Below are 57,671 nucleotides of genomic sequence, written 5' to 3'. Positions count from 1 at the left end.
TCAGAGCAGAAACGTGCACCACGTTAATCAAGGAATATGTACTTGTCAGCACGAGTTCCTTGCTTAGTTGGGGGCGAGTGCGGTTCTATACAGATACCGCCTTGCCGCCATTAGTATAACAGAAAGCAGAGCATGTTTCACCCTGTAAAATGTACATCTCCCGAAAAAACTTTGCGGCAGCTGCCGTCTTCGCCTACTAATACAAGCGCCCCCGATTCATCCAGGCCTTGCGCGACGCCGTGAACGGCACCGTATGGGGTCTCGACAGACAAGCTGCGTCCAATCGTGACGCTCTGCGCTTCCCATAGCGTGCGAATTGGTCCGAAGCCTTGTTCTTCATAGAGCTGATACAACTGCTCCAATTCTAACAGACACTCCGCCACCAAGGTAGCACGGTCTACTTCCTGTCCTGATGCCGCCTTCAAGGAGGTGACAATCGGTTGCAGCTCAGGCGGATAATCAGCTTGATCAAGATTGACGCTTATCCCCATGCCGGCGATGACATGCACGAGCCGTTCGTCCTCTGCGTACGATTCCAGCAAAATCCCGCATACCTTTTTACCGTCAATCAAAATATCATTAGGCCATTTGATGCCCAAATCGGCATGCGTTAGGCGCTTCATCGCCCGGCACAGCGCCACCGCGGACAGGAGCGTCAAATGCGGCGTAAATTGGAGCGGAATGCGCGGCTTCAAGACCATGCTCATCCAAATGCCTTTGCCTGGCGGCGAATACCAGCCCCGCCCGTGGCGGCCGCGGCCGCCGAGTTGTTCCTCGGCGATGACGATCGCTCCTTCTTCCGCTCCTTGCTTCGCCCACTCGGCGGCAACATTTTGCGTCGATTCCGTCTTCTCCAGAATTCGGATTTGCCGTCCAAGCGTCTTCGTCTTCAGCTTCGTCAATAGAGCGATCTCATCAAGACGGGTCGGTATTTGAATAAGGCGGTAGCCGAGCTTGGGCGCGGCTTCAAATTCGTATCCTTTTGCCCGAAGCCGATTAATCTGCTTCCATACCGCCGTGCGCGTAATTTGCAGATGGCGGCTAATCTCTTCCCCAGATATGTATTGTCCGGGGTGTTCTTGAAACCATTCCAACAGTTGGTCGCTCATCGTACCTTCCACTCTTTCACAGCATATTTCAATAACGCTTCGCGTTCATTCGGCACTTCTTGCAGGGCGACGGCGAGCCAAGCTGCTTCGAGGCTGTGGCCCAGCCAAGGCCCTGCCACCCGATCCGCCGCCTGCAGCAGATCCGAGCCCGTCAGGGCAATATCCTGCAGGCGGCGGACGGGAATGTCCTCCAACCAAGCCTGACCATGTTGGAGGAACGGCTGCACAGCAGCCGCCGGCTCGCCAGCCGCTCCCACGCCCGCCAGGGCGCTGCGGCAAGCGAGCCAACCGCGCAGCGCGTCTTCGCCATAGGCGAAGAGCGCTTGCGCGAAGGGGCGGCGCCACGCTTGGGCGCCGCCTGGCACGTCGGCAGCGGCTAAGGCGGCAATGCCGCCAGCCGCCAGCCGCGCCTCCGCGCGCAGGACGCCAAGCACCGCGTCCTGCTGCGCCCCGGAGAGGCGAAGCGCCAGCGCAATGCGCTTCGCCTCTCCTTCGTCGACCTCGTGCCCGAGGAGCAGCAGCGCCAGGCGCAGCTCGGGCGATGTCACTCGCCCGAGCGCGCACAGCAGCGGCTGCCACCGGGTCGACTCGGTCGACGCCAATGCGCCTAGCGGCTCCTTCGTATGCTGAAGGAGCCCGCTGCGCAAGAGCAGGGCCCAGCCGCGCGCTGGGTCGGCCCCTGCCGTCAACTTCCACAGCTCGTCACGCACGCGTTCCATCGCGACGAAAACGAGCGTCGACTTCTCATGGCATAGCGCCCTCCACGTCGACTTCGCAATCCGGCCGCTCAAGATAGCCGCAAAGCGAACGCATCGCAGCATGCGCAGCGCATCTTCGCGGAACCGCTGCTCCGCGTCTCCCACACATCGGATAAGTCGCTGCTCCAGATCGGCCTCGCCGCCGAACGGGTCATGCAGCTCCCCATCCGCATCAATCGCCATCGCATTAATCGTAAAGTCCCGCCGCATCAAGTCTTCGTCCAGATCGCCGATGAACTCCACCTCTTCCGGACGACGGTGGCCCTCGTACGCGCTTTCCTTACGAAATGTAGTCACTTCATAAGTGTTGGTCGGCATGACCACGGTCACAGTACCGTGCTGAAGCCCGGTAGGCACGACGCGGGGGAACAGCGACAGCACCTGCTCTGGAAGCGCCGAGGTAGCGATATCGACATCGTTGATAGGACTCCCTAGGAGCGAATCTCGTACGCAACCGCCGACCATATATGCTTGGTAGCCCTCCGCCATGAGCCGCTTCATGACATCATGCGCTTCTGTGAACAATTCGCTTTTTCCAATCATACCCATTAAACAACACACCTCATTTACACACAAGTGCGCGCAATGATGGGAACCATTGCGCGCATCAGCTCAACATTGCTATCTATATCGCCGCCGATTAGCATACAGGCTTCGGCACTTCAACCTCTTTGCCCAACACCCGATAATATATTTTCTCGTATTCCCTTGCAATCAGATCATTGCAGAACACGTGACGGGCACGGTGCAGGCATGCTTCCCGCATTTTCTGCGCTAGCATCGGCTGCGACAACAGCTGAATCGCGTACTCTGCCATCGTCTCCGTTTCGCCAATCGGAGCCAAAAAACCCGTTTCTCCGTGCGTAACCAATTCAGGGATACCGCCTGCTTCCGAACCGATGGTCGGAACACCGCACGCCATCGCTTCTAACGCAACGAGTCCGAAGCTTTCTTTCTCCGATGGAAGCAGCAGGCAATCGGCAAGTGAAATAACTTGTGCGATTTCATCCTGCTTCCCGAGAAAATGGACGCGGTCCTCTAGCCCCATTTCGCGAATCTTGCATTGAACCTTTGGCATATCCGGTCCTTCCCCCACGAATACAAGACGCGAAGCGACCTTCTCTTGCACACGCGCGAACACATCAACCACATCACTCACCCTCTTCACAGGGCGGAAGTTCGAGATATGCATCATTATCTTCTCGAATGGATACGCAAATTCCGATCGCAGCTGAGAGCAATCACGCGGATAGTACACTCGTTTATCTACGAAATTATACGTTAAATCGATCGGTCGCTCGATATCCAGCAGTTCACGCGTTTCTCGGATCAAATCTTTCGACACGGCTGTCACCGCGTCGCTTTTATTAATAGCAAATCGTATCATATCTTTAAGCGACTCGTCTTGCGCCAGCACGGTTATGTCGGTGCCATGAAGCGTCGTCACTACCTTCAGATCGGGATGAGCCATTTGCTTGGCCAAATAAGCGCATACTGCATGCGGAACCGCATAATGCACATGCAGCAAGTCAAGCTGCTGCAAATTGGCGACCTGCGCCATTTTGCTCGCTAACGATAAATCATAGGGCGGATAACGAAAGACATAATAATCGTTCACTTCCACCTCATGATAATGGATGTTTTTCTGAAAGCTCGAGCCTAAGCGAAACGGTATATTGTGCGTAATAAAGTGAACTTGATGTCCTCGCTCAGCCAATAGCTTGCCAAGCTCCGTTGCAACGACCCCGGAACCGCCGAGAGACGGATAACACGTTATGCCGATTTTGAGTCCTTCGTTCATGCCCTTCCCTCCTCTTATCGTGCCATGGTATCCACCTGTTACGACAGCAGAATGATTTATCTCTAATTTAGAAGCCCAATGTTCGTGATCAAAAGTGGCTTTTCGAACAAACTCTATAAGAACGATGAGACCGCGTAAGGACCTTTTACGACGAAGCCCTCAGCAAACGCAAACCCACGTGTCTGGCCCAAGAGAGTATCCCGCGCCTCCACCCGTTCCACGTATCCCTGATTCAAAGGTGTCGCAACGAAAGTACCGCTGCCGTCCGGCTTCGTAAATTGCGAAGCATACGCATGCAGCGCTGCGCGCTTCATGTCGTAAACCGCTGTCACATCTACAAGCAGTTGCGCCGATGCGACATCATTAATAAAATAAAAATAAACCTGCTCCACCAGATGTGCATCCAGCTCAGGCAGGTAGCGCCGCAATTTCGCGTTAAACACTGCTTCCTGCACGATCCGGCTGCATTGTATATGATCTGGATGGCGGTCTTCCCAATAAGGCATGAACACGATGCGCGGACGATGACGACGAATCACCTCGACGACCGCATCAATATGCTCGGAGCATACCTGCAGCCCCCGGTCTGGCAGACGCAGATTTTCCCGAACAGAGAGCCGCAGCGCAACGCTCGCCTGCTTCGCTTCCTCACGTCGCAAATCAACCGTACCGTTCGAAGACATTTCCGCCTCCGTCAGATCACAAATGCCGACCTTGAAGCCTTGGGCCGTATGCTTTGCAATAGTCCCAGCCATCCCTATCTCTACATCATCGGGATGAGCGCCAAAGGCCAATATATCGAGACCGTTCATTACTCCTCGACTCCCGGTTTATATTTATGAGCCAACTCACGCCAAGCGAAATCACCGCGTTCCAGCGCCTTCACCAAAATCTCCGCTGTTGCAATGTTCGTCGCAACCGGAATGCCCTGAACATCGCATAGACGAAGCAATGCGATAATATCCGGCTCGTGCGGCTGTGCCATCAGCGGGTCGCGCAGGAAAATAATCAAGTCCATTTCATTTTCCGCCACAAGGGCGCCGATTTGCTGGTCTCCGCCCAATGGACCGGATTGAAAGCGGTGGATGCGCAGATCGGTCTGCTCCATAATCCGCAGGCCCGTCGTGCCCGTAGAGTATAATTGATGATCCTCAAATACCTTTTCATAGGCGGTAACGAAATTAACGATCTCGTCTTTTTTTCGGTCATGTGCGATAAATGCGATATTTAACATGTCGTAACCCTCCGTTGTCTATCCCCTAGTCAAATAGTGCGGCAATCAATCATCAAGCAAATGCTCAAATCCGTAGACTAACTCCTGAAGTTGAACGACTTTCTTCACTGCCATATTAACGCCCGGCATATAACCCGCGCGATCATACGAATCATGGCGGATTTTCAGAGTTTGTCCATACCCTCCAAAAATCACTTCCTGCTGTGCAAATATACCAGGCAATCTCACGCTGTGAATGCGAAATCCGTCATAATAGCCTCCGCGTGAGCCCTCGATTTTCTCTTCTTCACGCGGATTGCCTTGACGGTGCTCCTCACGTACTTTCGATACTATTTCCGCTGTCTTCACCGCCGTACCGGAAGGTGCGTCCAGCTTCTGATCGCCATGGTACTCGATAATTTCCAGATCGGGTAAATACTTTGCGGCTTGCGCGGCAAAGCGCATCATCAAGATTGCGCCGATCGAGAAATTAGGCGCAATCAAGCCGCCAAGCTGTTGCTCGCGGCACATCTGCTGCAGTTGCTCGATCTCGTCGGGGCTGAATCCCGTCGTGCCGATGACTGGTCTCACGCCACTGCGAATTGCGAGCAGCGTGTTGCTCATGACAGTGTTAGGCGTCGTAAAATCGACCATAACGTCTGGTTGCGTGTGCTGCAAGGCGCTTTCCAGATCCGAAGTCACCTTTATGCCGCATGGCGGAAGTCCAACGAGCGAAGCGGCATCTACCGACCCTGCCGACGTAGCAATGGCGGCAACCAACTGCAACGCTTCATCTTCCAATACCATCTTCACGACTTCTCTGCCCATACGCCCGCTAGCTCCCGTGACAGCTACACGAATTCGTTCCATCTCGCCCTCATCCTTTCTGCGACTATTCCTCTGTCTGCTCCTCTATTCGAGTCCAACGATTCGCATCACGGGTATTGAACTTGTGCATACATGCATCATGTGCCTTCGTCAGGTCAATACCAAGCGAATTGGAAAAGCAAAGCAGGATAAATAATATATCCCCTAGCTCCATATCAATTGAGTTATCCGCCTCAGAAGACTTCTTCGGCTTCTCACCATAATAATGGTTCACTTCGCGAGCTAATTCTCCCACTTCTTCAGACAATCTGGCCAACATGGCAAGCGGGCTGAAGTATCCTTCTTGAAACTGAGATATGTACTCATCGACCTCTCGCTGCATCTGTGACAGCGGCTTGTCGCGCAGCGAAGACAAGAGTGATTTTACGTCTGTATTTGTCATGCAATCCCCTTCTTTACGCAGTACATTTTTAAAGTACATTCTGCTACTATGTTAACGTATACCCGTATGGAAAACAAATGCTTTTTATCTAATAATGAATTCGATATACTAATGAAGATGTAAGTTATAACCCACTAAAAGGAGCCCTGAATTACGTGAATTCATCCCTGTTTCAGCGCGTATGGCATACCTTTCTTCCGATAACGGTCGGCACGGCAATTTATGCATTCGGTTTAATTTACTTTATTATTCCGAATCAGCTTATGGAGGGCGGAGTCACGGGAGTTACGGTACTGCTTAATTACGCGGCAGGCATAAAACCCTCCTTATCCACGTTAGTGCTAAACATTCCTTTGTTCGCTATTGGCTGGCGCGCTCTGGGCAGCAAACAGATGGTGTACAGCGTTTACGGCGTTCTCTCGCTCACTTTGTTCCTATGGCTGTTTGAGCAGGCGGTTGCCCGCGAGTGGATCATTCCCTTCCAGACGGAGCATGATTTCATTTTGGCTACCCTATACGCCGGCGTTACCTTAGGAACGGGGCTCGGTATCGTCTTCCGCTTCGGCGGCACGACCGGCGGCGTCGATATTCTTGCACGCATGGCGAATCGCCGCCTCGGCATCAGCATGGGGCAGTTCATTCTTTTCCTCGATATTTTCATTATCGGCGCAGCGCTGTTCTACATACCGAAGGAAAAGATATTGTATACATTGGTGGCCGTTTTTATTTCCTCGAAAATGATCGATTTCATTCAAGAAGGCGCTTATGCGGCCAAAGCCTTTACGGTCATTACCAATCATTCGGACCAAATCGCAAATACCATTACGAAGGAAATGGAGCGTGGCGTAACACTCGTCCCAGTCATTGGTGCTTATTCGCGCGAACCGAAGCAAATGGTATACTGCGTAGTCAGCCGCACGGAGATTCGCCGCTTTAAAACTTTGGTGAAAGAGATTGATCCGCGCGCCTTCATTGTCGTCAACGATGTTCATGATGTGTTGGGCGAAGGCTTCCGCGAAGAGTAACGAGAATTGGGATTCCACATTCAAGCCGCAAGCTGAAGATGAATAAATGGTACAGACTGGCCGTAGGCAATAGATATGCTCGTGCCATCGCTAGCTTCACTCTCCCTTGCCGTCAGGAGTGAGGCTCTGCGTGAAAAGCTGAGTAAAAGGGAGAGTGGGCATATACGCATCGTGACAGCTACTTATCGCCACAGCATGTTCTCCACAGGGCGGAATGACGAAATCGAGTTATACAATAGAAGCAATTCTGCTCGGTGGCCAATTAATACTGCGAACACGAGCAGTAGTGCGTCTTCTGGATCAACGAGAAGAGCTGGAATATACCAACACGGTACATCCCAGCTCTTTTTGTATTTTATCTCGTCCCTTATATGGCCGCTTCGGCAGCCGAATCGGACTCGGCATCTGGTTGATGGCGATGCACCACTTCATATATTGTCACCTTAAAGTCGATGATGTTGCCATCGGCCTGCTCGCGGCGCGAATGACCACGCTTGAATTCCTCGCTCTGGACCCAGTTGTCGAACGCGGCACGGTCCTGCCAGACCGTGCGGACTACGAATTCGTCGTACTCCTCCTCCTGTCCGTTCTTTAATAGCTCCATGCTCACGAATCCCGGCATCCGATGCACGTGCTTCGGTCGTTCAAATCTTGTCTCCAAATGGCCTCCCATCCCTTTATGCACGCGAATGCAATTCGTTACAGCAATCATGGGGATTCCTCCTTATAGTGCGTGTTCAAAAAGACCGCTTTTCAGCACCGAGAAGTACATGTTTTTGCAAGAAAACTATATCGAAATCATTCTCGACTTCGACTTCTTGAACAACCTCTCATAGGGTGCCGGCCGCAACAGCCAGCGGAAATATATAGGGATATGCTTCTTCTTGATGAATGCGAACCCGGATGCGGAACACGCTCTCGAACATGTCCGGTGTCATCACGTCACGGGGTGGTCCATGATGAACGACGCTTCCGTCATGCATCACAATCATGCGATCGCTGTATTGAGCCGCCTGATTGATATCGTGCAGCACCATCACAATCGTCATGTTCATCTGTCCATTCAGCTGGTTCATCAGCTCCAGAACCTCAAGCTGGTTAGCAATATCCAAATAGGTCGTCGGTTCATCCAACAGCAGGACCTTCGGCTGTTGGGCTAAAGCCATCGCAATCCATGCGCGTTGGCGCTCTCCTCCAGATAACGATTCCAGCGGCCGATCAGCCAATGTCTCCATGCGCGTGGCGCTGATGGCCCATTCCGTCACGGCGCGGTCTTCTCGGGATGTGCCTGACAGCATGCTGCTGTGGGGATGTCGACCATACTGCACCAGATCGCGGACGGTCATGTCGGTCAGCTGCGGCTGAATTTGGGTCAGCATCGACAGCGCTTTCGCCGTCTCTCTCCCTTTCATAACCGCGATATCCTTGCCATCCAGCATAACCAGACCCTGATGCGGCTTGAGCAGTCTGGCCATAAGCTTCAGCAGCGTAGACTTGCCTGAGCCGTTAGGTCCAATAATGCTAATCCGCTCACCCTGCTCAGCATAAAGGGACACATCCTTAATTCCAAAATGCTGTGACATGTCGAAGCACAGCTGTTCCGCACTAAGCACGGCCACTGAACACACCTCCGCGTCTTAATAAATAGAGGAAGAATGGTGCCCCCACCACGGCCAGCAAAATTCCTACTGGCAATTCCAACGGGTCGAACCAGCTCCGTGCGGCTGTATCGGCGAACACGACCAGCGCCGCACCGCCCAGGGCGGATACCGGCAGCAAGTACGCATAGTTGTTGCCGACAATTAGCCGTACCATATGCGGGACGACAAGGCCAACGAAGCCTATCAATCCTGACACGCTCACGGCGATGCCGGCCAGCAGGGTGCTGATCGAAATAAGGAACAGACGACTCTTTTCCGTCGGATGCCCGAGCAGCTTCGCTGCCTCATCGCCAAGCAGCAGAACATTCGCATGCCTAATGCCGAACACCGACAGGAGGAGAGCAACGGCAAAGTAAGGCAGCACCATCTGGAGATGGTACCAGCTCACACCGGCAAGACCTCCAGACAGCCAAGGCAGCACGGCTTGCACTCTGTCGCTGTATAGCTGCATAATGCCTGATGTGACAGCCCCTGCCAAAGCGTTGACGGCTACCCCTGCCAAGATGATGCGCAGCGGCGAGGCCCCTTTCTTCCAGGCGAGGCTGTAAGTAATCATAACGGCGACCCATGCACCAACAAAAGCGGCTGCCGGAACCAAATAAATCATTTCCGGAAAAATGAGCATGATGATGACGGCCATCAGGCCCGCTCCTGCCGATACGCCGATAATGCCCGGATCGGCAAGCGGGTTGCGCATGACTCCTTGCATAAATGCGCCGGAGATGGCTAAGGAGCTCCCTACCACCATAGCCAACAAGGTGCGCGGCAGCCGGAAGTTCCAAATAATCTGATCATCGGTCGAAGGCTCGCGGTGAATAAGCACCTCCCATATCGTCTTAACGGGAATGGATACCGCCCCTGTCGACAGTCCGTATAGAAATGCTGCCACCAGAAGCACTACCGTTGCAATGATGGTCACCGTCCGCTTCCACTTACGCGGGTCTTGACTCTGTACCCCCTCGCTGAACGCTTCGGGAGCCTTCAGCTTGGCATCGATAGTCATCCGTTATCACTCCGCCTGTTTCAGATGAGTCGCAAGAACATTTAAGGCGTCTGCGATTTTCGTACCTGGATTGGTGCCGAACAGATGCGAAGGAAGCACGACGATATTTTCGTTCTTCACGGCTGTCATACTGCTCCAGGCTGCATTTTTACTAATCTCTTCGTTAAATGCTTTCTGTACTGCTTCCGGGTCTCCGTGCGTAATGAGCAAAATAATATCTGGATCCGCTGCAATGACACGCTCCGCACTCAGCTGCGCATAACCAGACATTTTATCCAGCTTTGGAAATTGTGCAGCTACATTTTTGCCCCCGGCTCTCGTTAACAGATCGCCTGGAAGCGAAGATGGGAGTGCAGCCAGCAATGTGCCGGGAGCGCCGTACACAATTAAGGCCTTCTTCGGATTGTCTTTATTGACCTTACCGGCAATTTGCAGCTTGATGTCCATTGCGTTAACGGTCGCCTTGGCTTTCTCCGTCTTGCCGAGCAATTGTCCGATCTTCAGCACATTCTCCTTAATTTCATTAACGGATTCAGAGCTGGCCACGTACACTAGCGCACCAGTTGCTTCCAACGCTTTAATATCCTTTATGTTCAAGCTTTTGCTTGCAATGACCAGCTCTGGCTTCAATGAAGTAATCTTCTCGTAATTCGGCGCATGACCCGATCCGATAACCGGTGCGTCCAACACCTCTTTTGGCAATGTCTTATTGCTCGTGTTCGGACGACCAACGACTTTTCCGCCCAATGCCGCCACAATCTGTGCATCTCCAGCAGCTAGCGTGACCACCTTCTCGACTGGCTTGCTTAATGTCAGCTCCCGGTCGGCGAAATCCTTCACGACAATGTTGGCCTGCGCGCTCGCTACCGGCGCATTGAATGCGGCATGTACAAGCGACGAGCATACTAATGCGGCAGCTAGCATAAGCTTACCGGAATGGCGGACAACAGAACGTAACATGAAAAATACCTCCTATGGATATGTAGTGAGTAGCGATGAGTGATCATGATGGATGATAAAATTGAATCCTCATATCTTTACTATGTCGATAATGAGAATCATTATCATATTCTCTAGCTATAATAATTGATATTGATTATCATTGTCAACAAAGAAATGCGTATCCCCTTTTCTATCACGCCTCACTGCCACATACTGGTTGTCCTGCCGATCAAAAAGACCGTGCAGCTTGGTGCCAGCTCACGGTCTTACATGCATTATCGGACATAATTCATTACTGCGCGCTGCAAAGTTCCCAATGGCTGTACGCCGACAAAGCCTTCCACTTCCTTGCCTTCATAAAACAGCTTCAAGTTCGGGATCCCCTGCACCTGATACTTGATGGCTGCATATGGATTGCTATCCACATTGACCTTAGCTATAATCGCCCGTTCTCCCATTTCCTCGGCCAATCTCTCGAGCGTCGGCGCAATCATGCGGCAAGGTCCGCACCACGGCGCCCAGAAGTCGACCAATACCAGCTTATTGTCCTGGATAAAAGCTTCAATCGTGCTGTCTGTTAATTCCACCGTTGTCATGTCTATATTCCTCCTAACTACTTGTCACTATATACCCATATGGGTATAATATAGTTTTTTCTGCTCCATTCGTCAACTATCTCAGCAATCTAGCTTTCTTATTATCCGGACGATACAGCTTGATGCGACAAAGAGGCGCTGCTCAGAATCATGCGCCTCTTGCAGGTCAACTGTATTGGTGGAATCAGACTATATCAGACAATATGGACGGGTCAGATAACTGAATATCCACTCGACCTTCAATCGGTACTCGTGCGGGGATATTCCCTCCAGTTCCTTGAACATACGCGAGAACTGCTTCGTATTCTCAAAGCCAACCGCGTTCCCTGCTTCAGCCAGTCGCATGGAGCTATGAGCAAGCAGTTCCATCGCTTTTCGAATTCTAACCTTTTTCAGATACGATACGAAGTATCTCCGGTGAATGCCTTGAATGCTTCGCTGAAAAAAGTGTAGCTGGACGATACATGATTGCTCACCAGCGCCATATTCAGCGGCCGAAAATAATTTTCTTCCATTGCAGATGCCGCTGAGCCAGCAGCCTTTTCCACCATTTCCACCGTGATGACGGTGACGGCTTGCGCGGCACTAGCTCGAGTTATGGTTCAGAACGCGCAGCTATGTCAGGTATACATCAATGGATGCCGCTTCACCACTGCGTATGGCTTCCGCTACAGAACCGTGAAGGGTGCCAGCGTCCACCTCGATGACTTGACCATTGTTCAGCGTGACGGTAAGACTGCGTACGACCGCCGCCGCTTCACCGAACGTATCCGCTCGCCGCGGGTTGTGGTAAGTCACTTGCACACTGCCGAGAAACTTGAATGACACTTGGCCGGAATCATCGAACAGCCAGCCTGGAAGGATCGGACAGAAAGTAAGCTCCAGTTCGCCGTTATGCATGCGGAACAATCTCTTGCCAACCATCATATATCTCCACATGCTGATGAATTCCGCCGTCGATCCGCTTAACCTGGCGACGAAGCCGCGGCCATGCACATGCGGATCCGGATTGACGCCGGTCGCGATGAATGACGAGTTCTCCAAGGTGCTTCGACCGTATACGGCCGGGTCGAGGAACGGGACGAGCGACGTCTTCAATTCATTCGTATACTCCTCGTACAGCCCAGCTTTAAGCAGCGCAAGCAAATATTTGTATGACATGTGCAGGAAGTTCGATTCCCGCTCCAGCCATCCTGGCGTAAAGGCGCGCATCCGGCCGATCTCATGCGATTCCTGTTCCAGACTGACCGAGGTTTTGTACATGTGCGTCGTCGGATCGAACAGATCTGTCGATCTGATTCGATCATAGATATGTTTCGCCTGTGTCGGATCATCGATCGTATTCAACCAACGTGTCGGACCTTCCAAGAAATAAGGCAGGGCGTACGCCTTGAAGCCGTTTACCTTCGCCTTCGGCAGGCCGTATCCGCTCATAACCGCGTGTCCCTGCTCATCGGTAATGGCTTCGTACGCTTCCGCTTCAAAGCGGAAGTACGTCGGTGTGAGTCCAGTGCCGAACTCTATCGCTTGCTCGATGCCTTCGTCAATCTTGGCTATAAATTTCCGATATGCGGCTTGGACAACGTCCAGAGACACTTCAGCTTCTATTCCGCTAATGCCGAAGCGGATGCGTTCGCGATAGCTTTCTCTTAGGGATGCCACGCGATCCCAATAGACGAACTGCTCCATTCGGCCTTCCGCGTACTCCTTAATAGCTTGATGGACTTCGTGCAGCAGTTCGGCCATTTCCTCGGGCACGCGTATCGTGCGACTGCTGTATTCATCCAGAGCATTCAGCATGAACTGGACGAGACGCTTCAGCTCGAATGTCTCGCTCATGCCCGAGCCGAATAAGCCTGGGAGCCCATTCATCGCATCGTTCCAGCCCGGCTTGTTCGCTTCCATCTCCACGCCCATTCCGTACGGATCCAAGCAGGTGAACTTGTTCAAGGATAACGACAGCATTTTCACGAACAGATTCGTCCGATAGATTTCCCCGCGACCGTTACGTGTACGCAGCCAATGGGTCTCCTTCACTTTGCGACCGAGTTGCTCCATCTTCTCTTCGTCCCGGATAAGAGCTCCGTATTGGCGGACTTTATCGCCGCTCAGCACATACTTCTCGCTGCGCGGCAGCACATACACCGGACTGTCGTAGAAAGCGTATGTATCCTCTCCGAATAGCAGCTCTTCCTTTTTGTCCGGGAAGATTTCAAGATAGCCGTCTACGAGGTCCATGTTGTAAGTCCAATGGTCTGTCCAGAACCCTTCGCCAAATTCAGCCTCGATCTGCTGCTCAGCCAAGGCGAACAGACCAGTCAGGAACTGCTCTTCGCTCATCTGAAGCGGCACCGCGTGGTCGGCAACGTAATTTATAATTTGGCCTGGCGTGAACTTGCCGCTGCATATAGCCAGCAACGGCTCATGCTTGTCTGCCGCCGCGGTCTTGATCCACTCCGCCAGCTTACCTGCGTTCACCTTCGGCACCTGAAACGTACAGCCCGCAACGCCAAGCGGATTGTATCCGTCCGCTTGCATGAGACTAAAGAACATCCAAATATTGAAGGTCCCTACCTGCGGATTGAAGAACACATCGTTGCGCCGGTTCTGGTTCATGTCGCGGAAGTTGCCATTGCCTTGGGAGTAATATTCAGGCGCTAGCGAGAAGAAATTATAGTCCCGCTCCAAGTCGCCATGCTTGCGCGAATACAAATGAATGACGAAGCCATCCTTGCCATTGTCGAACAGGAACGGATACCCTCCGCGCAGGAAATTATCCATGTACGATTGGCGGCTATAGGCGTCGAACATCGGCGAAGACGTATGTGTAGCGATGTCTTCGGTCAGCTGCTCGGTCAAGTCGTTGGCTTCTTGGCGTTTGCGTAACACATATTGATCGCTGCAGATGCTCGCAGCCCGCCGGTTTATCTTTTCAATGTCGTTCACATGTCCGATCAAGGTATAGATGTGGAGGCTCTGTCCCGGCTGCAGTGTCCGGGCCGTGCCGGTAAATCCGCACGGCACTTTATTGTATGGGTATTGCGGCTGTTGAACCAGGTCGGATAGCGTTGTATCGGCGAAGCGCTCTGGATAAGCGAGCGACGTATTGCTGCCGAAAATGATTTCAAAGTCGACAATGGGCGTGATCGGCTGACCATCCTCGCTGAACGACAAATAGAAATGTCCGTTCGCGACTTCGGTTACCTCTGCTTCATCATGCGTGCTCGATCGCACCTTGTAGAACGGAATTCCTTGCTCCAGATTATATACTTCCATCCAGCTGCGCAGCAGGTTGCCCACTTCCTTAAAACCGCCGTTCTCCACACCGTATGGAAGAATTTCCGGCATGCCGTCCAGAATCTCGAGCTCCAACGCTTGCTGCGAGACGTTCTTCACCTCTACTTGCCGCACCAATGCCGCATAATCTTCATGCGGCAGATTGAAATAAGTGACACGGGTCTCCAATCCCTGGATCGCATTCTGTTCCTCAATCGTAAGTTCGTTCGGACGTATGCGCATGACACGCTTCGCGGCAGAATCGGGACAGCTCGTCTGAAAAGGCTCATAGACGGTCTCTACCCCGCGAATCTTAATAAAGGTGCGGAAGCCATTCGTCGCAATGCTCTTATAGGTGATGCTCGCAGGCGAGAATTCCATGATGGACGAATTCTTATCCCGAATGCCGAAGCTGCATACCGCTTGGCCGCGATTCACATAGAACGTCCACATCGGAATCCCTTTCAGGCCGGCCATGCCAGGCAAAAAGCTGGAGAATGGCTTCGCTTGATCAAAGCCTTCGATAACGAATGATTGCTGTTCATATGAATAGTTAACCAACGTAATAACCTCCTCGTGAGTGCAGCGAAGCCGGATGCCCACTTGAGCGAACGGCTTCGCCGGTTATGGCACGGCTTAACTGTGGATCAGGATGGTAGCGATGGAATGCGGCGGCAGCACAGCTTCCGTAATCTGTTCACCTAGACCGATCGCAGCTTGGCGGGCTTCGTCGCTCTCGTTCATCAGCACGGCGGCAATGCTGCCGTCCGGGTTGCGGAACGCCGTCGCCAGCACCCCGTCTACCGCAGACGTCAAACCTATGCGCACGGCGCCTGGCACAATGTATTTGCTAAAATGACCGATGTAATAATAAGAGCTGTTATAGTGCAGCGTATCTGTCGTCGTATCCGCAATGATCGGGGCATCGCATAGATTGTTCACATGGTTAGGTCCGCCGGTCTCGTCCAATACGATGTTCCAGTCCAAATAACCTTCGGTCCAATTGTTCAGATCGCCGATGATGTTACGCCCGTATCGCTCGCCTGTAAACCATTCGCCGAGCTTAACGCCGCCCTCTTGGCATCCTTCCGTGAAGAGGAGATGCTTGTCTGGGAACATGTCATGCACCTTTCCCACATTTTCGAACTCCTCGCTAACATACCAGTGGAAGCCAGTGCCCCATACATATTTCGCCGCTTCCGGATCGGACAGGACAACCGAGGCGCGATCTACTATAATGTCGCGGTTGTGATCCCAGATGAGGATGTTCACATCCTGCATACCTGCTTCATGCATAACCGGACCGAGGTGGTTTTTAATAAAATCGCATTCTTCTTCCGCGCTATAAATGCAGGAATCCCATGTCTGCACCGCGTCCGGCTCATTCTGTATCGTGATGCCCCAGATCGGCACACCCGCATTGCGGTACGCCTCAATAAATTTCGTATAGTAACGGGCCCAGACGTCGCGGTATTCCGCCTTCAGCTGACCGCCGTGATTCATCTCTCCATTCGTCTTCATCCATGCGGGCGGGCTCCAAGGAGACGCCAGCATCGTAATGTCTCCGCCTTTCACTTTGACTGCATCTTTAATTAACGGCAGCACCCAGCGGTGATCACGGGAAATATCGAAGGTGCTCAGCTCGGAATCAAAGTCCTCCACGTACGTATAGTTCTCCAGCGCAAAGTCGCAGCTATGAATATGAACGCGTCCAATCGTGTATCCCAGTCCCTCGCTAGCATCGAAATAGCTGCGGATAGCTTCAGCCCGCTTCTCTTGACTCATGCGGGAAAGCGTATACGCCGAAGCCTCGGTAAATGCTCCGCCGAAACCGAGTATCGTCTGATATGTAACGTTAGGATCCAACTCGATATCCGCCGTTCGACCCTCTACTCTTGCCGTGAAGGAAACAACCCCCTTGTCACTAAGCCGATCTGACGTTTCCTTGCTTGTAAGTATCCATTTTCCTTGTGCCATTTCATCCAACTCCTTTGATATATATGAATCGAAACCGGTTTCGAAAAACCACAAAAAAAAGATTTCGGTTCCGGCGGCTTGCCTTCCCCGTGAATAAGAACGAAACGCCCTGCCTGCGTTCCCGCACACAAAGCATATTCATTCTTATTGTTCAACGCGGATGCACGACTCCCGCACTACTAACTCCACTGGCAGCACGATCGCTTCTAACGAGGTCGTGTCGTTATCGATGGATTGGATAAGAATCTCAGCCGCCCGGCTCCCCATACGAACACTGTCTTGACGAATCGTCGTCAGTGCCGGCGTCAAATACTGGGCTAGATCGATATCGTCGTATCCTATAATCGACATATCGCGAGGGAGCGATAATCCGTGCTCCTTAGCCGCTATCATAGCTCCCAAGGCCAGATGATCTCCTGCCGCAAACATGGCGGTCGGCCGCTCTTCAAGCTCAAGCAGCTTCATCATGGCAGCGTATCCGCTTTCAATGGAAAAATAAGCGCCCGCTACGATGTACGCTTCCTGCGGCTGCAGCTTCAAGCGCTTCAACGCAGTTGTGTAGCCCGTCTCCCGCTTGGCGCCCGCAAACGTATTCATGCCGCCGGTAATGTGAGCGATACGCCGATGCCCCAATGAATGCAAGTATTCGACGGCCCGGTAGCTGCCCTCGATATTGTCCGAGTAGACCGCATGGGCTTGCGTCGTATCGTAATCGATGACTACGCACGGGATGTTGCTGTCAAGCAGCTCCTGCAGGTCGGGATCATCATAATCCGACAAAATGACGACCACGCCGTCAACACCGCGAAGCTTGCAGTTCTCCAAGTACCCGCTGCGCCTGCCGCCCACGTCTTTCGAGATGAACATCAGCACATAGCCTTTCGAAGCTGCGACCTGCTTGAAGCTCTCAATCACAGCACTGAAGTAGGGATGACGAATTCCGATTCCCGATGATTCTACGAACAGCACGCCAATCGTCCACGATTTCTTCGTCGTAAGCGTGCGAGCATGGGCATTGGGCACATAGCCGAGCTCTTCTGCTGCCTGCAAAATCTCCTGCCTCGTTCTCGCTCTCACGTCGGAGTAATTGTTGAATACCTTGGATACCGTTGTAGGTGAGTAGCCGGTTTTTTTGGCAATGTCATAGATGGTGATCAATCTGGAGCTCACTCCTGTGCTAAATTCCACCAAAGTGGTTCCTTAATAATTTGCATTCTATACGCTTCACCCGCATTCGTCAAATCACAACTATATAAGTGGTGGACAACTGACGTGCTGAACGTAGAGTTGAACTACATTATTTTCGTGATCGAAGTAAGCCCAATGAAAAATATACAGCAAAATGTATGGCATAGACAGGTAAACGGCGTGTGGACTTATATTTCGTCCAGTGGATCCGGCTGCTTTTCAGCGATTTCTGAAATAAGAGGTTCAAAGCACTGTAGATTTCCGACAGTTATGCCACAACCGCCACCTCTGCTCATTACGCGCAAAGGTGGCGGTCAGTTCCTACAAAGCTGTAAATCGGTACATAATGCTGCAGAAATCGTGCTCCATCTGCGGTATAAAAATTCCCGCATACATGAGCTCATCCCCGCCATAGATGCGTCCAGTCTGCTCTAAATGATACATCGTATCCGGGCACAGACCTCTCAGCTTAATGCGGCAGCTAGCTGGATTGGGTTCTGCAAGCACGCGGAAGTGACCGAGCAGCGCATCCGATCGATCCGCGGAGACGAACATCCACGCCGTGTCATTGCCTTCGAACGGACTGCGCAGCCGGTACATGTCCCCATTCTGAACCAAGGCGCGCACTGACTTATAGAATGCTACTTGCTCCTTAACCGCCGTCTTCTCGGCGTCCGTGAACTTGGTCAGATCGAGCTCATAGCCGAAGTTCCCCGACATCGCGACATGCCCCCTCATCTCTAAGGAGGTGACTCTGCCAATCTGATGGTTCGGCACCGCTGACACATGCGCACCCATCGTGCTAATCGGATAGACGAGGCTTGTGCCGTATTGAATCTTCAACCGCTCTACCGCATCGGTATCATCGCTCGTCCACGTCTGCGGCATATAGTACAGCATGCCGGGATCGAAGCGCCCGCCGCCGCCAGAGCAGCTCTCGAACAACACGTGTGGGAAGGCGGTTGTCACCTGCTCCATTACGCTGTATACACCCAGCATATAGCGATGAGCAGTTTCCCGCTGCCGCTGCGGCGGCAAGCTGGCCGAACCGATCTCCGTCATATTGCGGTTCATGTCCCACTTCACATAAGAAATGGGGGCCTTCGCCAAAATGTTGGACAGTGATTCTACGACCGCATCGCACACCTCTTGGCGCGAGAAGTCCAGAATAAGCTGGGATCTCGCCTGCGTCCGTCTGCGATCGGGCACATGCAGGCACCAATCCGGGTGGGCTCGGTACAACTCGCTGTCTGGCGAGATCATTTCCGGCTCGAACCAGAGGCCGAATTGCACACCTTGCGCATTTACCCGGCGCGCCACATCATCCAGACCGCCCGGCAGTTTCTCGGTATTGACGAACCAATCGCCAAGCGAGCTGCGGTCATCGTTCCGCTTGCCGAACCAGCCGTCGTCCAGTACGAGCAGTTCGATGCCTAGCTCTCCAGCCGAGCCCGCCAATGCCTCAATCTTGTCTGCCGTAAAATCAAAATACGTCGCTTCCCAATTGTTCACGAGCACCGGGCGCTCGCGATCGCGGAAATGTCCGCGGCATAGCCGGGTACGATATAGATGGTGATACGTTCGTGACATTTCGCCCAGCCCTGCGCCAGAATAGACCATGACCACTTCCGGCGTCTGGAACGATTGGTCTGGTTCAAGCAGCCATTCGAAGTCGAACGGATTCATCCCCATCGAGACGCGCGTCGAGCGGAATTGATCGACTTCCGCCTGCGCCAGGAAGCTTCCGCTATAGACGAGGCTGAAGCCATAGACATCACCGTGCTCCTCATCCGCCCCGCGCGACAACAGCGCAATGAACGGATTTTGCTGATGGCTGCTCGACCCGCGGCGGCTCTCCACCGATTGCGTGCCCGTGGCTAGCGGATGCCGGTCGATGTGGCGTTCGCGCGCCCAAGCGCCCGGCAAGCGCAGCAAGTCGAACTCCGCATGCGGGAAGTCGACGCTCATGCTAAGCGCCCGCTGCAGCTTCATCTCTGAGGTGCTCGCATTCCTATAGCGGACAGAGCGGATGATGGCATCATGCTCTGCGTACACGGTATACTGCATAACCGCTCGCAGCTCTGTGACCGCATCTTCCATCTCGATCTCGAGCGTCATCGCTTCTCCCTCAGACTCGACATATGTCGCAGGCAGTCCCTCTAATCGAGGCTTCCCACTTATAATTGTGTGACTTTTATAGATAAGCTCAGAAGCAGTCGCTCCTTGCTCGAACTGCACTTCATAGGCCGGATGGCGAAAATCCCCGCACCCATAGCCTGGCAGCTCCTGCGGGAGCGTGTCGGTCGAGAACGAGCGGTCCCGCGGGTCTGGATTCGGGTGGAACGAACAGCGATCCACATAGCTGATCCGCTCCATCTCATGAATTCCTCTCAGCTTGCGGCCCCAATACACATGGACCAAGTAACCGCCCTTCACCACTTGCATCATGTAGCTAGTCCCTTTGGTCTGCAGGTGAAAAAGCTGCTCCGCCTCGTTGTAGACTATATTCATCATTACCCCTCCCAAGTATTTTCTTCATCTATTTGTTGCAAGCATGAATACCTTAATGCAAATCTTGCAGCTTCCGCTTCTTCTTATATTCGGACGGCGAGCATCCCTCGAATTCGAAGAAGCATTTCGTAAAATGTCTGGTACTGTAATAACCGACTTTTTCGGCAACCTGCTGCACCTGCAGAGCTTGGTCCGCAAGCAGCTGCTTCGCCTGCATCATCCGCAGCCGGGTTACATATTTCACAAAGGTCGTGCCTGTCGTTTGATGAAATAACGTGCTTAAATAGTTCGGCGTCACACGGAAGTCCCGGGCCAGCTCCGCCAATGTGATTTCACATGCATAATGCTGTTCCAAATAGGAAATGACCTGTTCGATCATCCGTGAACCGCTATCCTTCGAAGCATGGTGCTGGAGCAGCGATTCCCCGATCTCATATAGTGTCCGAACCCATTCATCTCCCTGTAAACTGATTCGGCGGTTCAAAGCTACACAAGCATACTCTTCAATCGGTTGAGCCACAGGCTGAGGCAAACTGTGCAATCCTTCTGTAATGAAATGCTGGCGGAGACGATCAACCGTCTTCATATAGGCCAAATAATGGTGTGCCTTATAGGCTTCACTCAGATCGAGCCATAGTTGGCCGAGTTCCATAAGCCATTCGGGGTGCTGGCCGACGAGCTGCTCCTTGCTCCAATGTCTGCCAATCCCTTTCGTCACGCGCAGCGGAGCTGCGCGCGAACATTCGTTCAGCTCCAGCCGCAGCTCCTGCAACGAGAGGCATACCCCCGTCGAGAATAACGTCACGGCAGCCTGCTTGCCGCTTCGTGCCTGCACATCTGCTTCCAGCTTGCGCAGGAGCCTGCGCAGCACCCGGCTTCCCTCCTCCTCCCGCTCCGGCAGCCAAGCGCCGATAAAGGCCATCTCTCCATTGGGAAGCATGAATAGAGCGGGATAGAATGACTCTGATACGGCAGCTTCCATCTCAAGGCGCAGCTGCGAAAAAAATTGCTGGTGGAACGCTTCCGCCCGTTCTTCCATACCACTGTCGATCGCGAACGAGACGCCGGTATAATGCGCCCGCTCCATAAATGTATCTTTGCGCGCCAATGCAGGGTCAATCCAACCCGAGAAGGCCGCGTTTAAATTGCTCTCGAACTGCTTCTGAAGCAGGTTGCGCTGTTCTTGCACCATCTTGGCGACTCTATGCAGCGCCTGCTCCAATTCCTTGGCGCTCGATGGCTTCAGCAGGTAATCGGAGGCCCCCAGCTTGACGGATTCCCGCGCACTGTCAAAGTCGGAGAAGCCGGTAAGAATGATCCAATGCGTCAACGGAGATTGATCTTTCCCGATGCGCATCGCCTCCAACCCGCCCATCTCCGGCATCCGCAGATCGAGCAGCACAATATCGGGTCTGCAATCCGGCAGCAGGTCAAGCAGTTCCTCTCCGCTCTCCGCTTGGCCGCATATTTCAAACGGATGCGGCATCTCTTGAATCATGCTCACCAGAGTCATGCGCACCAGATATTCATCATCGGCAATGATAATTCTCATGCACTCACTTCTTCCTTCCGGATTTGAATCGTAATCTTCGTCCCCTCATGCACTGCGCTTTGCACGGCAAAGACCGGCGACTGGTACAGCAGGTTCAAGCGTTCCTTCGTATTGACCAGCCCGACCGCATTCGGCCGGACCGCTGCGGCATCGAAGCCTTTTCCGGTATCTTCGATTACAATCGAGAGCCATTGCTCGCCATCCACCAGCTCCATCGCAGCATTCACCTGCAAGGCGGCTGGACGCCTGAGCGGTTCGATGCCATGAATGATCGCGTTCTCGACGAGCGGCTGAAGCAGCAGCTTCGGAATCGTATACTCGCCGACTTCCTCCTCATGCGCGATTCGGAATGTAAACTTGTCGCCGAATCGCATCTGCTGCAGCTCGCAATATCGCTGCAAAAAATCGAATTCCTCACGAATGGTGCTCTTCGTCCGATCTTCTAATGTATAGCGCAGCATTCGGCTGAGCGACACGATGGCTTCCTCCAACACATCCCGCTTGTTCATGCGGTTCAAACCGATAAATCCATTCAACGTATTATAGAGAAAATGCGGCTGAATCTGCGACTGCAGCGCACGGTACTCTGCCTCTTTCAGCTGCAGCTTGCCGATATATTCTCGTTTGACCATATCGCTAATCTGATCCGCCATCATGTTATAGGCAAGCGATAACTCATGTATCTCGCCTGAACCACTCTTCACTTCAATGCGCGATTGCCAATCTCCGCGCCGGAAGCGATTCATAGCGGCCAGCAGCTTGTTATATGGATTGATAATCCAACGCGATAACAGGTTGAACAGCAGGAATGTCGCCACCACTCCGGCAATGGCGAACAATGCGCCGACGATATAGAACCAACGGATATTATTCATTAATTCCGTCTCGGACAGCAGCACGACGATGCTCCATCCTGAACTGCTCATCTTCTTCGCGATTTTGACATACGAATCGTGCTCGCCTTTAACCACTTCACCAGCTTGGACAACTTGCAGTTGCATCTCTTCTGTCAGATCGTGATTGGAGAAGATCAACTTATCGTCCTGATCATAGATGCTCACCACCGAAGAGACATCGAATTCGATATCCTTGACCAAATGATTAATGATCGACAGATCCGCATCAGCCATCAGAACAGCGAGCGGTTGCCTTGAATCTGGATCCTGAATGAGCCGGGCTACCGAGAAGGCGTGCGACACGGCCGGATTCGTAACATAATCACGCGGATGCGGGCTAATGAATACCGTTTTGCCATCGGCATCGTACGCTTTCTTATACCAAGCTTGATCCCGGAATGGGTAATTCTCTGTAATCTGTCCCCCTTGTGAGGAAGGGATCATATAAGTAGAACCGTCCAGCGGCAGCAGCACAATTCCAAGAATGTCGCTCCGCAGATTGCGCATCAAATTTGGCAAGCTGTTGCGCAGCGCGCGCTCCGACAGCAGCTTCGTATAATCGTCTACCTCGCTATAGCGTGAACTCGCTTTCAATTTCAGCGCAGTCATAACTTCATCGCTCAAATAAGGCGTAATCGTAAGCCGTACCAAGTCGTCTAAATACGTCTCCATATTTTTCGACAGCGATTCCAAAATTGTCTCCGTCTGCATCGACGTCTTGTCCGTAATGACGTTATAAAAATAGGAGGGCATCACGTACACGATGACAATCATCGGAATCATCAAAACGATGAAGTACAGAACGAGCAGTTTAGAGCGCAGCGAGTGCAATTTCTGTAATGTCATGATGCCCTCCTACCGTTTAGTACGTAGTCAAAAGGCCGCTTTCTACCCTTTGACCGCGCCAGAAGACAAGCCGTGAATGAACTGCTTCTGCAGTGCCAAATAAACCAATGTTATCGGCAGCGCCCCCATAAGCGAGCCTGCGGCAACCCAACCGATATTGCTGTTATATTGTCCGAAAAATTTCGCCAATGATACAGTGATCGTCCGCACTTCGGTCTTTTCCAAGAAAAATACCGAGAATTGATAGTCATTCCAAATCGCAACCCCCGCCAAAATAATAACGGTCGCCGTCACTGGCTTCAGCAGCGGCATAATGAGCCGGAAAAATAGTCCGATACGGCTGGATCCGTCGATCATGCCCGCTTCATCCAAATCTTTCGGTATCGTTCCGATGAACCCGGTATACAAAAATATCGTAATCGGCAAGTTGAACGTCACATGGATGAGAATAATTCCCCAGTACGTATTGAGCGCTTGGATATCAACGTAGAAACGGTACAATGGCACCAGAATCGCCAACGGCGGCACGATGAGCACCGAGATGAACAACATATACATGAATTTGTTCCACTTCGTCTGATGACGCGCTAATGGATAGGCAGCCAACGAGCCGATGACGACGACGAGAACCATCGCAACTCCTGTAATAATGGTATTATTAATGAACGCTCTGCCGAGATTCGCTTCATTCCAAGCATTCACGAAGTTATCGAGATACAAATACCCCGGAAATGCCCATTTGGAAGAAAGATCGTCCGTCGCCTTGAAAGAGCTGGTCAACAAAATATAAAACGGAATCGTATGAATCGCAACTAGCAAAATCGAACCGATTGCAATGAGCCATTTTTTGTACGCTTTCATCATTGCTGCATCTCCTTTCTCCGCAAGAAGTACAGCGCAGACATACTAATGACGGATATAATGATGAACATCAGGTTGCCGAGCGAAGCCGCATAACCCGCATCTTGTCTAGAGAAATACAGATGATACATCAACGTAGATAGCGACGAGGACGCATACCCCGGTCCGCCGTTGGTCATGGCAATAATAACGTCGAACAGCTTCAACCCGCCGATCAGATTGAGCACCACGTTAATCGTGATGGATGGCGCGAGCAGCGGCAGTGTAATGTTGCGGAATTGCTTGAGTGACGATGCTCCGTCAATTTGCGCAGCTTCATAATACTCTTTTGAAATCGATTGCAAACCGGCCAAATAAATAACCATCGCAATCCCCATGTATTGGAACGTATTGACAAAAGTGATGATCCATACGTTTATATCCGCATTTGCTAATAAGTTAATCGGCTCGTCCTGGAACAATAGAACAATATCGTTCAGAGCGCCCCCGTTGTATTGGAAGAAGAAATACCAGATGTAGCCCATAATGAGCGGACTAATAATAACCGGTAAATATACGATAGTTCGGATAAGTCCTTTGGCCCGAATCGAGCGGTTCAAGTATAAAGCGTACAACAGACCGAGCATATTTTGCAAAAAAGTGCTGCCCATACCGTAAATAAGCGTGTTTTTCATGACGTTAACAATCTGCGGATCAGAGAACATCCGGCTGTAGTTGTCAAAGCCAATCCATCTGAAATCTTGAGAATACCCGTCCCAGTTCGTAAACGAAATCTGGATTCCCTTTATAAAGGGATAGAACACAAACACAGCAAACAGCGCTAGGGCGGGAATATAAAATAAATTCAAAACGCTGCCCGATGATAGCTTTCTCTTCGTATCCATCGCTACCTCACTCCTGACCTCTAATGGAGAGAGGGCTTGCTCGGATGAACAACGCCCTCTTCACATAAGCTTGTCGTCTATCTATTTCTCAGACGTTCTACTTCTTGCTTCATTACTTCGGAATATTTCTCCGGCGTGGTACGTCCCGCCAAGAGCTCTGTACCTTGCTTGCACAATACATCCCACATTCCACTCGGCAAAAAGACGCGGTCGAAGTAAGGGAATACACGAACATCTTTGTATTGCTCATAGAAAGGAGAGAATTCGTGCTGCGCTTCAACGCCGTTGAGTCCCGGAGGAAGCATCGTGACGTTGGCGATTTTGCTCATGTTCTCTGGCTTGGCAAAGAATGCGAGGAACTTTTTCGCTTGCTCCATTTTTTCGGAGTCTTTCCATATCCCCATCGTAAAGCGCTCGCCGCCTGAGAAGCTTGGCTCGTCGCCAGCAATCAGCGCAGGCACAGGCATGTAGCCGATTTTCATGTCTTTATTGATTTTGCGCACTTCTTCCGCAAAACTTGGGTTAACCATAACAAATGCTACTTTTCCCTCTGCAAACTGACGGGAAGCATCGCTGTATTTTGCAGTGATGACATCTTTGTTGATGTAGCCTTTTTCGTGCATCTCTTGAAACTTCTCAGGCAGTGGCGTCCACTTCGTCCAATCGAACGTTCCGTCCAGAAGCGCATCTTTCTCATTGTTCTCCGGGCTGATGAGCAGCGGTGTCGCCATCAGATCGAAGTATTGGCCGATCGTCCAATCGTCGATGCCGGAGAAGTGGAACGGAACCGTCTCGCCGTTCGTTTCTTTCACAATCTTATCGGCTGCCGCCATCAATTCGTCAAATGTCTTTGGAACCGGGATATTCAATTTTTCAAGCAGATCGGCATTGTAGGTGAACCCGTCTTTCGCTTCGCTCAACACGAGTGCGTATACTTTGCCATCTTTGTCAGTGACAACATCTTTGATGGTGTCCGTTAATTGAGGAACCCACGCTTCATCACGCAAATCCGCCAAGTAATTGCCATAGCGCACCTGCGCCCAGCCATGTGTATCGAAGACGTCCGGCATTTCATTCGCTGCCATCTTTACTTTCAAGATGTTATCATGCTCAGAGCCCGGGAACTGCAGGTCGACGTCAATATCTGGATTTTCTTGCTTGAACGCCTCCACGATATCTTTGTACACTCTTTGAACAACCGGATCATTCACACTGCTGTCGACAGTTATTCTTGACGCGGCCGAACTACTTTTCTTCGTTTGATCGGTATCTATCTTCGTATCTCCCGATCTACTGGAACATCCAGCTAGCAGCAGGATTGCTGCCAATGCTACGGTTACCCCTTTAATGAATCGCGTTTTCATTGGTTTGGACCTCCTAGTTGTAAGCGTTGTCACCATTTTATCAAGCTATTCACATGCAAGATACGACCTAATCTACGATGAAAGCGCTCTTTTTTAATCTGCGCGGCAATTGAGTCTCTCTCATGGCTGACTTCTGCCAAGTTATTCACCCCAGTGACACGCTAACAAATGACGGATTATCGACGTGTCAGCAGACATGCCAGAGCCGAAGCCGATGCCTCAGCAGTTCTCTGGTCGTCGTGCCGACCTTTGAAAAATATGACTTCGCCTTCCGATTCAGTCGTTCCTTCAAGTCGTTACCATCACGAATGTATTCAGTTAAAACATCAAAAACGCATTCGTCAGGGACGAATGCGTTTTGGCCTTCTTTTATCCTGCTCATTTTCTGAAACGACCAGGACGAATCACATCCTGCTCATAGCGATACTTCTGAAAGGCAACGTAGGTTAATGTCAAGCAGACGATAAATGCGAGCATGAACGTCCACTGCATGGGCAGCGAATCATTCTGCAATGGTCCTAACGCAGGTTCTTCCTTCGACTTGCCGAACAATTGGCTTAACAGCACATCTCCATACTTATTCAGCGCTTGATTCACTTCTGCCGTTCGAATCTCACCTTGCACGCCCCGCTGAACGAGCTGAACGATGGACTCCATTATTTCTATCGACTGTGGATTGCGTTGAATGATGGCGGCCGCTCTTATCCGGTCTATATGCTCCAGCCATTGGTTTGCCCTGATCTGCCAATCTTCTTTTCGTTCCGCTTGCATAAGACGACTCATATCATCACGCAGCACCTGCTCATACTGCAGCCACATTGCTTGCTTCGGATGGGTTAACGCATCCGTAGCCAAGCGCAGGCGCGCCGTTACGTGCATTAGCTTCGGTTCATTGATTTCAACGGCGGGCAGGGCTCGCTTCACCTGCACAATCGCATCGCTCAAAGCTCGTACACCCTCAACACCCGTCACACCCGTGAACGAAGTCTCTGTCATCAACTTACCCATCTCTGTCACTTTGTGCTGTGCCTTTTCCCACTCTCCGGCGACGACAAAACGGTATAGTTCCTCCGCTTGTTTGTCCAACATACGCCAATTCGCGCCAGGCCCTGTATCCAGCTTTTCGCCGGTCAACGCCACAGCTGCAGGTGCATAAGCAAACAAGCATAATCCGAAAATTCCGAACATGACGATGAGCGCACGCATGTACATCCCTCCCTCATCATCGTATGGGGAGATGTCCACATTTAGAACAAGCATCTATCGTTCTACTTCATATGTAAGCTAGCACTTCTTCCTCTCGCTTGACGCATCGTTACCCAAGCGAGCAAGACGCTCATTCCGGTCAATATGAACGTGAACAGGCAGACGGCAAGTATATCATCCTGTAAAGTGCTCGGCAGCCAAGGGTAAATTCCCGCGCTATAATCCACCGTGTCATTGAGCCATGTCCAACAAGCCGCAATCGTCAGACTTGCACTGCCGTAGCTAAATAAGCGCACATACAACAGCGCTTCAACGGCCATGGCCAAATGAGAGCCGATAAGCATCCAATCCTGCCATATCATCGGCGACCCTTTATAGGCTCCCGCGACAATCATCGCACATGCCCATACCCCATATTTTATCGAGGTGACAACGGCAAGCGCTTCGATTATATTTTTCACGACCGTTCCCCATGTGGAACGCGGACGCGGACAGATCAGCAACATCCCGATGCTGATGGTAAAAAACAAGCTTGCTGTCGGGCTATCCGGCACGAAGACGATTTGCCAGAACGGATGATGCTCCCACGTATAGATGAGCTGACTTTTGTACCAATAGTACCCGTAAATCGTTCCCAGCAGGTTGCACCAGAACAGCAATCCCAGCACCCAGCGGCGCGATAAAAAGCTGCGGCTTATTAACGAAAGCGGCTTCATGCATTCCCTTCTTTCCCACATGCAATCGTATAGCGGCAATGTTCACCCGCCTTTTCATGTACTGCATGTAATTTTTCAACACGATCAGAAATGGTTCACGATCAGAAACAAAACCTGACCGCTCATGCAGTCAGGTTTCTCTTTCATCCTTATTTTACTGTGCTGCTTTCTGTTTCGCAAGCCAATCCGCGATATGCTCGATATCTTCGTCATTAAGACCTTGTGCCTTGGCGCTATCCACCATTGGCGGCATGTTTCCTTTGCCGTTCTTAATGACGTCCAAGACTTGGTCTTTATTCATCGTATCCCCGATACCTAGCAAGGCAGGACCAGAAGCACCTTTCATATCAGTGGCGTGACATGCAAGACAACCGGCCTTTTTCATGTTGGCGAAAGCAGGATCGTCTTTATCGACGATCGCAATTGATTTGTTCGGCTTCGGCTGACCGGCTGGCTTGCCAGCCAGTGCCGCTTCACGAGCTTTCTCTTCCCGTTCGATATGCTCTGGTGTAATGTTCAGTTCTGCAATCTCATGCTTGTAGCCATCCCACGCGGTCTTGGTCAGATAGACGCAAGAGAGCAAAGAAAGAATCATTAACGATGATGCGATCGGTCGGCGGTAGAAGCGGCGCTCCTTGCCCGTATCCAAGAATGGAGCGAGCAGCAATCCCCCGAATGCTAAGCCTGGAATCAAAACCGTACCAATGACGACGTAGCTTCCCGCTGCGTACGGATACTTCAGAAATTGATACAGGAACAAGAAATACCAGTCCGGAATCGGTACGAATCCGGTATTGTTAGGGTTCGCCGGATAGCCGAGCGGTGCCGGTTCGGATATAGTCAGTACGAAGATCGCGACCAACGCGACGCAGCCGACCATCCATTCTTTTAACAGAAAGTTCGGAATGAACGCCTCTGACTTGCCCGGATAGGATGTATAATCCAACGGCGTAATATCATTCACTTTCTGCTTGACACGAGAGTCTCCGACATATACAACTTTTTCATCTTTTGATTTTCCGTGTGCCATCTCGATTCCTCCTCTCTTATAGCGGTCCCGAAATGCCTTGGCGGCGAATCATAAAGAAGTGAGCGCCCAACAAGGCCAGCAGAGCCCCCGGCAAGAAGAAGACGTGAATCGCAAAGAAACGAGTCAACGTTTGCGCGCCGACAACCGTACCGCCCTGCAGCAGTTCTTTCAAATACGGTCCGATGTAAGGAACAGTATCCGCAATCTCCATACTGACTTTCGTAGCAAAGTAACCTTTGTTGTCCCAAGGCAACAAATACCCTGTGAACCCAAGACCAAGCATGACGAAGAAAATCAACATGCCTACAACCCAGTTCATTTCACGAGGAGCCTTATATGAACCGGTGAAAAATACCCGTAGCGTATGTAAGAGCATCATAACGATAACTAGACTGGCTCCCCAATGGTGCATGCCGCGAACAATCTGGCCGAAGGCCACTTTCGTTTGCAAATATTCGACGCTGTAATACGCATTCACGATGTCCGGCACATAGTACATTGTCAAGAACATTCCAGACAAAATCTGAATAACGGTAATAAAGAACGTCAAACCGCCGAAACAGTACACGAATGCGGAAAAATGATGCGCGGGGTTTACGTGCTCCGGCACTTCATGATCCGCCACGTCGCGCCACATCGGCGTGATATCCAGACGTTCGTCAATCCAGCTGTACACTCCTTTAAACATCTGTTATTACGCCTCCTTGTTACTGCACATGTTGGTTCGGTATGATGTCACCTAAGTATACAAAGCCGTTTTCCACTTTGACTTTGTATTCGTCGAGCGGTGCACGAGCAACAGCGAGTTGTTTGCCTTCTCTCGTATAGTGCGCGCCGTGGCACGGGCAGAAGTACTGGTCCTTGAACTTTGCATTGTTGTTCCAGTCTACCGTACAGCCCAAGTGCTTGCATATCGGAGATAGCGCAAAGATATTGCCTTGCTGATCTTTGCTGACCCAGGCGACAAGCGTCGGCTTGCTCTCATACCAGCCGTCAATCTGTGTAATTTCGAAACTAAATTCTTGCGGTTCATTCGTAACTTTGTTCGCTTCCACTACTTTGATGTATTTACCTTCTGTCTTTTTCTGTAGAAGTGGATCGACGGCAAACCGAACCATCGGAATCGCAGGACCGACGAACATGAATGCGCTTGCGCCACCCAATGTGTAAGTAAGAAATTGTCGACGCGACATTTCTTTGCCCGGCTTTTGAGGTGTTTGCTCATTATTGTGCGGTTTACTCATATACTGTCTTACCCCCTTTACCCAACCGTTCTGGCAAGTTGCTATGACGATAATCACATTCTAACTAGGACATCACTATAATATCCCAGCCCCATGAAAGCGTCAAGAATTTACCAGTCGAATTGCCTTGACATACACATTTTACCTTATGAATTGTTTATATTTTGTCACAATTATACAACGGTTTGTGATTGAAACCACATCTTTTGTATGCGTTTATTCATTTCCTGTTTGACTAAAGTTAATTCCTGCCATGGCAATTCCATCGGAGTGAACACCTCATCCGCTGTCTCCAGCATGTCCTTCGTTATACGTACGTCAGCCGAAATTATGACAATATACGCAAATCCACGCCCACGCAGCCGGGAGCAAACGCCATTTATTAATGAAATATCTTGCTGCTCCAGCTGCTTGTCCATTACGAAGTGATACGCAGGATAGGTCACCATACGACCGTGAAACGGAATCTCCACCCCGTCCAGCCAGTCCCGCAATCTTTCTAGACGTTCGGCTGCTTCTACAGGCGACTCCTCTCCTGTAAGCCCGGTAATCGGCAATACACACGTATCGAGATATGGCTCCCATTCCTTCCACTGCTCCAATGTCAATTCACTAAACTTCATGCTGTCCCCCCGTTTTCCTGTATCTTCCTCTCCATTATACAATGTTATACAAAAAAATGAAGAATCGCGGTGAGCGTTTCTTCATCGGGGTATTACCTCAACGTCTTCAATTCATCCGTTAACGTCCGGAACGTCGTTTCATCTCCAGAAGCCAGCGCTTTGTCAATTTCCTCATATATGCGTTCCGTACGATGTTTACGTATAGCTTCGTCCCAGATCATCTCAGCGGTCAAGCTGAGCATTGCTTCATACGTTACTTTCATTTTATCCATAGGATTCAACCTCCAACCTGCACGATTAAGAGATCCTATATTCCTTTCCTTTCACCACATAGCTTTCCGTTGTTCTCTTCATGCGTTGCAAATCTTCTTCTGTCAGCTCGCGTATGACTCTAGCTGGTGAACCGAGAGAAAGAGTATAGGCCGGTATCTTTTTATTTTCAGTGACGACAGAACCTGCTCCTACTAAAGCATATTCACCGATCTCGGCACCGTTCAATACAATCGCCCCCATGCCGATCAATGTGCCATTGCCTACCGTACAGCCATGAATGATTGCCCCATGTCCGACGGAGACCCCGTCTTGAACGATTAAAGGTTGATTCGTATTGACGTGACCAATGACGCCGTCTTGTATGTTGACGCGATTTCCAATTACAATCGGAGCCAAGTCCCCACGCAGTACAGCATTGTACCACACAGTCGATTCCGACCCAACCGACACGTCACCGATAATTTTAGCGCCTTCCGCCACGAAGACTGTCTGTTCGATGCTTGGCAAGATGCCCTTATAAGGTATGTACACCATTATCCCCTCCGAATTGACCTTATTTCCATCGTTAAATGGGCGTTTAATCCCACTTTCAACCGGAAAATTTTGGTCTCATCGTATCAACGGGCACGTGGCTTGTCAACGCTTAGCTGAATTTTATCCTCGTATGCAATATACACGCCGTCAATAATATGCTGGCCTTTCTTCGTAATTTGCACCACTTGTCCTTGCACGACATCTTCACCTAGCCGAATCAACCCCAGATGCAGCATCATCATAATGATCCGTTGCCTGAAGATTGCCGTTGGCGTATCGTAGTAAAAAGGCCTGACATACGGCAGCAATGTTGCTTCCAAAGACTCAATCGTAGTCCATCGCATCGTGCACAGCTGAATCCAATGAACGAGCGACAATAAATTCGGTATTGCATTTTTGTAAAGCTTAAGCCAGAACCGATACAGTGACGCAGATGGTTCAGTGCCGGCCTGCGCCAATCGCTCTTCTCCCGACTGTGAACAACGCAGTCGGCCATCCCATTCCTCAAGCCAGCCTTGAAAGAAGGCGTAGTCATAGATTAAGGATAACCGATTCGGATAATCATGAAACCTCCGACCGTAGCCGAATCTCCATTCTCCTTTGGGCACGGTTGATTCATGAATGGCGAATGTCTCAAGAAGCTGCTGCTGCATCTTTTTGTACATGACGCCTTCGGCATTCAACTGGATGTTCTCATTGCGGACGAATGTGAGCAATTGTACGATGTCATCGCCCATTCGCCCATCCTCATCCCTATAGGCTTGAGGCTCGGCAGTAACGGTCAATCTGGTGGCGAATGACTGCTGCAGCACGTCTTTGAATCTTCGCTTCAAGTCAGTAGGAACTTGAAACAGATACTTTGTCTGCTGACTGCATCCGTTAAACAACCAACCGCTATGCTTAAATTTCGAGATCGTATCACGCGGGTGCGTCTCCTTCTGCAGAAGAGGAGCTTCTTCATTTCGCTCCGTCTCAAATTTGGTCTGCTGTACGCGCGCAACGAGCTCCTCCAAGCTGAATGAGGAACGCTTATCGAATAAAATCGAATTGAGAAAGCGCAGCTCCTCGAGCGTCATATCCATGACATGCTGCTCGAATACGTCCTTCCTTCCTAAGACGGTCAGAATGGATTGGATGAGCTCATGCTTGGAATTTTCATTACATACGCAGCCGTAACGCTTAGCAATCCGAGTTAACTGAGTAATGTCCGCGTAACTGAGCATATCCGCCAAATTCATGCAATTCCTCCGTTCCCATCAGACTTTGCGCTTGGCCGTATCCTCGATGTACATTAACCATTATTGGAAAAAGTTCAGCATTTATTCAGTTTTTGAAAATAAAATAAGTCCGGTTCATCGTGAACCGGACTTAACTTGCCGAGAAACCAACATCAAGTGAAAAGGAAACAAGGATGGTATGGATATCCGCTTTCGTCGCTGTTGAATCCAATTCATTGGGACGACACCTGCGTGCCTTTCCCATTGAATTGTACATCATCCACATAGAATGTTCCGGTAACGTCACGCTCCCCTGGCGCTGCAAACACGAGCATTCTTTTCGTATCCACGAGTTTCCCTTTCTCTTCAGGAGAGAACACCCATTCGAGCTTGCTCCACTCATCACCACTTGTGTGAAACGATTTCTCGATCATTCCCGCAGCCGTTTCGAATTTGATTAGCAAATCCGTCGTTCCGCTCACAAAAGCTGACCATGAATCCGCTTGTAAAAAATGGTTCTCCTGTTTGAAATCAGCCGCAAAATAAGCCCATTCCGTTGTTTTGTTATACCCCACCTTCAGCGCTCCCAACCCGGTATGGGTTGTATCAAACACCGGGGATAACGTGTAGGCGCCTTCGCCCGCATCGAACCAGTTCGAATGTATACGGTTGCCTTCAAAATCGTCGATGACGGTCGTGCCGTTCTCAGTGAGCCCGACTCGTTTCAGGCCAGCTTGCACATATTTATTTTTGTTCATCAAATCCCATACCAAGCCTGTGCGATAATTCTCAATCATCAATAAAGTAATTCCTTTGTCTATACCGATGACATCATCAGCGAACCAGCCTTCCTCGCGGATATCGAGATTGAAGGAATCCTTCAACCCGTAGGGGCCGATTAATTCGGGAAAAGAATAATAATGCCGTAAAGCGTCCATGACGTCATCTGGGGCAAATACGATCGATCCGAGCGCTCCGGCGGTAGGAATCGTTCCGTCGATGCGGTGCTGATCATTGTCGTAGCCCGAAGGGGCAGAGCCATACCGTCCCACATACCCATCCGGTCCGTCCGCTGCCGTCATCCCCCATGCGTTCGGTCCGAACGTTTTGTATTGATCCGAATTGAGGATGCTGAATTGCCGTGCTGTCTTCGTCGCAATGACCGAATTATGCCACCAATCCACGCCTTCCCGATCGGCTTTGTTTCTTACATCAAACCAAGCGTAAGAAAACTGATGTGTAAAAATGGAACCGAACCACGAGTGAATAAATTCCGGGTATCCTCCGTACGACCCATATTGCCGCACAAAATCATAGAACATATCGGAATTGACGCGATGCTCTGGATTCGGAGCAGCTACGCCCAAAAAGTAAAGCATGAATTGTTCGGCATAGAAATCCCAATGTCCGCTAAATCCGTCACCCGCATCTTCTGGCGAATATCCCATATAGAATTGGTTCGTGTCAGAATCCCGGTACCATCCCCAATTGACCTTGTCATACAACTGTTCCGCCATGACTTTAATTTCCCCGCCGAAATATTCTCCAGCGGAGAGCGCTCCGCTGACGGCGATAGCGGTATCGATTACAGATGCTTCAACATTACCGTATCGTTTGGCCGTATTCATATCAAGAAAGTGATAGAAAAAGCCTTCGATCTGCTCGGCTTTATGTAATAGCGTGTTCAGCGTGCCCTTAACTCTCTCTTTCCCTTCTTCTTCCGTAATCCAGCCTCTCTCCACCCCGATCACAATCGCGCTCAGACCAAAGCCTACCGAAGCGACACTGCTCATCTTGTCATCGTTCGGCGCCCGATCGCGAATGAGCCCATAGCCTGGACTGTCCGGATTCGTGTTCACCATTTCCCAGAAAAAATCGAATGATTTGCGGCTTTCATAATCCAAGAGCTCTTCATCGGGCATTTTTGCAAAATCCGTCTCTGCAGCAAATGCGGCAGGCGGCGGAACTGACGTAAACAGCATCGTAGCGAGCACTAATAAAATGAATACCGCCTTCTTCGACTTGCTTCTTCTCTGATGAACCATCTTCTTCACAACAAACTCTCCTTTCGACCGTTGATTGTTCTCTACCCTGCGGATTTCACCTGGATGTTCCCCACCCCAGCTATAATCGATATGAATTCTATCCCGAAGCGGTTATTTCATCCTATTCATATCTGCTCACATAAGTCCTGCCCATCATCAAGGAGTGCTCTCTCCCCCCAATCGCAATCGCTTTCGATCTTGGTCAGCAATTGCCTTGCTCACCTCCCCCACCGATTCAACGATGCGACCCTTTTTGCCTGTATAGGATCAGAGGGGTCTCAGTCATGTAGGATTACACGTACAACTTCATTCGAAACGTTTCAATTTTGTGCAAAATAAAAGCAGCCCGCATCACGATAGTGAAAACGAACTGCCTGAGGTTAGAGCTTCCGCTGTAAAGTGAATGCATCCGATAACTGCATATGCTTCGTGCAGTTATATAATAGCGGATGCCATCCTTCACCCGTACGCTCAAGTATGGAATAAGATAAATTAGCGATATGACCTTGCAGCTTATCTCCGAATATCGCAATAAAGAGTTGAGCCAACCAACTGCCGTGGGTAACAAGCAATATGTTCTTGCCTTCATGCTGCTTCGCAATCGATTCAAGCGCTTGTGCGGCACGCAGTCTCAACGGCTCGTCAAGTTCCTGACCAAGGTCCATTTGACGCCAGTCCGCCCCCCACCGACTCTCCCGTTCCTCAGGCGTCGTTCCTTCGACTAGCCCGTAAGCCCGTTCCCGCAAGCCTGTCTCAGGCTTGAGCAATGGGATATGCAACGCGTCAGCGATAATGCGAGCCGTCTCTTCCGCACGCCCGAGACCGCTTGAGATAATGACGTCAAACGCGTACGTCTCCGCGATTAATCGTTCTGACAGCAGCCTGGCTTGCTCGCGTCCAGTTTCATTGAGCGGAATATCCGTCTGCCCTTGTATTTTCCCTTGTGCATTCCAATCGGTTAATCCGTGACGCACTAATCCGATGATTTGACTCATATCTTCTCCTCTATATTCCGTTCTACGTTATTGGCGCACACGCGTCAACCAATTTAACAATAATAACGCAAACGTGACCCCGAACAAAGACAACGCGATCCAATAGTTAGGTATCGTAGGCACGACATGCAATATCATAGGATCGCTGACACTGGCCACAGGCAGTTCTATACTCATTGTCGACCAGGAGGACTGCTCACTACCGGCAAGCACCGTCGGAATCAGTCCGCTCATTTCTTCCATATTCGACTGTCCATTACGAATCAAAAGAACAACGAGGGCGCATAGGAAGATAGCCATACAAAAAGAAATTATCCCTGCCAGCATATTACGCGAACGCAGGGATAAAATTTGCGAGCGGCGATGAACCGGCATTAGCCAATCCTGCTCCTTATAGATGCGGTCCATTACACTGCTCATCTGGAATCCAGCCGCGGGATTAGCCGAGTATTCCATGTCCGCTTCTTCTTCCACCCAATGTTCGCTTGCAGCCCACACTGCAAATTGTTCCGCACATGCCTCGCATTCGCTCAAATGCTTGTCGATAGCTTGACGTTGCGGATCGTCTGCAGGCATATCGGAGTAAACCGATAACCACTCGAGCGCTTCCGCACATTTCATTTTTAGTTCATCCCTTCAACACCCGGCTCTGCTATGTAAGCCTCCAGCTGCGTCTTTACGCTGGCTCGAGCACGGAATAGCAACGATTTAACTGAACTTACCGTCTGCCCCAGCACTTGGGCAATTTCCTGATAGTCCAATTGGTCGTACTCACGAAGAATAAGGGCTGAACGCTGTTTCTCCGGCAAGCGGTTAATCGCTTCACGCACCAAGGTTACCTTCTCATTGCGAAGCAGCGCATATTCCGGCGCTACCTCCTTCGGTGCTTCCGGAACGATGCTATGGTCTTCATCCAATGATACTTGAATGCTTCGCTGCTTACGGAGCTCACTCAGCACCGTATTGCGTGCAATCGTATATAACCAAGTCGAAAAGGATGCATCCGCCTCACGGAACGTATGCAGACTTCGATACGCTTTATAGAACGTCTCAGCACATAAATCTTCAGCGAGCAATTCCAACTGGGAACTTTTCAACATATGAAAAATGAATGATAGCAATTTGCGCTGATAACGATTCATCAATTCCGCGAATTGTTCGACATCTCCGTCTTTAATGTCGCGGATGATTTGGGAATCGGTCATGGACTCAAGTTCCTCCTTGCTTTCCATATCCTTCCCGATGCGCTACTGAAAGGTTATACTCTTGAAGTCTTAAAAAGTTGCGGATCGGAGTTCAATAATCGGAGTCATACGAAGACCCCCGTTCACCTTACTATGGGTATGTAATATGTAAAACAAACATGTTACACAACCTTATCAGATATAGTCGTATTTTATCATAATAAAGTCGAAATATGATTAAAAATTTTTAAGAAATGCATATTAACAAAAAAAAGACCACTCCCAGAGGGAGTGGTTGCACATAGTGCAATTCTATTGGATAGGAGTGGAGAGAAACCATACTGTACTGTTATTATATTGTATCCGTTTTCATTTAGTCAATAGGTTTCGTAAAATATTTTCTTAATTTCACAAATTTTTCCGCTAGACGTAAATTGTGAATCCTTTGGAAGTTAGAAGCTCATTGGCACGATCTGCGTCGCTCTGATGGCGAAAAGACAATCGGAGCACACCGGGAACGTCTTCACGGCTCTCAATAATTTGTAAATTGCTCAAGTTGATGAGGTGATTACCAAGCTCCGACGCTATCTTTCCTATAATCCCCGGATGGTCCGGTACGTCCATATAGAGATCGTACAGCGCGTGAATAACCCCTTTGCGGCGCTCCGGCATCCGGCTTCTGAATTCCCCCGCTTCCGCGAATTGCTGCATAATCCCTTCTCCGTCACGACGCTGTAATAAATCAATAAAGCGCTCCGTGCCCGCTTTCCAGTCCTGAAGCAAATGGAGAAGAATATCCCTGTTATTTAACAAAATGTCCCGCCAAATGACCGGATCGCTTGATGCGATACGGGTGATGTCTCGGAATCCTCCGGCTGCCAATAGCTCGTGCAGCTCATTCGATTCGTTATAGCGTCTGACTTGATTGACTAGGGCAACGGCGACGAGATGCGGCAAGTGGCTAATCGCCCCCACCACTTCGTCGTGCTCATCCGGATTCATGCGGATGATGTGCGCTTTCGTGTAGCGAAGCAGCGACACAAGACGGCTGTATGCATCCTCATCGACGTCCTGATCCGGTGTCAGCACGTAGAATGCATTCTCGAACAGCAAGGTCGAGGCCGCTTCCACCCCAGAACGTTCTGAACCAGCCATCGGATGCCCTCCGATAAAGTGGATATCATGCCAGCCAAGCGAACGCGCGCAGCGTGCGACCGAATCTTTCGTGCTGCCGACGTCGGTCACGATGCAACCCGGCTTCAAATCCAGTTCACGCAATTGGCTGAGCATTGACTCCAACATCCCAACCGGTGAGCAGACAAATATATAGTCCGCTTCATGGACGGCTTCCTTCAGGGACGTCGTAGCTTCATCGACCACGCCCCGCTTTATATATTTCTCTGTAGAGGCGGGATTGGGCGAGTAGCCGACGACATGCAGTCCCGGCTTGTTCTTAAAACAAAGGGCGAGGGAGCCACCAATAAGCCCCACGCCCAAAATCGTTATCTTGGTTCTCATGATGTCACCTTATATTCTGCTAACGCTGATTCTAATGCTTGTATCATTGCTTCGTTCTGCTCTTGGCTTCCGACTGTAATGCGCAAGTGATTCGGGTATTTCTTATGTCCTGCGCGCGTTATAATGCCGCGACGAAGGAGTGCGTCGAACATGTCAACGGCAGGTCTGCCGACATCGACCATGATGAAGTTGCCGTGAGCCGGAAAGCTTGTAAGCTGAAGCCGCTCAAGTTGCTGCTCGATATATTTGATGCCAGCTGCATTCTTCTCCCGGCAATCTGCGATAAAGGCTTGATCCTGTACCGCCGCAAGGGCTGCCGCTTGAGCATAGCGCGTCGTGTTGAATGGCTCGCGTACTTGATTAATCAAGTGGATAACGTCCGGATGACCAATCCCATAGCCGATTCGAAGAGAAGCCAACCCATAAATTTTGGAGAACGTGCGCAATGAAATGACGTTGTTGTATTGCGAAATCAGCTTCAAGCTGTCCGGAAAGGAGTCATCCATAACGTATTCGCAATATGCCTCGTCTAACACGACAAGCACATGGCCAGGCACTCGTTCCATGAAGCGATCCAGCTCTGCTTGCGATATGATCGTGCCCGTCGGATTGTTCGGATTGCAAATCCAGACAATCTTCGTCCGTTCATTGACGGCGGCGAGCATCGCTTCCAGATCGTGCGTTCCGTCACGCAGCGGGATTTCAACCGTAACCGCGCCTTCAATATCTGCATTGTGCTTATATTGCGGGAAGGTCTGATCCGCTATAATATGCTCGTCCCCCGGAACGAGGAACGCCCGGCAGATCATAAGAATGATCTCGTCTGAACCCGCACCGAATATAACTTGATTTGGCTGAACATCCAAATACTTCGCTACAGCTTCCGTTACAGCTACCGCCGCGCCGTCCGGATAGAGGCTCGTATTCTCGATTTCTTGCTGAATCGCTTGCTTAGCCTTGTCAGAGCACCCGAATGGATTCTCATTAGACGCGAGCTTAATAATGCGTTCCAAGCCCAGCTCGCGCTTGACTGCTTCAATTGATTTCCCCGGCTGGTACACAGGGAGATGAACAATACTGCTTTTCGGTTGCATCCGGTAACCACCTTTCTAACCTATGGAAATTGTTGCACAAGTGAGTCTTGCATCCACCCTTGAAGAACATCTGCTTCCGATGTAGTTTTCTGCGAACACCCGTACTCCTTAATGCTGAAATGTTAACTTTTTGTACACAAAGTTAATGTTTTAATTGTCGCACAAAATTACAAATTTGCAAGATCCCTTCCGCGGCAGTTTCCGGATTGGTTAATAACGGCAGCGACTCTTCAATGCGGCGCACGATAGCGCTGCCGACGATGACCCCATCGCAAAATGAGGAGAAGCGGCGCACATGCTCTGGCTTCGAAATACCGAACCCGATGGCAAGCGGCAAGGAGGTCGTCTGCCGAACTTGTTGAATGAAAGCTTCCACTTGGTCGTCGAACGATTCCCGTGCCCCTGTGACGCCGAGTGAGGATACGCAATAAATGAATCCGCGCCCTTGCTCTGTAATGCGGCCGATACGCTCTGACGATGTCGGAGCGACTAGCGGGACGAGATGGATGCCGTATTTGTCCCCTGCAATGCGAACCAGCTCGCTTTCTTCAAAAGGCAAGTCAGGGATAATGACTCCGCTTAATTGAGCCTCCGCCGCAGCTTGAAAGAACTTCTCGACGCCAAGCTGCATCACCGGATTATAATATGTGAACAGCACGTAAGGAATTTGCGTCCCCCGTGCACGCGCTTGCTTGGCAATGCGGAATCCGTCTTCCAGCGTCACTCCGTTCGTTAATGCCCGCGCCGATGCCCGTTCGATAACAGGACCGTCAGCCAAGGGATCGGAATATGGAATGCCAAGCTCAATAATATCCGCGCCCGCTTCTTCCATGCGAAGCAGCAATTCGAGAGTAATGTCGCAGCTCGGGTCTCCTAACGTGAAAAAGGGCATCAAGGCCGCCTTCTTCTCTTCCCGCAAGCGCGAGAAGGTTGCATCCAACCGGTTGCTCTGATTCGTCAATGTTTCATTCATGCCAAATCCCCTCCCAACGTTTCCATAATCGTATTCACATCTTTATCTCCGCGCCCGGATAAGCAAATGATGATAATCTCATCTGGCTGCATCATCGGAGCTACTTTAATCGCCTGCGCCACCGCATGAGAGGATTCAAGCGCTGGAATAATTCCTTCGGTACGGCTCAACAGCTGCAGCGCGTGCAGCGCCTCATCGTCGGTAATCGGCACATATGTTGCCCGCTCCGTATATTTGAGATAGGAGTGCTCCGGCCCGACGCCTGGATAGTCTAGTCCAGCCGATATGGAATGTGCTGGTTGCACCTGTCCGTGCTCATCCTGGAGCAAATAGCTTAACGTTCCTTGGAATACTCCCGGAGTACCTAGTGTCATCGTTGCTGCATGCAGCGGGGTATCAATTCCTTTCCCTGCTGCCTCGACTCCCATTAGGCGGACGGATTCGTCCTTAATGAACGGGTAGAAAATCCCCATTGCGTTGCTCCCGCCGCCCACAGCGGCAATAATTAAGTCAGGCAACCGCTCTTCACGCTCCACGATTTGCCGGCGCGTCTCGTCGCCGATGATGCGCTGAAAATCACGGACCATCATCGGATACGGATGCGGACCGGCGACGGTACCGAGAATGTAGAACGTATCCGTCACGTTGCTGACCCAATATCTCATCGTCTCACTGCACGCATCCTTCAACGTTCTCGTTCCGGACAGCACAGGAACGACTTCCGCCCCGAGCAGTTGCATCCGGAAGACGTTCAACCGTTGGCGCTTCATATCCTCTTCACCCATGAACACCTTGCACTCCATACCGAGCAGCGCGGCAACCGTTGCCGTCGCGACACCGTGCTGTCCGGCACCCGTCTCGGCGATGACCTTCTTCTTGCCCATACGTTTGGCAAGCAGCGCTTGGCCGATTGTATTGTTGATTTTGTGCGCACCCGTATGGTTGAGATCCTCACGCTTCAAATATATTTTTGCTCCACCCAAAGATTGGGATAATCGTTCAGCATAATACAATGATGTTGGACGACCGGAATACTCCGTTAACAGCTTGATCAGCTCGGCTTGAAAATCCGGTTCTTGTGAATATTTCTGATACGCTTCCTCCAATTCCAGCAAAGCGGTCATTAACGTTTCCGGAACGAATCTGCCGCCAAAAGGTCCGAATCGCCCTTTCGCATCCGGAAGCACTGTTGTCGTTGAATTAGTTGTCATATTGGATCACCCTTTCAATAAATGAGGCTACTTTATCGATATCTTTCGTTCCATTTGTCTCCACGCCGCTAGATACATCGACACCTTGCAGCTGATGCTGCGCAAGCAAACTTGCTATATTATCAGGCCCCAGTCCACCTGCAACGTACAATGGAATGCCGCAGTTCCGCAACAGCTCTCCATACGATGGAATGACGTTCCAATCGAACGTTTTGCCTGAGCCGCCGCCTTGAGCGGGATGATGGGTGTCAAGCAGTATTACGTCTATGAACGGGACTGGACGGTTAATGTCCACACCCGGAATGAACGGTTCCTTCCCATCCTGCTCCGCATGCGTACCCGAACATACCGGTACGGTCAACCACACGTCGACATCATAGTGGGTTTTCACCCACTCTGGAAGCGAAGGGTCGTGTTCCGCATTGAATTGGACGGCATTGAGCGGAGCCGCGTCCAGCACTTCTTGCAACGCTAGTCGCGTCGGCTGCGCGAACACGCCTACTGTGTCGGGAACATATTCCCCTTCCGCTTCCAACGTCTTCAGCCAATGATTCACCTCTAGCGGTGACACCTGTCTGCGGCTCGGTGCGAACACGAAGCCGATGTGGTCCGGTCCACACCTTGCCACACGACGTGTTAGGTCAAGTGTCGTTAATCCGCATATTTTAGCTTTCACGGTACGCGATCCGATTTCCGCTCTGTCTGCTGGATATGCTATGGTCATTGAACTAATCCCCTATTTCACATGGCTTGACTCAGTAGATAGTCCGCTCATAATATGTTCAACCGCTTCTTTCACATCGTCCTGTCTCATAAAGTGTTCCCCGATGAGCGCTGCGTTCACATTCATTTGCTCCAAGCGGCCCATATGTTCCGGTAAATGTATTCCGCTCTCGCTTACTATGGCACAATGTGCAGGCACGAGTTCCCGCAAGCGTTCAGTCTGGGCCAAATCGGTAACAAACGTATGCAGGTTACGGTTATTGATGCCGATTAGGGTCACATTGTCCATCGTTGCTACCCGGCTTAATTCTGCCTCATCATGAACCTCAATCAATACGTCCAGCCCAAGCGCCCTTGCGCTGCGATTCAGATGTATTAATTGTCCATCGTTTAAGATTGCGGCGATCAGCAGTACCGCATCCGCGCCTATCAGCCTGGCTTCCAACACTTGCAGCTCATCGATAATAAATTCCTTGCGCAGTATCGGGAGATTCGTCAGAGTCCGGACCTCCTTCAATATTTCATTTCCGCCTTGGAAGTAGTCTCGATCCGTAAGCACGGAAAGCGCATCGGCGCCGGCAGCTTCATAGCCTCGGACGATATCTGCGGGAACGAAGCGTTCTCGAATCAGTCCCTTTGAGGGCGATGCCTTCTTGACCTCAGCGATAAGGCCAACCGTTCGTTTCTTATTTACGGTCAACGCCTCCGTTAATGAACGGCATGCAGGCATCTCTGCTATCTCCCGCTCAGCTTCCTGAACATTCAGCTTCGTCTTAAGCTCCTGCACCTCATCTTTTTTCGTTCGTACAATTCGTTCAAGAAACATGGCTCAGTCCTCCTGTCGCTTCAATCCACTGCTCTAACTTGTGATATGCGTTCCCGCTATCTATCGATTTCGCTGCAATCTGTACGCCTTCCGCGATGGAGTCCGCTTGACCAGCCACGTAAATGCATGCGCCGGCATTGGCAAGCACAATATCGCGATGCGGTCCAAATTCACCTTTTAATATCGCTGTAATGAGATGCGCGTTCGTGACGGCATCGCCCCCGAGCACACTCGCGAGCGGCTGCGTCGACAATCCGAGCTGCTCCGGAGTAATATCGTATGTCAGCAGCTCTCCATTTTTCAATTCGCTGATCCGTGTCGGAGCAGAGAGACTGATTTCATCCAATCCGTCTTCACTCGCGACAACGAGCGCCCGCTTCAGGCCCAATTCCCGCAGCACGGCGGCGATTGTTTCTGTTCTGCTGCGGTCATAAATGCCTAATACTTGCCGATCCGCGCCAGCTGGATTCGTCAGCGGGCCCAGCATATTGAATACGGTCCGCACACCCAATTCACGGCGCGGGCCCGCAGCATGCTTCATCGCCGGATGGAACACCTGCGCGAACATGAAGCAAATGCCAATTCGCTCCAAGCACTCAGCCGCTTGTTCGCTTGTAAGCTGGATGTTCACGCCCAGCGCTTCCAGAACATCGGCGCTGCCCGACCGGCTCGAGGCGGAACGGTTGCCGTGCTTCGCGACACGAACAGAGGCGGAGGAAGCAATGATGGCCGATATCGTAGAGATGTTCAGCTTATGGATGCCGGAACCGCCGGTTCCGCACGTATCCAATAGCCGGTCCTGCGTCGTCACAACCTGGTGGGCCCGGCTGCGCATCGCCTCGGCAAAGCCGACGATTTCCTCGACCGTCTCCCCTTTCAACCGCATGCTCGCCAATAAAGCGCCGATTTGCGCAGAAGTCGCTTTGCCGTCCATGACGTCCAACATCACCTCGCGGGCCTCGGTCCGGTTCAGATGACCCCCGGTGAGCACTTGAGCCAGCGCATCTTTTACATGAATGCTGTGTTGTGTTGCTGTCGTGGTCATTGGATTCCTCTCCCCTCCGTCACGGGTACTCGTTCACAACCCGCCCCCACGTAATAATCCCAGTTCACCGGAAGCGGTGCTGGCTCTTCTTCTGCTTGAGCCGTCTGAGAAGCCGTCGAGACCGCTGCTCCGAACATCTCCTCGGCTGTCTGAATCGCTAACAGCAGGGCCTTCGCTTTGTTGACCGTTTCTTCGTATTCCTTCTCTGCGATTGAATCCCATACGATGCCGGCGCCTGCCTGCACGTATGCCTTACCCTGCTTGAAAATAATGGTCCGAATCGTAATGCACGTGTCCATATTCCCATTGAAGCCCAAATATCCAATGGCCCCTGCATAAGCCCCGCGAGCTTCCTGCTCCAGCTCGGCAATAATCTCCATGGCACGCAGCTTCGGTGCGCCAGACACCGTTCCCGCGGGAAGACAGGACAAGAATGCATCGAAGAAATCTTTGTCCTTCCGCAGCATTCCCGATACGTTCGAGACAATGTGCATCACATGGGAGTAACGTTCGATGCCCATATAGGAATCGCAGTGTACGGAACCGAACTCACATACTCGGCCCAGATCATTGCGCCCGAGATCGACGAGCATGACATGCTCGGCTCTCTCTTTCTCATCGCGCAGCAGTTCTTCTTCCAATGCGGTATCATGTTCAGGCGTCAGACCACGCGGGCGCGTTCCTGCAATCGGTCTCGTCTCAACACGCTCGCCGTTAACCCGGACTAACGCTTCCGGCGATGTTCCCACTAGCGTCTCATCTTCCATCTTCATTACATACATGTATGGTGACGGGTTCGACATCCGCAGCACCCGGTACACATCAAGCGGATGTACCGTCGTCTGCCGTTCAAAGCGCTGCGACAGCACGACTTGAAAAATGTCGCCGGAACGGATATATTCCTTCGCCCGCTCCACTTTGTTCATAAATGATGTTTTTGTTTCATTGGAGTGAGTGACGGATAATTCACTGTTGCTCCCTTGCACCGAGCAGCGCACACCCGGCACATCATATTCAAACGGAGCCGTCAGCTTATGCTGCAAGCGCCGCAATTTCTCTCCTGCGGCAATATATCGTTGGCGAATGTCATCATCGCTATCTTCCGGTGAGATATGAATGTTGACGATGAACTGCATTTGCTGCTTCACATGATCGAAGACGACCAGTTGGTCACAGAACATGAACTGGATGTCGTTCATCAACAGATCATCACGTTCATGGCGCGGCAGCCGTTCATACTGCTGCACCAAATCATATCCGAAAAATCCGATTGCACCTCCCGTAAGCGGAGGAAGACCCGGCACGACTGGACTGCGATATTTACGCAGCAGCTTCTTGATTGCTTCAAGCGGACGATCCTGCACTTCGGTAACTTGCCCCTGCTCCATCATTCGCAAGCATCCGTTCTTCCCTTGAAGAAGAAGGAAAGGGTCGGTTCCGATGAAGGAATAGCGGGCCCATTTGACGCCACCTTCAACACTTTCTAATAAAAATGCATACGGTTCTTGCTCGAGCCGCTGAAATAATCTGATGGGGGTTTCGGTATCGGCCATCATCGTCTCAGACACTGGAATTACGTTATAATATTGCGACGATTGAATGACTTCGTTCACATGGGGAAACATCGCTTTCCACTCCTTTCAACTCCGTCGATAACTTGCTTAGCGGATGGAGAATCAGAGCGATAACCAACAGGTATGTCAAATAAAACATGCTTATGCGACAAAAAGACCTCTACGCAACGTAGAGGCCTGTTGGTTTACGATGAAATTGTGGATGAGTGAAAATATAGTATAGGGATATGTCTGCTTAGAAATGGCCATGTACACTTATCTTCAATAAATAAGTGCAGTGGTCACTACAATGACGATAACGAAAATACGCGTCACCTAAACACGACATGTAATTGCTTCTCAACTCGGCTCATCTCAATCTCAAACTCAACTCTGCTCAACTCTGCTGTCTTCACTATACTTGTAAACAGAGGCAGCGTCAACTAATTTTCTTTTCAATCCGTGTCAGCACCTGGTGTCTGGATTCTGGATCGACTCCCGGTGTAGGCTTCAATCAGAAGACGGCACAGCCAACTTGAATCTGGTACGCCTGCCATTATCATCGGGCGCTTTATGCCATGCGATATTGTGTATTTGAGATGAAAATAGCCAAAAGACTGTACATTTTCCAATGGAACGAATGGTTCAAGGGACTACCCTTTGATCCACTCTCCCGCTGATTCAGATATCGTATTCACCCCCGCCAATACGGGAGACTCGGCAGCCCCCTCAGCACCATAGGTATGGCTAGAGAGTCCACCTTAAAGGACCGTCCTGCGCCGGCAGCTCTGGCAACTCCAGCAACGCCCCAACTGTCGAATGAGTTTATAAGTTGAATCTGTACGCTACGGCATGCCCTCTCCTCGTCGTCATCTCTTTCCTGACCCCGCGGGAGAATAAACATAAGGGCAAATCCGATAACAGTTTTTCGTATAAGGGGTCCCATGCTGAATGAATGGGAGAGCACGGCAAGGGATGCAAACAGCTCCAAACAGACTACATAAGAAAACAAGCCTACACCCTTAGGATGTAAGCTTGCATATCAATGCCATTGGCAAATAACCTTAGGTCGAAGCTAAATCCGGACGCAAATTGATCGCTTCATTCAAATACACATGTCGAATGTCTCGCTGAGCTTTATCCGTGTTGACCGTTACCATCAAACGGATGCACAGCGGCAAGCTCCCTTGCACCGGAATCTCAATGGCACACATGAGCGGCACTAGCTCCCATCCCGGCATGGCACGAATCGCCCGTGCAGGGAACGTTGCATTCAAATCCTCTGTCATCGTAATCCAGACGCTCGCAATATCCTCTGGCTGCACATTATTTTGCGCAATAATATGCTGAAGCATTGTCGTCGTCGCCTGCAATATTTCATCAGCGTCATTTTGACGAACCGTTGTCGCCCCGCGAATTCCTCTTACTGCCATGTTCCTGCCCCTTTCAATTCTTCTATGATGTCTCGGACTTGTTCGACCGGCACATCCCGTCGAATTTCCACGCGGCCGATCGCAGTCGGCAGCACGAACATAGTACGGCCTTCATTGAATTTCTTGTCATGCATCATCGCTGCAATGATCTGTTCCGTATCGTAATGGGCCGGTATTGCGGTCGGCAATCCAAAGGACTTCATCAGGCGCTCCGTATATTCCGCAACTCCAGCTGCCATTCCTATCTGCTCCGCCAGACGCGCGGATCCGATCATGCCGATCGCGATCGCTTCGCCGTGCAGCAGCTCACCGTATCCAGCGACAGCCTCGAGTGCGTGGCCAATTGTATGACCGAGATTCAATATCGCTCGCATATCATTCTCCCGTTCATCCTGAGACACGACAGCTGCTTTGATGGCACAGCCTTGAAGCAGCCCGTACGTCAGTGCATCCTCGTCTTTGGCTAAGAGCTGCTCTGCGTGCTCTTCACACCATGCAGCGAACGATTGATCCCAGATCAATCCATGCTTAATCATTTCCGCAAGACCGGAGCGAACGTCGCGGTCAGGTAGGCTTTGCAGTGTAGACGTATCATATAAGACCATGTCGGGCTGGTGAAACGCCCCGATAATATTTTTCGCTAACGGATGGTTGACCGCCACTTTGCCGCCAACGCTGCTGTCGTGTGCCAAAATAGTCGTCGGCACTTGCACAAAGCGAACGCCGCGCATATAGGTAGCTGCGACAAACCCAGCCAAGTCTCCTACTACGCCTCCGCCCAGAGCGACAACGGTAGACTTGCGGTCACACCCCGCTTCAAGCGCTGCGCTAATACAGTCCTCGAATACGCGGAGGGATTTGGACTTCTCGCCAGAAGGAACCTGGTGAGTGCTCACCGAGTAGCCCACATGCTCCAACGCTTCCGCCACTTGATGTAAATACTTCGGTCCGACCTTATCATCTGTAATGACAAGAATCGGACTTCCAGTCGGAATATGTTGCAACTGAAACGCACGGCCGATACGTGAAATCAGACCGCTCCCAATCCATATCGGATAAGACCGCTCCCCCAACTCAACCATGAGCTGAGCGGCCCCAATTTGATCATTCATGTTCATCGCGCCCACCTCCATTTAGTGAGTGTTCAAAAACGAAAATTTTCGAACAACCCGTTTAATAACGGGATACCTGCTCTAAATAGTTCTCGTAGTTCGCACGAATTTCTTCCATTGAATCACCGCCGAATTTCTCCAAGAACGCTTTCGCTACTTCCCACGCGACGACGTGTTCCATCACGACGCTTGCTGCTGGCACGGCACAGGCATCTGAACGCTCCACTTGAGCGGTGAATGCTTCCTTCGTATCGATATCGACACTGCGCAGCGGTTTGTACAAGGTCGGAATCGGCTTCATGACACCACGCACGACAATCGGCATCCCGTTCGTCATGCCGCCTTCAAAGCCGCCCAACCGGTTGGATGCCCGCGAGAAGCCTTGAGCGGCATCATATGTGATCTCATCATGTACCTGCGATCCGCGAAGCTGACCCGCTTCAAAGCCGATGCCAATCTCCACGCCTTTGAACGCATTGATGGACATGACCGCCTGCGCAATTCTGCCATCCAGCTTGCGATCGTATTGCACATAGCTGCCAAGGCCAACAGGCAAGCCTTCTACGATGCATTCCACAATTCCACCGATGGAATCGCCTTCTCCCTTAATCTGATCAATATAGGCCTCCATCTTCTTCTCCGTCTCTTCATCTACGACACGAACGGAAGAGGCTTCGGTAAGCTGTATAATCTCATCAACGGCAAGCTGATGCGGAGGGGCTTCAATCTCGCCGATTCGGATAACTTGTCCTGCAATCTTGATGCCGAAAGCTTCAAGCAGTTGACGTGCCACTGCGCCGACGGCAACCCGTGCCGCCGTCTCACGCGCGCTGGATCGCTCCAACACATTGCGGAGATCCTTCAACTGATACTTCAAGCCCCCGTTCAAGTCGGCATGTCCGGGACGCGGACGATGCACACGGCGCTTCTCTTCGTCCGTCCCCTCAATCGGTTCAACGTTCATAATCTTCGTCCAATGCTTCCAATCATTATTCTCTACCACGATGGCAATCGGAGCACCTGTTGTGCGTCCGTGGCGTACGCCGCCTACGATAGATGCTGTATCCTGCTCAATCTGCATCCGCCGGCCGCGCCCGTATCCCTTTTGCCGACGCTGCAATTGGAAATTGAGTTGTTCAAAATCGATTACCATATTGCTCGGCATGCCTTCAACAATGGCGGTCAATTGAGGTCCGTGCGTTTCTCCTGCTGTCAAATAACGTAGACTCACGAGTTGCTCCCCCTTTTAGCTGTAAAGCTGTAAATGACTAAAATCCTTAACTCTTTTGCTCATTATAGTATAGGAGGCATCGTTTGACAAGAATACAAAAACGCGTCTGATGCGCACAGAACATGCACATTAGACGCGTATTGAATACAGATAAGCAACGCTATCCGTACGCTTGCTCAAGGCTGAAATAGAAACCAATTCACATGAAATCCATCTTCGCCGAAGAAAGGTTCAGAAGGAGGGGCAGTATATGGGACTGTGTAGGCATTCCATCTCTGTCTTCCTGCGAAGACATGAAGGGAATCCACCCCTGCAGCGGGGCCTCCAATCCGATAATTTGCGCACATTCGTGAATGGTTATGTCTCCTCGTTGATAGGCGGCAATAACGGTCCTCTTATCCATTGTTATCCCTCCGTCTAGGATGCAAGGTCCCTTCCTCCCTAGTATCGGAAAGATGATAGCTGCTTATACGCTTCTTTACATTTTCCGGTAAAAAAACGTCTCCATCGTCTCTAAGCCGTATTGGTTCGGGTTAAAAATTTGTTCTGTACTGCCAACAAAGAGCACGCCCCCTGGCTTTAAAGCCTCGGAGAATTTGAAATACAGCTGATGCTTGGCCTCTTCAGTGAAGTAGATCATAACATTGCGGCATATGATTAAATCCTGTTGACCTGTAAAAGCGTCCTCCAACAAATTCTGCTTCTGGAACTGAATGTTGCGCGTCAAGGCTGAAGACACGCGATAACCATCTTCAGTCCGTGAGAAGTATCGCTGCTTGAACGATGCGGGCACATCTTTCAAAGCACGTTCGATATAGCAAGCCTCTTTTGCCCTAGCCAATGCATTATCATCAATATCCGTCGCCATCACTTGCGATGACCCGAGCAATCCCGCGTCGTCCAAAATCATGGCTAACGTATAAGGTTCTTCACCCGTGGAGCAGGCCGCACTCCAACATTTCAACCTGCTATTTCGCTCCGTAAGCGCTGGCAGCACGCGATCTCGCAACGTCTCCCATCGATTTGGATTTCGCCAAAATTCAGATACGTTAATCGTCATCCGATCGAGGAATTCATCGAGCAGACCTTCGTTAGACTTCATCGCTTCATAGAACGCCCGGAAGGTACTATAGCCGTTCTTTAAACGCAATGTTGTCAAGCGACGACGCATTTGCGCTTCCTTATATTGAGTCAAATCGATTCCTGTCCGCTTCTTAATTTCCGTTACAAAATAAAAATAATCTTGATCGTCTGTCGTGACTGCCCCTTTATGTTCTTGCATTGCCTCCACACCTCGCCACTTCCATCGTGCTCGTATATATGTATAAAAAAAACACGGTCGAACATATATATTCGCCGCGTTCTTCTTTAATCCTGCTTCATGTAAGCTCTTACAACAAAAATCAAAATAAGTTCAATACTATCAGACTGACTTCAAGTTGCGATGAACTATTATAGAGGTTGTTCAAGAAGTCCCCTTTTGATCACGATGATCATAAAGCTACCTTTTTGAACACGCATTTAAAGCTAAGGTTGAACCGCATGCTCAACGCTTACAATCTCCTGTTCGGAGAATATGTTTGCGATTTCCCTAGCCGCACTTTCAGGTGAATCCGAACCGTGCACCAAGTTGAAGTTCGTATGTGAAGCGTAATCCCCACGGATGGTTCCTGGCAATGCTTCTCCTACCTTCGTCTTGCCAATCATCAAGCGCGACAAGCTGATGACGTCATCCCCTTCCCAGATCATTGCAAATACTGGACCGGATGTGATGAAGTCAACCAATTCACCAAAGAAAGGCTTTTGCGCATGTTCTGCGTAATGGCGTTCGGCTTGATCGCGCGCGATAATCATCAGTTTCCCGGATACGAGCTTGAATCCTTTACGTTCAAAGCGGCTTATTATTTCTCCGATAAAACCCCTTTGAACGCCGTCAGGCTTGACCATGATGAATGTGCGTTCCATATGTTCACTCCTCAATTGATGTGAAGTTGTCCAACATATGCATTATACCAAATTTTTCATCATGGCGCATCCATATTTTTCTTATCACCTAATCAATGGGAACGATTCGCTATAAAATGCGCGATATCTTTTAAGTTTTTGCGTGCTCGAATGTTAGGCAGCTGCTCCAACACAGACAGCGCTTTATCGGTGTAGCGGTTGGCCAATTGCTCTGCCTGTATAATTCCCGCGCTCTTACGAATCATATCCAACGCTTCATTTACATCCGTCTCACCGTTCAATTCCCGAATGCGTTCGATTTCAGTTAATAACGGCCGCCGCAATTCCGGATCCTGAAGCGCGTAAATAACCGGAAGCGTTAAGTTTCCTTGGCGGATGTCATTTCCGGGAGGCTTTCCGATCTGTGCCTCCGTTCCCGTCAGATCCAACACGTCATCGCGTATCTGGAAGGCCATGCCTACATTATACCCGAATCGGTACAATGCGTGGTCGATCCGCCGATCCGTACCAGCCGCGATAGCGCCCAGTTGGCAGCTTACGGCGATGAGCAGCGCGGTCTTGCGACGGATGCGCAGCATATATTGGCGTACCGATTGCTCCGTATTGAAGAAATCGCGAATTTGCTCCATCTCGCCGATGCACATCTCAACCATCGCCTTGGATAGGATACGGTGAATTTCGGGCTGCTTTAATTCGGTTGCCACCATCAGTGCCTTGCCGTGTATATAGTCCCCCGCATACATCGCGACACGGTTGTCCCATTTTGCTTTTACCGTGAGCTGCCCTCTTCGAGTTTCAGCATCATCGATAACGTCATCGTGAACCAAGGAAGCCATATGGATGAGCTCCAGAGGTACGGCTACCCGCTTAAGTTGTTCAATATCATATGTACCAAATTTGCCTGAAAGCAGGACAAATACAGGTCGTATTCGCTTGCCTCCTGCTTTCAGCAGATGAAGCGACGCCTCGTTCAGCAGCTCATTGTCGGTCGTTATCGTCCGTTCCAATTCCCGCTCGATATACGAAACGTCTTGTTTCATTGTCGCATATATGTCCCACAGTTTCATGCCTTCACCTAACCAACCATATTTTCCGACCAAAGCTCAAACTGAACTTTGTGATCGATGAGTCCCAATTCATACGCATACTGGAAATAAAGCTGAAGCCCTTCTTGTTGCGGGCGGTCAAAATCATAATGTAAATGGGAAAAATAATGCCGCCAGTAGTCCTCGGTTCCGCCAATGGTCTGCACCGCCTCCTGCACAAGCGGTTCTGGCTCCTTCAGACTGAGCTGCTTGCTCGCTTCGAAAGCTTCCACGATGCGCCGTATGTCAGCTGGATGCTTCCGAATCACTTCATTGCGTACAGCCCATACGGCGAACGTCATCCAATGACCTGTCCATTGCTGCCATAGTTCACCCAGATCAATAACTTCATAGGAAGTATTGCTCCATGAGGCATGAATGGCATGATCACCGATAAGAAGCGCAGCATCTGCCGCTTCCATCATCTTATCCAGATTCGGATCCATATTAACGTATTCCGGAGCGGCATGATAGAACTTGGCGGCGATAATTTTGAACAAGTTGATGGATGTTGCGGATGTTGTCGTCAAAGCTACCGTACCTTTTAAAGCCTCGAGTAAAGGTTTTTTTAGAAATAGCAAAATCGAATGAACAGGACCGTGTGCGCTTACCGATAAATTCGGAAACAAAGAATACTGTTCCGATGACTCGCCGTAGGCGAAGGCCGATATCGGCCCCATATCGATGCTGCCTTCTCGCATGGCGACATTTAAACCCGAAGGGACGGCGGGAATCATCTCAATGTCCGCTGCAATTCCTTTCGGATGAAAATGATAAAAGAGCGGCCATACATTCGCGTAATCGATGACACCGATCGTAATGGCAGCAGGATGATGGTTACTCATCGTTCCCATTTTCTGATTCATCCGATTCTCCCCACCTTGTAAACAATTGATGTTCTATGTTCAAGCAGTCCAACACTTTGCCGACAAGGAAGTTCACGATATCATCCAATGTTTTCGGATGGTAATAAAAAGCAGGCATCGCCGGCACCATTCGAACGCCCATATTTGCCAATTTCAGCATGTTCTCTAAATGAATAGCGTGCATAGGCGTTTCGCGAGGGACGATAACAAGCTGACGACCCTCTTTTATCATCACATCTGCCGCACGGCTCATCAAGTTATCGGAGGATCCGTGGGCGATGGATGATAATGTTCCCATCGAGCAAGGCATAATAATCATGCCCCGTACCCGAAAGGAGCCGCTAGCAATGCTTGCGCCGATATCTTGAATCGGATGGTACTGAATGTGGGCCGCTTGTTCGCCGAACGCCGACTCAATCGCGAGCTGGCGTCGGGTCACATCCCACCCTAGCTCCTCCTTCAGCACGCGCCACCCTGCGTCGGACACGACAAGATGCACACCGTAACCCGCATGCAAGAGCGACTCCACTAACCGGATGCCATAAATGGCACCGCTGGCTCCGGTAATCCCAACGATAAAGCGCTGCCTTTCCACGTGGCTCATAGCTGATACACCACCAAATCAATTAAGGTGAAACTGAACACTACGATGCTGAGCACTCCGTTCATCGTGAAAAATGCCGTATTCATCTTGCTTAAATCGTTAGGCTTCACCAGCATATGCTCATACACTAACAGGGCACTGGCAATTATTGTGCCGATGATGTACCACCAGCTAAGTTGAGTTAAGAATAATAGCAGAACAAAACCGATTGCTGTAACAATATGAAATCCACGCGCGATCCACAGCGATTTCGCGATGCCGAATCGAACTGGAATTGATTTCAAACCTTCATTTTTATCAAACTCATAGTCCTGACACGCGTATACAATATCAAAGCCTGTCGTCCAACAGGCCACCGCCAAGAAGAAAATAATCGACGTCCAATTGATTTCATTCGTTACTGCAACCCATCCGCCAAGCGGCGCCAGAGCAATCGTCAAACCTAATACAACGTGACATAACCAAGTAAAGCGTTTCGTAAATGAATAAAAAACGAGCATGAAGACGGCAATCGGCATCAAATACACCGCCAACGGCTGTAAGTTAGCCGCCGCCCAAAATAAAAGACCGAATGATACGGCCGTAAAAAGAATAACTTCGCCCGCTTTCAGCAGTCCGGCAGGAATGGCCCGGTTCGCGGTTCGCGGATTTTTAGCATCAATTGCCGCATCGATAAGGCGGTTCAGCGCCATGGCGGCACTTCTCGCACCAACCATCGCCAACAAGATCCAACCCCATTCCGGGAGTGTCGGAAAGCGATTGTCCATCACCATCGATCCGAGCAAAGCCCCCATGAATGCAAACGGAAGGGCAAACAACGTATGTTCGATTTTTATCATTTCCAGAAAAACACGCACTTTTTTAAACATCATCATTCCCCTTACTCCCGATATGAAGCGCAGCGATTCCTCCGGTTAAAGGATATGCTTCCACATGCGTCAGACCGATATCGCGAAACATCTGGGCTAATTGTTTGTGGTCAGGGAACGTATTCAATGATTCAGGCAGCCATTTATACTGCTCGTACCGCTTTGCAATCAATTTGCCCATCATTGGCAATATATTGCGGAAATAGAAATAATAAATCGCTTTGAACGGCTGCCAAGTCGGCTTGCTGAGCTCTAGGCATACGACCATTCCCCCCGGCTTAACAACCCGCTTCATCTCGCGCAGCACCTGCTCGTAATCAGGAACGTTGCGCAGCCCGAATCCGATAGTCGCGTAATCGAAGCTGTTGTCCGCAAACGGAAGCGCCATCGCATTGCCTTCCGTTAAAGAGATTTGATTGTTCATCCCCAATTGATCAATTTTCTTTTTACCGACAGACAACATATTTGCACTAAAATCAAGCCCGTCGATACGGCCTGTCTTGCTTGCTTTGGCAAGCTGAATCGTCCAATCACAGGTGCCACAGCACAAGTCAACGGCGGTATCGCCCGGTTGCACGTTCATTTTGCGCATCGTAAATCTGCGCCATGCTTTATGCCGCCGGAAGCTTAGAATATCGTTCATAATGTCGTACTTCGGCGCGATGCTCTGAAATACGTCTTGAACAAACTTTTCTTTCGACTCGCCTGTCTTAGGCGAATGCGTCTCCACGATATGTCACCTTACCCTTTCTTCGCCTATTCTTTCTAGCTCTGTTGAACCGAAGCGGAGCGTGCTTGAGCCGAAGGAAAATATATGGAGCTGAGGAAAGAGCCAAGACGCTGCTTCATGACGGAATCAACTGGCAAAGTAGACACAATCGTCTGCAGTTTGTCCTGTGCGGCACGAACTTGATAGGCGAGCTGCTCGTGAACTTCGTACTTCGACATCAGCGTGTGCCAGAAGGACATATCAAATGCACTCTGCTTCAGCTTTCTTCTTTCTTCCTCCGTTCCTTGCTGCCACACATGCCAATAAGACCAGCTGCCCACAAAGCGCCCGAAATGTTCGGCACGTTCCTTCTCTTGTTCCATCACTTCCAGCTCTGTCACATGGTCAAGCAATACTTCCCATGCGGGCACATCTTTTGCAGATAGACGTTCGTTAAACGACTGAAACAACATTTTCTTTAAAGAAACGCAGGTGCGTAAATATTCTTCAGCCGTCATCGTCCATTGCTTCATTTTATCAACCATCGTCATCTTGAGACGGTTCACGTTGCATACGGCTTGGCTCAGCGACTGAATCGCTTCAATCTGTCCAGCTTGTGCCAGCAAATTGTAGAAGCGGCTGCTGAAATAATCTCCGGCAAGCACTTTCAACTGCCGTGAGCGAAGGTTCCGATCATTTCCTTGAACGGAAGCCATCTCAATCATATCGTGAGTATCCAGGCCAACCTGTACAAGTGAAGTGACCAACGCATATAATTCACTATGTTCATCTGCTGGCTTGCTGCGGTTTAAAAAGGCGAACAACAACTCTGCTCTTGCGTTCGGGAACGCAGGCAGGTCGGTGTGCGCCTGTATCATGTCATGTTCAACATACCGCTTTGCCAATTGCGAAATGTGATTACCTTTCATCTGAGTGCCTCCGACTGTAGCGGTTAGTCATCCTGACGGATGTCACAATCTAAACCATTATAGCATATGTTTTACTTGATGGGACAACTTTTCTTCCTATAGGAGGTTGTTTAAAAAGTTCCCTT

General features: G+C 50.6%; 56 protein-coding genes. 1 reads left to right on the top strand and 55 read right to left on the bottom strand.

Translation table 11 applies throughout. The features are described from left to right. Nucleotides 1-137: 137 nt before the first annotated feature. The 7 genes from A372_RS0116010 to A372_RS0115980 form a co-directional block, all read right to left on the bottom strand. Nucleotides 138-1,109, bottom strand: coding sequence for a biotin--[acetyl-CoA-carboxylase] ligase (locus tag A372_RS0116010; protein ID WP_019421887.1), 972 nt, complete (start codon nt 1,107-1,109; stop codon nt 138-140). Continuing rightward, nucleotides 1,106-2,416: a CCA tRNA nucleotidyltransferase gene (locus tag A372_RS0116005; RefSeq protein WP_019421886.1), complete on the bottom strand. Its 1,311-nt coding sequence runs from the start codon at nt 2,414-2,416 to the stop codon at nt 1,106-1,108. The genes A372_RS0116010 and A372_RS0116005 overlap by 4 nt, the downstream gene beginning before the upstream one ends. A 91-nt stretch (nt 2,417-2,507) precedes the next feature. Further along, nucleotides 2,508-3,668, bottom strand: coding sequence for an N-acetyl-alpha-D-glucosaminyl L-malate synthase BshA (gene bshA / locus A372_RS0116000; protein WP_019421885.1), 1,161 nt, complete (start codon nt 3,666-3,668; stop codon nt 2,508-2,510). A gap of 113 nt (nt 3,669-3,781) precedes the next feature. Continuing rightward, entirely contained in the window at nt 3,782-4,480 is a 699-nt protein-coding gene (gene bshB1 / locus A372_RS0115995) for a bacillithiol biosynthesis deacetylase BshB1 (protein WP_019421884.1), read from the bottom strand. After that, nucleotides 4,480-4,902 carry a methylglyoxal synthase gene (mgsA, locus tag A372_RS0115990; protein WP_019421883.1) on the bottom strand — a complete coding sequence of 141 codons (423 nt, stop codon included), beginning with the start codon at nt 4,900-4,902 and terminating at the stop codon, nt 4,480-4,482. Before mgsA ends, bshB1 begins: the two co-directional genes overlap by 1 nt. Nucleotides 4,903-4,947: 45 nt before the next feature. Continuing rightward, nucleotides 4,948-5,751, bottom strand: coding sequence for a 4-hydroxy-tetrahydrodipicolinate reductase (gene dapB, locus A372_RS0115985; RefSeq protein ID WP_019421882.1), 804 nt, complete (start codon nt 5,749-5,751; stop codon nt 4,948-4,950). 22 nt (nt 5,752-5,773) lie between these two features. After that, nucleotides 5,774-6,151 (bottom strand): nucleotide pyrophosphohydrolase, encoded by a 378-nt coding sequence (locus A372_RS0115980; RefSeq protein ID WP_019421881.1) that lies wholly within the window; start codon nt 6,149-6,151, stop codon nt 5,774-5,776. Nucleotides 6,152-6,306: 155 nt separating this feature from the next. Between A372_RS0115980 and A372_RS0115975 the strand changes: the two genes are divergently transcribed. Further along, nucleotides 6,307-7,176 (top strand): YitT family protein, encoded by an 870-nt coding sequence (locus A372_RS0115975; RefSeq protein ID WP_019421880.1) that lies wholly within the window; start codon nt 6,307-6,309, stop codon nt 7,174-7,176. 367 nt (nt 7,177-7,543) lie between these two features. Here the strand turns inward: A372_RS0115975 and A372_RS34065 are convergent, their stop codons facing one another. The 48 genes from A372_RS34065 to A372_RS0115730 form a co-directional block, all read right to left on the bottom strand. Beyond that, nucleotides 7,544-7,888, bottom strand: a complete 345-nt coding sequence (locus A372_RS34065) for an antibiotic biosynthesis monooxygenase (protein ID WP_019421879.1) — start codon at nt 7,886-7,888, stop codon at nt 7,544-7,546. 118 nt (nt 7,889-8,006) lie between these two features. Further along, a complete protein-coding gene (locus A372_RS34060; protein WP_036704431.1) occupies nt 8,007-8,789 on the bottom strand; it encodes an ABC transporter ATP-binding protein in 783 nt (260 codons plus the stop codon). Next, a complete protein-coding gene (locus A372_RS0115960) occupies nt 8,782-9,840 on the bottom strand; it encodes a FecCD family ABC transporter permease (protein WP_019421877.1) in 1,059 nt (352 codons plus the stop codon). The genes A372_RS34060 and A372_RS0115960 overlap by 8 nt, the downstream gene beginning before the upstream one ends. Nucleotides 9,841-9,846: 6 nt before the next feature. Beyond that, a complete protein-coding gene (locus tag A372_RS0115955; RefSeq protein WP_019421876.1) occupies nt 9,847-10,800 on the bottom strand; it encodes an ABC transporter substrate-binding protein in 954 nt (317 codons plus the stop codon). Between the two features lie 257 nt (nt 10,801-11,057). Then, nucleotides 11,058-11,378 carry a thioredoxin gene (trxA, locus tag A372_RS0115950; RefSeq protein WP_019421875.1) on the bottom strand — a complete coding sequence of 107 codons (321 nt, stop codon included), beginning with the start codon at nt 11,376-11,378 and terminating at the stop codon, nt 11,058-11,060. A 189-nt stretch (nt 11,379-11,567) separates the two neighbouring features. Then, on the bottom strand, nt 11,568-11,774 hold the full coding sequence (locus A372_RS39300) for a helix-turn-helix domain-containing protein (protein ID WP_337483981.1): 207 nt from the start codon (nt 11,772-11,774) through the stop codon (nt 11,568-11,570). Nucleotides 11,775-11,993: 219 nt separating this feature from the next. Continuing rightward, nucleotides 11,994-15,215 carry a hypothetical protein gene (locus A372_RS0115940; RefSeq protein ID WP_019421873.1) on the bottom strand — a complete coding sequence of 1,074 codons (3,222 nt, stop codon included), beginning with the start codon at nt 15,213-15,215 and terminating at the stop codon, nt 11,994-11,996. A 75-nt stretch (nt 15,216-15,290) separates the two neighbouring features. Next, nucleotides 15,291-16,631: a glycoside hydrolase family 30 protein gene (locus A372_RS0115935; RefSeq protein ID WP_019421872.1), complete on the bottom strand. Its 1,341-nt coding sequence runs from the start codon at nt 16,629-16,631 to the stop codon at nt 15,291-15,293. 144 nt (nt 16,632-16,775) lie between these two features. Further along, the gene (locus A372_RS0115930; RefSeq protein WP_019421871.1) at nt 16,776-17,789 is read right to left on the bottom strand and encodes a LacI family DNA-binding transcriptional regulator; all 1,014 of its coding nucleotides are present in this window, start codon (nt 17,787-17,789) and stop codon (nt 16,776-16,778) included. A 351-nt stretch (nt 17,790-18,140) separates the two neighbouring features. Further along, on the bottom strand, nt 18,141-20,330 hold the full coding sequence (locus A372_RS0115925; RefSeq protein ID WP_019421870.1) for an alpha-galactosidase: 2,190 nt from the start codon (nt 20,328-20,330) through the stop codon (nt 18,141-18,143). Between the two features lie 52 nt (nt 20,331-20,382). Further along, nucleotides 20,383-21,882: a helix-turn-helix domain-containing protein gene (locus A372_RS0115920; RefSeq protein ID WP_019421869.1), complete on the bottom strand. Its 1,500-nt coding sequence runs from the start codon at nt 21,880-21,882 to the stop codon at nt 20,383-20,385. Further along, a complete protein-coding gene (locus A372_RS0115915) occupies nt 21,879-23,624 on the bottom strand; it encodes a sensor histidine kinase (protein WP_019421868.1) in 1,746 nt (581 codons plus the stop codon). The genes A372_RS0115920 and A372_RS0115915 overlap by 4 nt, the downstream gene beginning before the upstream one ends. Before the next feature lie 42 nt (nt 23,625-23,666). Further along, a complete protein-coding gene (locus tag A372_RS0115910) occupies nt 23,667-24,488 on the bottom strand; it encodes a carbohydrate ABC transporter permease (RefSeq protein ID WP_019421867.1) in 822 nt (273 codons plus the stop codon). Continuing rightward, on the bottom strand, nt 24,485-25,369 hold the full coding sequence (locus A372_RS0115905) for a carbohydrate ABC transporter permease (protein ID WP_019421866.1): 885 nt from the start codon (nt 25,367-25,369) through the stop codon (nt 24,485-24,487). The genes A372_RS0115910 and A372_RS0115905 overlap by 4 nt, the downstream gene beginning before the upstream one ends. Before the next feature lie 77 nt (nt 25,370-25,446). Next, nucleotides 25,447-26,733, bottom strand: coding sequence for an ABC transporter substrate-binding protein (locus tag A372_RS0115900; protein ID WP_019421865.1), 1,287 nt, complete (start codon nt 26,731-26,733; stop codon nt 25,447-25,449). A gap of 378 nt (nt 26,734-27,111) precedes the next feature. Further along, a complete protein-coding gene (locus A372_RS0115895) occupies nt 27,112-27,939 on the bottom strand; it encodes a sporulation protein YpjB (RefSeq protein WP_019421863.1) in 828 nt (275 codons plus the stop codon). 62 nt (nt 27,940-28,001) lie between these two features. Beyond that, nucleotides 28,002-28,655, bottom strand: coding sequence for a DUF1405 domain-containing protein (locus tag A372_RS0115890; RefSeq protein WP_019421862.1), 654 nt, complete (start codon nt 28,653-28,655; stop codon nt 28,002-28,004). Between the two features lie 154 nt (nt 28,656-28,809). Then, nucleotides 28,810-29,685, bottom strand: a complete 876-nt coding sequence (locus A372_RS0115885) for a menaquinol-cytochrome c reductase cytochrome b/c subunit (protein ID WP_019421861.1) — start codon at nt 29,683-29,685, stop codon at nt 28,810-28,812. Nucleotides 29,686-29,701: 16 nt separating this feature from the next. Beyond that, nucleotides 29,702-30,373 (bottom strand): menaquinol-cytochrome c reductase cytochrome b subunit, encoded by a 672-nt coding sequence (gene qcrB, locus A372_RS0115880; protein ID WP_019421860.1) that lies wholly within the window; start codon nt 30,371-30,373, stop codon nt 29,702-29,704. Between the two features lie 19 nt (nt 30,374-30,392). Beyond that, the gene (locus A372_RS0115875; RefSeq protein WP_019421859.1) at nt 30,393-30,929 is read right to left on the bottom strand and encodes a QcrA and Rieske domain-containing protein; all 537 of its coding nucleotides are present in this window, start codon (nt 30,927-30,929) and stop codon (nt 30,393-30,395) included. Nucleotides 30,930-31,102: 173 nt separating this feature from the next. Continuing rightward, on the bottom strand, nt 31,103-31,552 hold the full coding sequence (locus A372_RS0115870; RefSeq protein WP_019421858.1) for a DUF2487 family protein: 450 nt from the start codon (nt 31,550-31,552) through the stop codon (nt 31,103-31,105). Nucleotides 31,553-31,644: 92 nt separating this feature from the next. Next, entirely contained in the window at nt 31,645-31,824 is a 180-nt protein-coding gene (locus A372_RS0115865; protein WP_019421857.1) for an IDEAL domain-containing protein, read from the bottom strand. A 25-nt stretch (nt 31,825-31,849) separates the two neighbouring features. Then, nucleotides 31,850-32,356 carry a gamma carbonic anhydrase family protein gene (locus A372_RS0115860; protein WP_026011104.1) on the bottom strand — a complete coding sequence of 169 codons (507 nt, stop codon included), beginning with the start codon at nt 32,354-32,356 and terminating at the stop codon, nt 31,850-31,852. Between the two features lie 86 nt (nt 32,357-32,442). After that, complete coding sequence (locus A372_RS0115855) at nt 32,443-33,597, bottom strand: hypothetical protein (protein ID WP_019421855.1); 1,155 nt, start codon at nt 33,595-33,597, stop codon at nt 32,443-32,445. Nucleotides 33,598-33,809: 212 nt separating this feature from the next. Then, on the bottom strand, nt 33,810-35,621 hold the full coding sequence (locus A372_RS34055) for a glucoamylase family protein (RefSeq protein ID WP_237728544.1): 1,812 nt from the start codon (nt 35,619-35,621) through the stop codon (nt 33,810-33,812). Between the two features lie 380 nt (nt 35,622-36,001). Further along, complete coding sequence (locus tag A372_RS0115845; RefSeq protein ID WP_019421853.1) at nt 36,002-36,616, bottom strand: histidine phosphatase family protein; 615 nt, start codon at nt 36,614-36,616, stop codon at nt 36,002-36,004. A 27-nt stretch (nt 36,617-36,643) separates the two neighbouring features. Further along, nucleotides 36,644-37,237, bottom strand: coding sequence for an anti-sigma factor family protein (locus A372_RS0115840; RefSeq protein WP_019421852.1), 594 nt, complete (start codon nt 37,235-37,237; stop codon nt 36,644-36,646). Between the two features lie 2 nt (nt 37,238-37,239). Further along, on the bottom strand, nt 37,240-37,821 hold the full coding sequence (locus A372_RS0115835; RefSeq protein ID WP_019421851.1) for an RNA polymerase sigma factor: 582 nt from the start codon (nt 37,819-37,821) through the stop codon (nt 37,240-37,242). Between the two features lie 402 nt (nt 37,822-38,223). Further along, the gene (locus A372_RS0115830; protein ID WP_019421850.1) at nt 38,224-39,318 is read right to left on the bottom strand and encodes a prephenate dehydrogenase; all 1,095 of its coding nucleotides are present in this window, start codon (nt 39,316-39,318) and stop codon (nt 38,224-38,226) included. Further along, on the bottom strand, nt 39,315-40,412 hold the full coding sequence (gene hisC / locus A372_RS0115825; RefSeq protein WP_019421849.1) for a histidinol-phosphate transaminase: 1,098 nt from the start codon (nt 40,410-40,412) through the stop codon (nt 39,315-39,317). Before hisC ends, A372_RS0115830 begins: the two co-directional genes overlap by 4 nt. A gap of 142 nt (nt 40,413-40,554) precedes the next feature. Further along, complete coding sequence (gene trpA, locus A372_RS0115820) at nt 40,555-41,385, bottom strand: tryptophan synthase subunit alpha (RefSeq protein WP_019421848.1); 831 nt, start codon at nt 41,383-41,385, stop codon at nt 40,555-40,557. Next, nucleotides 41,382-42,596: a tryptophan synthase subunit beta gene (gene trpB, locus A372_RS0115815; RefSeq protein WP_019421847.1), complete on the bottom strand. Its 1,215-nt coding sequence runs from the start codon at nt 42,594-42,596 to the stop codon at nt 41,382-41,384. Before trpB ends, trpA begins: the two co-directional genes overlap by 4 nt. Further along, nucleotides 42,586-43,320, bottom strand: a complete 735-nt coding sequence (locus A372_RS0115810) for a phosphoribosylanthranilate isomerase (RefSeq protein ID WP_019421846.1) — start codon at nt 43,318-43,320, stop codon at nt 42,586-42,588. The genes trpB and A372_RS0115810 overlap by 11 nt, the downstream gene beginning before the upstream one ends. Before the next feature lie 12 nt (nt 43,321-43,332). Then, nucleotides 43,333-44,145 carry an indole-3-glycerol phosphate synthase TrpC gene (gene trpC, locus A372_RS0115805; protein WP_019421845.1) on the bottom strand — a complete coding sequence of 271 codons (813 nt, stop codon included), beginning with the start codon at nt 44,143-44,145 and terminating at the stop codon, nt 43,333-43,335. Next, nucleotides 44,135-45,190 (bottom strand): anthranilate phosphoribosyltransferase, encoded by a 1,056-nt coding sequence (gene trpD, locus A372_RS0115800; protein ID WP_019421844.1) that lies wholly within the window; start codon nt 45,188-45,190, stop codon nt 44,135-44,137. Before trpD ends, trpC begins: the two co-directional genes overlap by 11 nt. Continuing rightward, nucleotides 45,187-46,815 carry an anthranilate synthase component I gene (gene trpE / locus A372_RS0115795; RefSeq protein ID WP_019421843.1) on the bottom strand — a complete coding sequence of 543 codons (1,629 nt, stop codon included), beginning with the start codon at nt 46,813-46,815 and terminating at the stop codon, nt 45,187-45,189. The genes trpD and trpE overlap by 4 nt, the downstream gene beginning before the upstream one ends. 992 nt (nt 46,816-47,807) lie before the next feature. After that, nucleotides 47,808-48,176, bottom strand: coding sequence for a chorismate mutase (gene aroH / locus A372_RS0115785; protein ID WP_019421841.1), 369 nt, complete (start codon nt 48,174-48,176; stop codon nt 47,808-47,810). After that, nucleotides 48,167-49,294 (bottom strand): 3-dehydroquinate synthase, encoded by a 1,128-nt coding sequence (gene aroB, locus A372_RS0115780; protein ID WP_019421840.1) that lies wholly within the window; start codon nt 49,292-49,294, stop codon nt 48,167-48,169. Before aroB ends, aroH begins: the two co-directional genes overlap by 10 nt. Before the next feature lie 55 nt (nt 49,295-49,349). After that, on the bottom strand, nt 49,350-50,519 hold the full coding sequence (gene aroC / locus A372_RS0115775) for a chorismate synthase (RefSeq protein ID WP_019421839.1): 1,170 nt from the start codon (nt 50,517-50,519) through the stop codon (nt 49,350-49,352). Between the two features lie 199 nt (nt 50,520-50,718). Further along, a complete protein-coding gene (locus tag A372_RS38640; RefSeq protein WP_019421838.1) occupies nt 50,719-50,922 on the bottom strand; it encodes a hypothetical protein in 204 nt (67 codons plus the stop codon). 75 nt (nt 50,923-50,997) lie between these two features. Further along, nucleotides 50,998-51,801 carry a CheR family methyltransferase gene (locus tag A372_RS0115765; RefSeq protein WP_019421837.1) on the bottom strand — a complete coding sequence of 268 codons (804 nt, stop codon included), beginning with the start codon at nt 51,799-51,801 and terminating at the stop codon, nt 50,998-51,000. Nucleotides 51,802-52,046: 245 nt separating this feature from the next. Next, entirely contained in the window at nt 52,047-52,484 is a 438-nt protein-coding gene (gene ndk / locus A372_RS0115760) for a nucleoside-diphosphate kinase (protein WP_019421836.1), read from the bottom strand. Nucleotides 52,485-52,576: 92 nt separating this feature from the next. Further along, the gene (hepT, locus tag A372_RS0115755; protein WP_019421835.1) at nt 52,577-53,551 is read right to left on the bottom strand and encodes a heptaprenyl diphosphate synthase component II; all 975 of its coding nucleotides are present in this window, start codon (nt 53,549-53,551) and stop codon (nt 52,577-52,579) included. Nucleotides 53,552-53,559: 8 nt separating this feature from the next. After that, nucleotides 53,560-54,435, bottom strand: a complete 876-nt coding sequence (locus A372_RS0115750; RefSeq protein ID WP_019421834.1) for a menaquinone biosynthesis protein — start codon at nt 54,433-54,435, stop codon at nt 53,560-53,562. Then, nucleotides 54,407-55,039 (bottom strand): UbiX family flavin prenyltransferase, encoded by a 633-nt coding sequence (locus A372_RS0115745; RefSeq protein ID WP_019421833.1) that lies wholly within the window; start codon nt 55,037-55,039, stop codon nt 54,407-54,409. The genes A372_RS0115750 and A372_RS0115745 overlap by 29 nt, the downstream gene beginning before the upstream one ends. Beyond that, on the bottom strand, nt 55,036-55,908 hold the full coding sequence (locus A372_RS0115740) for a UbiA-like polyprenyltransferase (RefSeq protein ID WP_026011101.1): 873 nt from the start codon (nt 55,906-55,908) through the stop codon (nt 55,036-55,038). Before A372_RS0115740 ends, A372_RS0115745 begins: the two co-directional genes overlap by 4 nt. After that, nucleotides 55,901-56,638: a demethylmenaquinone methyltransferase gene (locus A372_RS0115735; protein ID WP_019421831.1), complete on the bottom strand. Its 738-nt coding sequence runs from the start codon at nt 56,636-56,638 to the stop codon at nt 55,901-55,903. The genes A372_RS0115740 and A372_RS0115735 overlap by 8 nt, the downstream gene beginning before the upstream one ends. 35 nt (nt 56,639-56,673) lie before the next feature. Then, nucleotides 56,674-57,546 (bottom strand): heptaprenyl diphosphate synthase component 1, encoded by an 873-nt coding sequence (locus A372_RS0115730; RefSeq protein WP_019421830.1) that lies wholly within the window; start codon nt 57,544-57,546, stop codon nt 56,674-56,676. Nucleotides 57,547-57,671 lie beyond the last annotated feature (125 nt).

This window comes from Paenibacillus sp. OSY-SE, from assembly GCF_000283315.1.
GTDB lineage: Bacteria > Bacillota > Bacilli > Paenibacillales > Paenibacillaceae > Paenibacillus_B > Paenibacillus_B profundus.
Note: the sequence above shows the minus strand (reverse complement) of the source record. Positions and strands in the feature narration are given on the sequence as shown.

Bases quoted from the DNA above. Each gene is read 5' to 3' on its own strand.
- A372_RS0116010 (WP_019421887.1), bottom strand. From the start codon at position 1,109: ATGAGCGACCAACTGTTGGAATGGTTTCAAGAACACCCCGGACAATAC.
- A372_RS0116005 (WP_019421886.1), bottom strand. From the start codon at position 2,416: ATGGGTATGATTGGAAAAAGCGAATTGTTCACAGAAGCGCATGATGTC.
- bshA (WP_019421885.1), bottom strand. From the start codon at position 3,668: ATGAACGAAGGACTCAAAATCGGCATAACGTGTTATCCGTCTCTCGGC.
- bshB1 (WP_019421884.1), bottom strand. From the start codon at position 4,480: ATGAACGGTCTCGATATATTGGCCTTTGGCGCTCATCCCGATGATGTA.
- mgsA (WP_019421883.1), bottom strand. From the start codon at position 4,902: ATGTTAAATATCGCATTTATCGCACATGACCGAAAAAAAGACGAGATC.
- dapB (WP_019421882.1), bottom strand. From the start codon at position 5,751: ATGGAACGAATTCGTGTAGCTGTCACGGGAGCTAGCGGGCGTATGGGC.
- A372_RS0115980 (WP_019421881.1), bottom strand. From the start codon at position 6,151: ATGACAAATACAGACGTAAAATCACTCTTGTCTTCGCTGCGCGACAAG.
- A372_RS34065 (WP_019421879.1), bottom strand. From the start codon at position 7,888: ATGATTGCTGTAACGAATTGCATTCGCGTGCATAAAGGGATGGGAGGC.
- A372_RS0115960 (WP_019421877.1), bottom strand. From the start codon at position 9,840: ATGACTATCGATGCCAAGCTGAAGGCTCCCGAAGCGTTCAGCGAGGGG.
- A372_RS0115955 (WP_019421876.1), bottom strand. From the start codon at position 10,800: ATGTTACGTTCTGTTGTCCGCCATTCCGGTAAGCTTATGCTAGCTGCC.
- trxA (WP_019421875.1), bottom strand. From the start codon at position 11,378: ATGACAACGGTGGAATTAACAGACAGCACGATTGAAGCTTTTATCCAG.
- A372_RS0115935 (WP_019421872.1), bottom strand. From the start codon at position 16,631: ATGGCACAAGGAAAATGGATACTTACAAGCAAGGAAACGTCAGATCGG.
- A372_RS0115925 (WP_019421870.1), bottom strand. From the start codon at position 20,330: ATGAATATAGTCTACAACGAGGCGGAGCAGCTTTTTCACCTGCAGACC.
- A372_RS0115920 (WP_019421869.1), bottom strand. From the start codon at position 21,882: ATGAGAATTATCATTGCCGATGATGAATATCTGGTGCGCATGACTCTG.
- A372_RS0115915 (WP_019421868.1), bottom strand. From the start codon at position 23,624: ATGACATTACAGAAATTGCACTCGCTGCGCTCTAAACTGCTCGTTCTG.
- A372_RS0115910 (WP_019421867.1), bottom strand. From the start codon at position 24,488: ATGATGAAAGCGTACAAAAAATGGCTCATTGCAATCGGTTCGATTTTG.
- A372_RS0115905 (WP_019421866.1), bottom strand. From the start codon at position 25,369: ATGGATACGAAGAGAAAGCTATCATCGGGCAGCGTTTTGAATTTATTT.
- A372_RS0115900 (WP_019421865.1), bottom strand. From the start codon at position 26,733: ATGAAAACGCGATTCATTAAAGGGGTAACCGTAGCATTGGCAGCAATC.
- A372_RS0115895 (WP_019421863.1), bottom strand. From the start codon at position 27,939: ATGCGTGCGCTCATCGTCATGTTCGGAATTTTCGGATTATGCTTGTTT.
- A372_RS0115890 (WP_019421862.1), bottom strand. From the start codon at position 28,655: ATGAAGCCGCTTTCGTTAATAAGCCGCAGCTTTTTATCGCGCCGCTGG.
- A372_RS0115885 (WP_019421861.1), bottom strand. From the start codon at position 29,685: ATGGCACACGGAAAATCAAAAGATGAAAAAGTTGTATATGTCGGAGAC.
- qcrB (WP_019421860.1), bottom strand. From the start codon at position 30,373: ATGTTTAAAGGAGTGTACAGCTGGATTGACGAACGTCTGGATATCACG.
- A372_RS0115875 (WP_019421859.1), bottom strand. From the start codon at position 30,929: ATGAGTAAACCGCACAATAATGAGCAAACACCTCAAAAGCCGGGCAAA.
- A372_RS0115870 (WP_019421858.1), bottom strand. From the start codon at position 31,552: ATGAAGTTTAGTGAATTGACATTGGAGCAGTGGAAGGAATGGGAGCCA.
- A372_RS0115865 (WP_019421857.1), bottom strand. From the start codon at position 31,824: ATGGATAAAATGAAAGTAACGTATGAAGCAATGCTCAGCTTGACCGCT.
- A372_RS0115855 (WP_019421855.1), bottom strand. From the start codon at position 33,597: ATGAATTTGGCGGATATGCTCAGTTACGCGGACATTACTCAGTTAACT.
- A372_RS34055 (WP_237728544.1), bottom strand. From the start codon at position 35,621: ATGGTTCATCAGAGAAGAAGCAAGTCGAAGAAGGCGGTATTCATTTTA.
- A372_RS0115845 (WP_019421853.1), bottom strand. From the start codon at position 36,616: ATGAGTCAAATCATCGGATTAGTGCGTCACGGATTAACCGATTGGAAT.
- A372_RS0115840 (WP_019421852.1), bottom strand. From the start codon at position 37,237: ATGAAATGTGCGGAAGCGCTCGAGTGGTTATCGGTTTACTCCGATATG.
- A372_RS0115835 (WP_019421851.1), bottom strand. From the start codon at position 37,821: ATGACCGATTCCCAAATCATCCGCGACATTAAAGACGGAGATGTCGAA.
- A372_RS0115830 (WP_019421850.1), bottom strand. From the start codon at position 39,318: ATGAGAACCAAGATAACGATTTTGGGCGTGGGGCTTATTGGTGGCTCC.
- hisC (WP_019421849.1), bottom strand. From the start codon at position 40,412: ATGCAACCGAAAAGCAGTATTGTTCATCTCCCTGTGTACCAGCCGGGG.
- trpA (WP_019421848.1), bottom strand. From the start codon at position 41,385: ATGAATGAAACATTGACGAATCAGAGCAACCGGTTGGATGCAACCTTC.
- trpB (WP_019421847.1), bottom strand. From the start codon at position 42,596: ATGACAACTAATTCAACGACAACAGTGCTTCCGGATGCGAAAGGGCGA.
- A372_RS0115810 (WP_019421846.1), bottom strand. From the start codon at position 43,320: ATGACCATAGCATATCCAGCAGACAGAGCGGAAATCGGATCGCGTACC.
- trpC (WP_019421845.1), bottom strand. From the start codon at position 44,145: ATGTTTCTTGAACGAATTGTACGAACGAAAAAAGATGAGGTGCAGGAG.
- trpD (WP_019421844.1), bottom strand. From the start codon at position 45,190: ATGACCACGACAGCAACACAACACAGCATTCATGTAAAAGATGCGCTG.
- trpE (WP_019421843.1), bottom strand. From the start codon at position 46,815: ATGTTTCCCCATGTGAACGAAGTCATTCAATCGTCGCAATATTATAAC.
- aroH (WP_019421841.1), bottom strand. From the start codon at position 48,176: ATGGCAGTAAGAGGAATTCGCGGGGCGACAACGGTTCGTCAAAATGAC.
- aroB (WP_019421840.1), bottom strand. From the start codon at position 49,294: ATGAACATGAATGATCAAATTGGGGCCGCTCAGCTCATGGTTGAGTTG.
- A372_RS38640 (WP_019421838.1), bottom strand. From the start codon at position 50,922: ATGGATAAGAGGACCGTTATTGCCGCCTATCAACGAGGAGACATAACC.
- A372_RS0115765 (WP_019421837.1), bottom strand. From the start codon at position 51,801: ATGCAAGAACATAAAGGGGCAGTCACGACAGACGATCAAGATTATTTT.
- ndk (WP_019421836.1), bottom strand. From the start codon at position 52,484: ATGGAACGCACATTCATCATGGTCAAGCCTGACGGCGTTCAAAGGGGT.
- hepT (WP_019421835.1), bottom strand. From the start codon at position 53,551: ATGAAACTGTGGGACATATATGCGACAATGAAACAAGACGTTTCGTAT.
- A372_RS0115750 (WP_019421834.1), bottom strand. From the start codon at position 54,435: ATGAATCAGAAAATGGGAACGATGAGTAACCATCATCCTGCTGCCATT.
- A372_RS0115745 (WP_019421833.1), bottom strand. From the start codon at position 55,039: ATGAGCCACGTGGAAAGGCAGCGCTTTATCGTTGGGATTACCGGAGCC.
- A372_RS0115740 (WP_026011101.1), bottom strand. From the start codon at position 55,908: ATGTTTAAAAAAGTGCGTGTTTTTCTGGAAATGATAAAAATCGAACAT.
- A372_RS0115730 (WP_019421830.1), bottom strand. From the start codon at position 57,546: ATGAAAGGTAATCACATTTCGCAATTGGCAAAGCGGTATGTTGAACAT.